Here is a 57142-nt window from a genome sequence, read left to right as displayed (position 1 = left end):
ACATTTACAGCGTAATCTGCCTGGCTATCGGTAATGTTCATCACCACAACCTGTTGCGGCGACAACCAAACCGGGAACGACCCTGCGTACTCTTCAATCAGAATGCCCATAAAGCGTTCTAATGAGCCAAGAATAGCCCGGTGAATCATTACCGGCGTATGGCGGTCGTTGTCTTCGCCCACATAAGTGGCGCCTAAGCGGCCTGGTAAGGCGAAATCAAGTTGTATTGTACCACACTGCCACGCACGTCCAATGCAGTCGAACAAAGTAAATTCAATCTTCGGACCGTAGAAGGCACCCTCGCCCGGCAAATACTCAAATTCAATGTCGTGGCTTTTTAGTGCTTCGGCCAGTGCTTGCTCAGTTCTGTCCCAGGTGGCGTCGTCGCCCAGACGCTTCTCTGGGCGCGTTGACAGCTTCACTACAATGTTGTCAAAGCCGAAAGCTTTATAGGTTTCATAAACCATCTCAATACAGCCGGCCACTTCTTTTTGTACCTGTGCTTCGGTACAGAAAATATGCGCGTCGTCTTGCGTAAAACCACGAACCCGCATTAAACCATGCAAGGCACCTGATGGTTCGTTACGGTGACAGCAACCAAATTCAGCCATACGCAGTGGCAGGTCACGGTAAGACTTCAGCCCCTGATTAAATATTTGTACGTGCCCCGGGCAGTTCATTGGCTTAATCGCGTATTCGCGATTTTCCGACGAGGTAGTAAACATCAAATCTGCGAATTTTTCCCAGTGACCTGATTTTTCCCACAACACGCGGTCCATCATGAATGGACCTTTCACTTCCTGATACTTGTACTCGCGCATTTTTTCGCGAATAAATTTTTCCAGCTCCTGGAAAATAGTCCAGCCATTGTGATGCCAGAACACCATGCCAGGTGCTTCTTCCTGCCAATGGAACAAGTCCTGCGCTTTACCAATTTTACGGTGATCACGCTTTTCCGCTTCTTCCAAACGCTGCAAATAAGCTTTTAATTGCTTTTTGTCAGCCCAGGCCGTGCCGTAAATACGCTGCAGCATTTTATTGTCTGAGCTACCACGCCAGTATGCACCTGCCGTTTTCATCACTTTAAAGTGCTGACAAAAACGCATGTTAGGTACGTGCGGGCCACGGCACATATCAATGTACTCTTCGTGGTGATACAAGCCCGGCTTATCGTCGCGGCTTATGTCTTCGTCCAGAATCTCAACTTTGTAAGGTTCGTGGCGTTCAACAAAAGTCTCACGCGCTTCCGCCCAGCTTACTTTCTTCTTAACTACTTCGTATTCGGTTTTGGCCAACTCTTTCATGCGCTGTTCCAGCGCAGTTAAATCTTCCTGCGTGAGCGCGCGGTCAATATCAACGTCGTAATAAAAACCGTTGTCGATAACCGGACCAATGGCCATTTTTGCCTGCGGAAACATTTGTTTCAACGCATGGCCAAGCAAGTGCGCACAAGAGTGACGGATAATATGCACGCCATCGTCATCCTTTGGGGTGATGATTTGTAGCTTCGCGTCCTGGGTGATCATGTCACTGGCGTCTACCAGTTCACCGTCAATACGCCCTGCAACCGTTGCTTTGGCAAGGCCAGGACCTATATCCTGCGCTACTTCAAGCACAGAAACCGGGTTTTCAAATTCACGTTGACTACCATCGGGAAGCGTTACTACAGGCATTGCTATTTCCTTATGTACAGTGGTGGCACCTACCAAGTGTCACTTGCGGCAAAAAATGAAGCCGACACTATAGCCTAGCCGCCCGTTTGCTGCAATCATTAGCGGCCGTAATTTAACCAGCACAATAGAGCGAAAACGACGTATTTATGGAAGCATACATAGGCCACATTGCCGCTCTTACCGCCGCCCTGTTTTGGGCCCTTGCAACTTTGTTATACAGCAACGCCGGAAGCCACCTTTCTGCGGCGCAGTTAAACCTGGTAAAAGGCGCGGTCGCCTGTCCCCTGTTAGCATTGGCAGCAGTGCTTACCGGCCAGTTGCTGAGCTTTGATGGCAGCACCGCAGCCTGGCTGTTGCTGGCTAGTGGCGTAATAGGTATTACCCTGGGCGACACGCTGTATTTTTCCGCGCTGCGCCGCTTAGGCCCCTGGCACACCATGCTGCTGGAATATCTAGCGCCGCCTTTTGCGGCCTTGTTAGCACTGCTGGTGCTGAACGAAGGGATGACAGCGCGCGAGGCTATTGCCGCCGTGATTATCATTATTGGCGTACTTTGGGTTATTACCGAGCGTAAGCCAGCTTCTGCCGAACTGCAGGTAGCGGCTAAGCCACAGCAGCTTAGCGGCATTATGGCTGGTGTTGGCGCAGCCTTGTGTCAGGCGGTTGGTTTAGTTATGGCCTTTCATGCACTGCAGGAATTTAACGTAAGCGCTATTAATGCCGCCTTTATTCGCCTGGTGGCAGGTACGCTGGCTTTAACAGTGGCTTTGTTGCTATTGCGCCCACAAATGATCCGCACTACCCGCGCCGCTTTGCGTCATACCAGCATTCCCTGGTTAGCTTTAGCCATTGTGATGGGCACTTTCTTGGCCATTTGGCTGCAACAGTTGGCCATTGCACACATTAACCCGGGCATAGCGCAAACCTTACTGGCTACCGCACCGCTATGGTTAATTCCCATAAGATTACTGCAGGGCGAACGCATTTCCTGGCGCTCAATTGGCGGCGCGGTGTTGGCACTTGGCGGAATTATGCTGCTATTCAACCGCTTGTAGGTTCCTGTGCAAGCTTAACTGTAAATCGCTGCATAAAAACAGATTGCCGAAATAGCCCAAAAGACTACCCATGACAGATGTTTTCCCCGGGAAAAACCTGCCGAAAACATTCCACTAATCAAAAATACCGCGCCAACTACAAGCAGCACACCTTGCTGACTATTTTGGCCCGCGCTTGCGAATAGAAATAAAATAGCTGCGAATCCCCACCAGGCAACAGTAGTAATGTGCCAGGCAAAGCGAAGCGTTCTTTTGGTAAACCAATCGCTGCCCAGTAGTTGCGGCAGGTTCTTATTTCGGAACAACCTTACAAGAATGTATTTCTCACCCAAAAACGAATGAGCACATCCAATTAGAATGGCTAAAAAACCGGCTATATAAAGCATTTAATTAACTCCTTTAGCTCGCAGTTTTGACCACTGCTGCACAGTACCAACCGCAAATAAGCCACCAATAAACAAGCAAATAACCGAGCTTACCAGCCAGAACGTTATGCTATTGTCAGGAAACATTGGCATTAAACCCACGAATGAAACGCCACGTAGCAGGAATATGCTAGTGATAATTACCAGCGCTAACTTGGTTAGCGGTAATTGTTTAATCGCACCTGCACCAGATAATGCATAGGCGGCCCAAATAAAAAGTATGCAAACAAGCCCCAGGGTAACTATGGTTGGGTACCAAAGACCTTGCTCAGCCATTGCGGCCATCTGTTCCCCAGCGCCAAAGAACCGGTACCAATCTGCACCAAATAAAATACAACCTAGATGGGCCAATGCAGCCAAGGCACAACACAGTGCAGCGGCGAGTAAAAACTTATTACTATTGGGATTCATTTTTTAGTCCTTAACGCCACTGACGAATCGCATGGCCGAAGAGTTTGTACACTTAAAAACAGCCCAACTATTTACTTTCAGACATAGTATCTGGCTAGTACCTGAATAAGGCAACAGAATATGCAGATGATGGAATTATGCTGTTATTCAATAGCTTGTAAGCACGATTTTGCCTAGCTTCAGAAAGCTTCTAGACTTTACTCATAGTTACACGAAATAACAGGCGAAATGGTCAAACTGAACCATACTTAACTTGAAGCTTGGGTTAAAACACCCGGCAACGAGGAGTCACTTATGAGTATTGATAACGAGCTACACGATGCGGCGTTGCACTGCCCTTTCTGTGGTCATCAAGTACATGTTGATATTGATGCGTCACAGGGCAATCAGGACTACAAAGACGAGTGCCCTGATTGCGGCAATGAAATTCACCTGCAAGTTGTGCAAGACAAAGTTCGCGACAAAATTATTGTGCGGGTGGACAGCGACGACGAGAACTTTTACTAGAGCTGCTATCTAGAACTAGGCAACGCCACGCTGAGCTAATACACGTTCAACCGTATCAACAATGGTAATGCTTTGCTGATCCAGCTCCATGTTTAGTCTGTCGCCCGGCTTGGCGTTGGCAATATTGGTTAGCCGCAGCGTTTCCGGAATTAAATGCAGCGAGAAGCAGTTATCTTCTACCTGGCCCACGGTTAAGCTGGCACCATTTACCGCAATGAAACCCTTCGCAAAAATATAACGCTGCCATTTCGGTTGAAAACGCAACCAAACCGCCCAGTTTTCAGCCGTTTGTTGTACCTTCTCTACCACCACAGTGTCGTGAATATGCCCCGAAACATGATGGCCACCAATCTCGTCTCCCATTTTCAGGCTACGCTCAAGATTTACTAAGTCACCAATTTCCAGCTCACCAAGATTGGTCAGGCGCAGGGTTTCGTCAATCACGTCAAAGTGCACCTGCGTGTCGGAAAACTCCACAGCGGTTAAGCAACAACCATTAATGGCAATGCTGGCACCAATTTGCAGTTGCTGTAAAAATTGCGGCTGAGTTTCAATAACAATATGTTTAAATGCTTGTTCAGTAGCTTTATTTGCTACGCTTATGGCAGCAACTTTTGCCTGCGTCTGAATAATTCCGGTAAACATAAGGTGAAGTCCAACTGTGATATTTGGGTTCCTGAATACGCAAATTGTACGCGCTAAGCGCTGTTTTGGCTACGTTTTCCCGGTAGCTGCGGTGCTGTTAGTAAGCAGCTGCAGCGATTACCCCGATGGCTTAGAAACTGTGGCTGAATATCAGCAGCGGCTAACCTATGCGCAAGACTTACCGCCGCTGGAAGTGGAGCTTGCCTATCCGAAACGCATGCCGGTAGCGCGGGAATTAAATAGCGATATTGAGCGCTTGTCGCTATCGCTTATTGATGCCTGGCGGCTGGATGAATGCCCGGCCGGAGCTTTAATAGCCGAACGCAACAGTGCGCTGGGGCGTTTAACCGACGGTGTGTTGCGCTATTACAACGACTTAAAAATGCTGGAAGCCTTGCGCTTGTGTGCAGCCGATGTTACCGAAAACAGTACCTGGCAAGTTCGTTTAACCGCGGCCATTAACGCCAAACAAGAGCAACTGCCACAGTTACGCCAGCAGGCCATAGCCACCGATGATGCCCTGCGCCATAGTTTGTCGCCAGCCGCTACCCCGCTGGCCAGCGCGGATGATGCGCGATTGGCTCCCACGCTGGCCGCATTTGAAGTGGTGTTAACCGTATTCGAATATCGTAAAACTGGTGACCAGCTGCCTAGTTTTGAGCAGCTTGAAAGCGCGCTGGAGAACCTACAAAACAGCAGCTATTTGCCCGGCTACTGGCGTTCGTTGCACGACAAACAACACTACTTGGCTGCGCTTGCGCCACTATTAACCGGCGTTTCTGAACGCGCAGGGTGCCTCAGCAAGGGCACACCGGAACGGGCTAAAATTTTACGGAACATATTCACCAAGTTTTTTGCCAGCGAGCTGCAGCCGCAGTTAGCCGGGTTTGTGTCGCAGGGGTATCAGTTAACGCCCTTGCTAGAAAGGTTACAGGCGCAAAGCACCCACCCCGAAGTAACTCAGTATCTGAACTATCTGGCCGAGTTACCTATGCAGCTAACCACAACCACCCGCGCCCATGCACAGCAGTGGCAGGAGTTTTTCCGCGACTGTGACTTTGTGCCGGGCGCTTAAGCCCGATCTTGGCCTTAACTAGCCTGTACGCTGCATACCGCTTTCGGTAAACTAGCCCCATTCAAAGAAACGAGAGAAGCCCACAACCATGAACTTTAGCAGTACTGAAAACTACATAGTTTCCGATGAACTCTCGCTTGCCGTAAATGCGGCCGTAACACTCGAAAAGCCCTTGCTGATTAAAGGCGAGCCAGGCACAGGTAAAACCAAGCTGGCCGAAGAACTGGCCGCCAGCCTGAATACCCCGCTGCTGCGCTGGCAAATCAAGTCCACCACCAAAGCTCAGCAAGGCTTGTACGAATATGACGCGGTGTCACGTCTGCGCGACAGCCAGCTCGGTAGCGACAAAGTGCATGACATAGCCAACTACATTCGCTCCGGCAAACTGTGGCAGGCCTTTACCGCCGAGCAACGCCCGGTACTGCTGATTGACGAAATCGACAAAGCCGACATTGAATTCCCGAACGACCTGCTGCACGAGCTGGATCAAATGGAATTCCATGTGTACGAAACCGGCGAGCAGATAGTGGCCAAGCAACGCCCTATTGTGATTATTACTTCGAACAACGAGAAAGAACTGCCGGATGCCTTTTTGCGTCGCTGCTTTTTCCACTACATTCGTTTTCCGGATGCCGACACCCTGCGCGATATCGTGCAGGTGCACTATCCAGCTATTCAACAGAAACTGCTAAGCACCGCACTAGAAGTATTCTTTGACCTGCGCGACACCCCGAATCTAAAGAAAAAGCCGTCTACGTCAGAGCTTATTGACTGGTTGAAGTTGTTGCTTGCCGAAGACATTCCGGCCAGCACGCTGCAACAGTCACAAGACGGCCTGATGCCTATGTTCGGTGCTTTGCTGAAGAATGAACAAGATGTGCAGCTAGTCGAAAAACTAGCCTTTATGGCACGTCGTCAGCAGCGCTAAACCATGCTGATAGATTTCTTTTTATGCCTGCGCAAACACGGCGTACCGGCCAGCTTAACCGAGCTGCTGGACTTGCTGGGGGCGCTGGAAAAGCAGGTGATATTCAGCAACGTAGAGGCGTTCTATTCGCTCTCGCGCTTAGTGATGGTGAAAGACGAAAGCCATTACGATCGCTTTGATCGCGCCTTTGCCGAATACTTTGAAGGCGTGGCTGAAGTCGATATTGCCAGCTCGATACCTGACGAATGGCTGCGTCGCACCATGCAAAAGCAGCTCAGCGACGAAGACAAAGAGAAGCTGAAAGCCTTAGGCGGCCTGGACGAGCTGATGAAGCAGTTTCAGGAACGTTTAAAAGAGCAGCAAAAACGCCATGCCGGCGGCAACAAGTGGATAGGAACCGGCGGAACCTCGCCCTTTGGTGCATACGGCTACAACCCGGAAGGCATTCGTGTAGGTCAGGACGGCAGCAACGCCCGCCGCGCGGTAAAAGTGTGGGACAAACGCGAGTTCCGTGACTTAGACACCGATGCCGAACTGAACAACCGCACCTTGCAACTAGCGCTGCGCAAGCTCCGCCGTTTTGCCCGCACCGGCAGCGACACCGAGCTTGATTTAAACGGCACCATTAAGGCTACCTCTGAAAAAGCTGGGTTACTGGATTTGCGCTATCAACCCGAGCGCCACAACGCTATTAAACTCCTGGTGTTTTTTGATGTGGGCGGCTCTATGGACGACTTCATCTACGAATGCCAGCAACTATTTGCGGCCGTTCGTAGTGAGTTTAAACACCTGGAGTTCTACTACTTTCATAACTGCCTGTACGAGTTTGTGTGGCAGAACAACGCGCGCCGCTTCAGCGAGAAAATTCCAACCACCGAAGTACTACAAAAGTACGGCAGCGACTACAAAGTGATAGTGGTTGGTGATGCCACCATGGGCCCGTATGAAATAGCTTACAGCGGCGGCAGTGTTGAACACTGGAATGAAGAGCCCGGCCAGGTATGGATGCAACGCTTGCTAAACCAGTTTCCTAATGCCGTGTGGCTAAATCCACAGCCGCAGGAACGCTGGCCTTACTACGCTTCTATAGGTTTAATTCACCAGATTATGGAGCAGCGCATGTACCCGCTAACCATGGCTGGCATTAGCGATGCCATTCAGGAATTGCTCTAAAATACCCAACTTCTTTTGAAAAACCGATTAAATTGTCTAGGCTTAATTCATTGTTTTAATTATTGATAAACCAATCACTAGCTAGAAACAAGGATGGAGCATGACGGATTTTCTGCAGCAATGGGGTGAAGCCGCGTACACCAGCGTTGGTTTTTTCTGGATGGCGCTTTGGGCTTTTGTGCTGGGTTATATAGTCAGCAGCCTGATACAAGTATTCGTTACCCGCGCACGGATGCGATCGGCCATGGGCGACGACGGCATGAAGCCCATGGCTCTGGGTACCTTCTTTGGCTTTATCTCCAGTAGCTGCAGCTTCGCTGCTCTTTCTACCACCCGGGCCTTGTTCCAAAAAGGCGCGGCCCTAGCCCCCACCATGGCCTTTATGTTGGCCTCAACCAACCTGGTAATTGAACTTGGTTTTGTTATTGCCATTTTCTTAAGCTGGCAGTTTGTGGTGGCCGAATACGTGGGTGGCATATTACTGATTCTGCTGGCCTGGGTGTTTATTAAAGTAACGCGCCCGGACAAGCTTACCCAAGGTGCACGCGACAAGCTGGAAGACGACAGCGACGACGAGCACGACCATGATCACGGCGACAAAAACTCTGACGACGACCACTGGATGGCTCGTTTACAGCAGTCCGACACCTGGCAGAAAGTTGGCAATAAGTACGTGATGGAATGGCAAATGGTATGGCAGGACGTACTGCTAGGCTTTACCGTTGCCGGCATTATTTCTGCCTTTGTGCCTAGCGCCTTCTTCGAATGGCTGTTTGTGGGTGTTGGTACCGAACAGTCTGCCAACCCCGGCTTTTTAGCCGTTCTGCAACAAGCTGTGGTAGGCCCTGTAGCCGCTTTTTTCACCTTTATTGGCTCTATGGGTAACATTCCGCTGGCCGCCGTTCTGTTCGGCGAAGGCGTGGCTTTTGCGGGTGTTATGGCCTTTATCTTCTCCGACTTAGTGGTGCTGCCGGTAATTCGTATTAACGCCCGCTACTACGGCTGGAAGATGGCACTTTACATAACCGGCATGCTGTTCGTGTGCTTAGTAGGTGCGGCTATTATCATGCACTACGGCCTGGTAGCTCTGGACATGCTGCCCGACCCCAGCGCCTGGTCATCACCTGCTGAACAACAGCACTTTCAGCTGAACTACGGCTTTGTACTGAATATAATTCTGCTGCTGTTGTCAGCACCATTAATTTATATGTGGTGGAAACAACGCCAGGGCCATGAACATCACGATCATGACCACGGCGGTGGCTCTTCCTGGAAAGATAAATTAATGAATAGCTTGTCGCTAATTGCCGTAATTTGGCTAACTGGCGGCCTGCTGAGCCATGCTTTTGCCTAATTGCTCAGCAAGTAAACGCTTAAGCCCCGTTTACGGCCGTGCGGGGCAAAAAACACTTGCGGGCGGCAGTGTGAATGACTAATATAGCGGCCGTTCGCATTCGCGAACATTCCAGCCCCATAGTGCGTCCGTAGCTCAGTTGGTTAGAGCGCTGCCTTGACATGGCAGAGGTCGGTAGTTCGAGTCTACTCGGACGCACCATTTGAATGCCTTTCCTTTTTTCTACTGATCTTCCATTCGTTCAGTACTCGATATGTTTATAACCTCTTCGTTTCCAATGCGGAACATTTATCTTCGGAATAGGAACGATAATCGAAATAAACACCCTGTTTTACTAAACATTTGTCCAATAATGGTACTTTATATACTATCTAATTAAGTAACTGCTCAAAAGATAACTTCATTCGCTGAACGGATTCATTGATTGCATTTATAAAAACCTGAGAATCATCATCATTCTCAAGTTCTTTTCTCAACGCAATAGTAACCGGTGGTAGCAATAGAAGGAGCCTTCCATGCTCAGAGATGCATCGTTGACAATACTCCCTGTGAAGTCCTTTAAGAATACCCTGCTGTTCATTTTGCGAGGCATAGCTCTCTTCAATTATTTTTTCTTGATTTTCGTAGCTTTCATTTAAATAGTTAAACATTGCCTCTTCTTGTCTTCCTTGAAGATTGAATTCTTTCATAATAGAAATTATCCGATCCTTCTCCTCATTAGCCTGATCGATCGTCTCCTGATATATTTCTATAGCCCTCTTGTGATCTAAAAGAGCATCCCTAGGCCTTAATAAACTAAGGTACGTTTCCGCTACAGCTGAGGAGTACTTCAATATTTCTGCAACCGTGCTTTCCCTTGCTGATAAATATGTCCTAGCTACAATAGCGCTATGATCCCCAATTTGCTCATTTATGTCTTTACCAGTTACATTCAGATTCATTAAATTAGGAATGATACCCAATACGTTTGCAAAAGATCCCGCTAACGCTAAGAAAACATCTTTTTTTAATGACAGCTTTTGCTCTGCTTTAAGTCGGATTTCCTCATGTGCCAATAACGCAGCTTGCCTCCTCTCATTTCCTTTATTTGTCCACAAAACACCCAAAAATGTTAATAAGGATGCAATCACTGCACTCCAAACAACATTTGGTATATTAGATATTCCATAAAAAATTGAATCCATGTAAGATCTCACGTGCACTTTAGAATTTTAAAAATAGACATAACGAATAAACTATATTCGTTACAAATAACCTACGAATATCTATACCTTGAATTTAAACCAACAAATCATACTTCTTTTCTCTCAATCTAAATGCTGCATCTCCACCCTCTAAAATCACACATACGTGTTGTCTAATACCTTGCGATTCAAGAACAATGGGATTAGCTAAATCAATAGGCATAGAATTTTCTAGGCTACCTGATTTATAAGCAAACTTTTTGGATTCCATATTTTCATTTTTGATACCATGCTGGTTCGCGACAATTACCAATTCACTATCAGAGCCCACGACTATATTAGGATTATGAGTAGCAACAATTATTTGTCGTTGAATTTTTTTCTTTTTTAAATACTGAACCAAATCGAGATATATAGCCCTGTTATCTAAATCATCTTCAGGCTGATCAATGAGTATAGGACATTTTTTATCGCTAAAGTCCAGCAACAGCTTTAATACAACAAATGCTTTTTTGCCATCTGACATCAGTTTAAAGTTATCGTCTTCGTATACAAGATCATAAGAAAGCTCGTAAAAACATTCTGTAAGAAGAGTAGTCGCTAAAGACTGTGGTGTGTACCCGCCTTTCAGAGTCAATTTGTCAGCGAGTAAGCCTTCCAATAATTGTTCCAAATTTATTATATACTGCTCGTGACTCTGATATTCAAAATCAGCTAACTGACGACTTGACGTACTTTGAAGATTGAGTGCACCTTCAAGAATACTCCTGTAGCGTTCTCCATTAAAATTAGAGTCCGCATTAATATCGAGACCATCTTGACTATCAGATAAAGTAGGTAACAAATTTCCGGTCACAGAGAAATACTCACTATGACTAGATATAATTTTGGAAATCAAATTTTCCCTTTGCTTCTCTAATTCAGAAAATTCCTGAGTTATTGATTCAATCTCATTTAATGCATTAGTCTGAATTTTTATACGGTCCTGTATTTCTTTAAGTTGAGTCGAGTTTTTATATGCTTTATCGGCCTTAATATAATCTGAATTGGTTTGAGATTCTATTATCTTCTTTTTTTCTGCAACTACTTTCTCGTTTAATGAACTTAGCTTACTTTCTATACGACCCCGCCAATTTGTTTCTACTTCATCTTTTACCGAGTCATAAATATTAGCCATTTCCTCCCGGAGATCTGTAGATAACGTTGAAAACTCATAAACAAAATCATGACGAATTGGAGAAGTCTCTTTCAACCGTTCCATCTGTGATATGTCTTTACCTAACTGATCCAGCAGCTTAGTTGACGCTTCAATGATTTTTTTATGCAGCCCGTAATTCACTCTCTCATCTTCAGTTAATGACAGACTGTCAAGCTCCTTGAGCTTATCATTTAACCTATATATCTCGTCCTCAACACCTTTACGGTCGCCCTTTTCAGATAAAAGTGTCGAACGCCTAGAAATATCTGATATAACTTGAAATAGATCGTTGATGCTTGATGATATTGATTTTCTAAGATCACTTTTTTTTGCAAAATAAGATTCTAAAAAGTTACTTTTACCTTTTATTCTTAAAATATCCTGAACCAATTCACTGAGCTTCTTACCGTCTGTTGCGAGGTCATACATATAGCCTTGTTGAAAGAACTCAATCTCTCTATCATTATTAACCTCCCCATCCTTCCAAATTACTTTGATAGATGCCGCTATTTTCCGAACAAAGCTCCCGTACTCTGGCTTATGGGAAAAATTAATTGGTTTTTCCGTCTTAAGATTTTGCGCGATAGCCGTAAGCAGCACCGACTTCCCTGTTGAACGGCCACCAATGATTGAACTCATATTTGTATTTAACAGTAAGCTCGAATTTAAAATAAGGTCATTCGATATCTCCACTCTATCAATTACCTGATAGCCTGCTTTATCCTCTGGAAGGTTACCTTGAATCGCAATTCGTGAGGGTTCGAACATTATTTGCCTTAGCCCATCAAACGTAGGGTCGGCCTTAATCCATGTATAATTTCCTAGTTCATCAGGAGCAAGAATATCTCTCAAACATCTCGCATCTGTAGCAGTTGTATAACAATAACCTGATCTTAAATCGGATGACTTGCTCTCAATATATGCTGCGAGTTTATCGCCACCTAACTTGCTTCTCCCTTGGAGTATATTGAATTCTTGATGATTGAATTGATCTCCTAAGTGAGTTCTATCTGTTCTTCCTCGTTCTTGAAAAAGACCATTATCGCTATTGCAGTGTGGATATATAATTATACCGTGATGCTCTTCGACTCTTCGTAAAACTTCGGTGTAAGATTTATTCGAGACTGTCAGTGAACCTTTGGTTTCCTTACTATCCACATCAATCTTAGATAAAAAAGTAGTTATTCCCTCAGAGAAGCTACCTTTTCCATAAATAGGCTGATCAAATAAAGCAAGAATATGAACGCCTTGTACATTAATTTCAACTCCGCCGATAACATTTACTAAACTATCTCTCGATGCATCCAACAGTGCATCTAACAGGTGAGGATGGTTATAATTATGGTCGGTAATTGCTATGCAAACTTCTTCTTTTTGGAAAGCTTCTAAAAATCCTATAAATGTCCTTGCATAATTCTTCGCCCGAACCTTTTCATTGTCTGCTGGATCAGTAAAAAAATAAGATTTGGAATCGTGCTTTAGAACTTCTTCCTCCGTTCCAGCATAAGCAATAAAAGCCGCCCACTCATCCGGATGAGAAGCTTTCAACTCTCCTGCATAATCTTTGAGTTCAATATAGCCGTCATCAAGAATGGTTTGCACCTGTAGGTCCCATCTTCTCCACTGAGACCCTCTCGCAAATTCTTTATCCAAACTCACATCCTTTTCAAGTTGTTGATAATATATACTGGGCAGATTTACCCCGAAAAAGTACCGCTTAAACCGGACTTAACGCAGTTCTTGTTCTAATCATTAAAAAAAAGAATTTATCTTTTATAACGATCGTAATTTATAATTAGCCAGTACGAAATCTCGGTTACGCTTACACTCTCCACAGTTTTTAATTTCTAAGCTATTGGTGCTACCACAGACACAATGCCAGGCTTGAGCGTCTTTGCTAGATAACTGTACTGCATCCTCTCCTACTTCTGACTTCAACTTGCTCAGTTCGGATTCTTTTAGGGTTATCGGAGCTTCCTGTTTTGGTGTTTCAACGGGAGGAACATCTTTCCCACAAAATCGACACACTACTGCTTTTGCTTTTATTTCTTCAGCGCAGAAAGGACAAGTTCGTGTTTGGTTTTCTATATCAGAGGTATTTGGAGCAGTAGCCGATTTCTCAGCGGATTTGCTTTTGTCTGGTAGTAAAAAAGCGCCTATAAGCCCGAACACACCAAATAGTGCGCCTATTACAAACCAAACTCCGGCATTATGGTTACGTCCAGACGCTATTCCTGCAGCAATGAAACCACAAGTTATCCAAAGTAGAATAAATAAAATGCCCATATGGCTCTCCTTTTTTATGAGTTCTAAATCGTCTTAGCAATCAAATCCGCCTTCAACAGCCCACCTTTAGTAAGTAATTTGGCGCTAAAGTTTGGGTTACGTCGTGACTTGAAAGCTTCTAGTATTTTCTTGAGTCCTGCGGCTTCAAGAAGTGAGATATTCACTTCAGTATCCATTTGCGCGGATTCGACGAAGTCTGTTGAGAATGTTGGTGCAATAATGAGTACTTGAGCTACGCGCTTGCCGAAGCTCTCACAACGATTTGCATACGCTTTAACTTGTCGTGATGTGGTTGAATATTTCGCGAAGTCACCACTTTTACAGGTTTTAGCTTCACCAATAATGACGTCGTCTTCGCTCAGTGATATCAGGATGTCAGCTTGGTCTTTGGCGGTATTGATTGAGCGGCGCAAATCTTCATCTACATCCAAGCCCAACTCCTCAAATATGGCTTTGGTTACTTCTTCAAATTTGACGCCAATTTCAGCCTCTGCAATATCTATATTGTGTTTTTTCAGAGTTGCCAAATCTCGTTTTGCAAGCGCATCATAGTTTTCAATTAACTTGTCTGTGGCGTTTGCAAAAGACTCAATGATCAATTGCCGAGCATCGCCCCGACGCGTAATAGCCATTGAGGTTTTCAACGACTTCACTTCATCGTTCGTTAGCATATAAAGGATGTCGTAAGGCGTTATAGATAAGGCGCGCAATCGTTCGACATCAACTTCCAGGTTCTCTTCTAATTCAAACTCTTCGCGCAACTTTTTAGTTAGTCCTGACACATGCTGCTCTAACGCTTCGTAGAGCGACTTGTAACCAGCCGCAGAGAGAATATTAAACTCACGCTCGGTGGAGGTATTCAAAGAGTTAATAATTAGCTCACAGCGTTCTTCCAACGTCGTGCCTAACTTATCCAGATTAAGTTGAAGATCGTCAATTAATTGCTTTAGGCGCTCTTTCTTCTCATTAACGTTAGATTTTTCATTATGCAGATCCTTAGTCAAAATATCGCTGACCGAAAGACCCATTTTAAATACCGTTTCAATTTTATCGTTCCGTTCCACACCGCGGATCCGTTTATCGTGATACTTCAAAATGTTTGATAGTTCGGCGTCAGAGAATGTACGAAGAATTCTCAGCAAGTGCTTATCAGCAACTTGCTTGCCTTGAATTTGGTGAAGCATCGACACTATTTCATCAGGCACATAAACGGTTTGTAGTTTCTTGCTGACGAATAACAAACCAATCTCACGCAACTGATTCAAACAATTCTGTACACCAGTCTTTTCAATTGGATTCACCAGGTGCTCTACTGCAACTCTATCTTCTGCAGTCACATCCAGTTGATGAGCAAGCACGTTAAGAATGCCCCGCTCTTCATCTGTTATTTTTGCCTCGCGATTTATTCGTTCATCGTTATGGTGGGCTTCTTTCAAGCAGGAGAAGTAGATAGACAATCGTTTAGTTTCATCAAAACGATCAGGCTCAGACCCTAATTTAAGCCTTTCTAAAAGAGCCTTGGCATGTTCATCAATAGCAGACCATTCCTGAGCATATAACTGCTCAATCCAAGAAATTCGTGCTACGCAATTACCGTCTCTACTTAGAATATTTACCAGCAACGAGGCTTGCGCTCCGCTAAGTGCAAGCTGGCGTTTTACCTCTCGTTTAAGCAAGGGCTGCGATAAACGAAACAACTGTGTGACTTCACCGCTCGATGCATTTTTGATTTCGCCATCCATGGCGCTAATGCGTTTCGCTAACTCTTTGTCGCGCGTACTGGCCTCAGTACAAACTCGATCTAGAAAGTTAACAAACTTAGACTTTTCGATTTGATTAACACTGGTTAGGACACTGGATAGTTTCATGAGATAACCGTTCCTTGGTGCTGTACGAAATTCGTTCAACAGTATCTGATTAATTTATAACCGTAAAGCAACATCTTAACCTTATGCTTACATTGGTTTTTGAATGAAATACACCTACGTACTTATCTGGTACCTACCTTGTGTAGTTCTTCACTACAATTTGAAATTGAGTTTCAGGGAGAATATTTCTCTTGAAAAGATTTTATGATGCGATTAACTTAAAAAACGAAGATGGCTAGCGAAGCTAACTCATTTAGATTTGGATATGACTTAAAGTTATGTCTGCCGTCCCTAGTCTAAGACTAATACGGACTTTCCCTAATTAATCAGAGGAGAGCCGTAATGGTCTCAAAAGTAATTCAGAAAAATCGCCTACGTTCCGCAACCAAGCAAAACAACCGCTGTTTTTATTGTGGGCTTCCCATGTGGCACTCAGCCAATCAAGATGAATTTTCACAAAGCTATAATCTCAGCACAAAGCAAGCGCACGGGCTGCAATGCACTGCGGAACACCTCAAAGCTAAAAGTGATGGTGGCGGGAATGAGCATTCAAACATTGTAGCTGCCTGCAGGTACTGCAACAAAAAGCGTCATCAATATCGAAAGCCACCAAGCCCAGAGCGATATAAGAAGCTCGTTACAGACCGAATAGCCAAAGGGAAGTGGTTGCCGGAATCGATACTATGTCGGGTTCAGTCAACATTGATTAACCAATAGCATCTGGGTGCTGCCAATTAATACGCTGGCTTGTCCGCAGCTTTTAGTTAACTTGTTGAAACTAATTGACGAACTTCGTCAGCACTTGATGGCCTCACTAAACGATCCACTTCATTACCATCACGCAGAAGGATCAACGTGGGCCAAAGCTTTACCTTGAACGCACGACCAAGTGGTTTGCCCTTGCCGTCATATATTTTAATATGACGCAGTTCTGAATGTTCAGCTACGGCCTCCTTTATCGCGAAACTTGCAGCCTGACAGTGCCCACACCACGGCGCACCAAAATCAAGTAAAACGTCGCCGGATAACTCGCCAACTTGTTCAGCCGTAAATGCTTCTTCTGTGTATTCCGAGTTAGAACCAATATCATCTGTTTTCATGTTATTTGCTCCAGGTGCCTTGCCTCAAATCCAAACATCACTCTCTGCCGTTTTACTGCCCTTATTATAGCCGGTGTTCACGACACCCCGGGGTTCGATAAGTAAAACATGGGCTTCGTGCTCTGCGTAAGGCTTATGTTCAACGCCCTTCGGCACTACGTACATTTCTCCTTCGGACAGCTCGACATGATCGTCCCTAAAATCGATGCGCAGACGCCCCGCCAGCACGATAAAGGTTTCATCAGTATCCTTATGGTCATGCCAGACAAAATCACCCTGAAGTTTTACCACTTTGAACTGGTAGTCGTTCATCTCGGCTATGACCTTCGGTGACCATGGCTCATTAAACAGGCTCAGCTTTTCTTTGAAGTTTATGGGGTTGTGGAGCATTGGGTTCCTTATTAATTTTTTAAGGCTGGTTTGTGCCAAGGGCGGACGTTAATGCCGCCCAACAGAATGCGAGCGTAGCGAGACCCAGCCAGCTTTGCTGGCGATGCTCCTCAACTTTGCTAAGTTTTGAACCTTACCGCGATAGATTTACATTCTGACAAAGAGGCTTCCTTTGCCCACTTAATGGATTCCTGTATCTCTGCCTCATGACACCCGAGGGCTTCTTGAGACCAGTACTGCCTTGATTCACCGACCGGTAAGTGATCGATTCCAGAAGCTACAGCGGTAAAAGCTCGAAAATCCTTATCGCTTTCAGAGAGTCCGACCTCGCCCCGTAGAGAAAACAACTCAATTGCACCTTCAAGATAGTGAATAGAGCCATCTAGCATGCCCCTTGCAACTTCTGCGGCGCGTTTTCGCATCTTCGCGATGTATTCTTCGTGGCTCATTTTCATAGGATGCTTATTGTCCCACTTACTTGGTTTGTTATACCCACTACATCATTTCGCCTAGCCATGGGAGCGCGCACCAACCAAGCCAACTAAACAATAAAGAACTGTACAACAATGAATTGTTTATAGTTGGCCTACGATAATTTTTTACAAGCACTGTCGCAATTACACCAATTAAGATAGCGTTAAACAAGTAAATTAATATCGTATGCTCTAACCCCTGATATTGGACTCCGTAGCTATATGACATAAAAAGAAAGCCAATTGAAATCAGCATAAGTAAGCCACTAATACCAATTAATATGCGACTCACTTTTGCATTTCCACGCATTACTGGAATCGTACTAGCCCAAAACAACAACGCATTCGGCAGAGATGCAATCAGAGCTATTAAAGCTTCGGGTACACCCATTCCATAAAACAGAAAAACTGGAATAACGACAGTGAATGAGTACGGGGAGTAAACTTCGGGGTATCCGGCTACCATAGTAAGCGAGCTAATCACCCAAACTAGCAAAAATCCGATGGTTACTTTTAGCTTAATGTTCATGGCAAACCTTAGTGGGTATACATTTATAAAGTGCGTGCGCACAATATCCAATTTTGATTTTTCGTTACGTCATTGACGGTAAACGACCTAAATACACAAAACGCGCAATATTGCAGGTACGGTCAATCACTAGTTGAATCAGGTAAAGAGCGAAGGTCAGCTCGTTCACGAGCAAATATTGCCCGCCATTTAGATCAATCAGCTTCACTATTTACGGTCACACGTCCAGTCATTCGTTTTCTGTTCAAAAACTCGATAAATAGATTTACTCCGAGCAAGGCAAAGCCAGCAAAAAAGCTGATACCGCCGAAATCCAGATAGCGAAAGTCACCGTGAATTTTGTATTGATTATTGAAGTCGGCGCCTTTCAGGGTTGGAATTAGTATGTCTACTATCCATAAGCCAAAGAAGACGCTAGAAAGAGCAAAAGCAGCAATCCACGAGTACTTGCACAGAAAGTTGAACGTCACGTTCTCAATGTCTTTGTTGCTCTGCAGGTACAGTGGTTCCACTTCGAATACTGAGGCTACTGCTTTAACGGTTTCCAGTGATGCATTGCCGGTTTTCTCAACGCGTTGAATGGTCCGAATGCTCAAATTGCTGGCTGCGGCCAATTCGTCCTGGCTCCAACACTTATGCTTTCTGAGTTGCTGAATCTTATTCTTATTTAATTGCATTAATTTACTCATACATTTCCGCCTTACGTTTCGTTAAAAAGTAAGGCTATGTTAGGCGCAATTCCTAGATCATATGCCGTCATTGTTACGACTTATATCTGACAGTTACCAGCTATTTTTACGACAGAACTCTGTCAGATAAGCGCCTTTGAATAAAAAGCCCCTGCCAGCATGGAATAGTGTCCATCACAGGCTTTTGGACCTTGTTCGTCATTCTAAATCGCTAACGCACCGCCCTCTTTCAATATGCTCTACCAGAATTCGTGCTATTTCATCTTTAAGCCAAGTAGGCCCGAAGTCAGTCATGTCGTTATGTCGGGATTCCGGTATCTCTGTTACGCAAATATTGTACTGCTCAGTCTCTTCTGATGACGGCAAAACTCCTTTGTCAGCAGGATAGTCGCTGCCTCTAATAGACAGCACGCTAATATCTTTGTTGCGCGGAAGCGGAACGCGCCGATGATCAAGCGTAATTACGGCCGCTATATAATCCTTTCCCTCGTTCGCGAGCCACGACGATATATCTCCCCCATTCGAGTGACCTATCAACAGTAAGTCGTCAAAAGTGTAATTGTTATGCAGTGCTTCAAGATTGTGCTTCACAAAATCTAGTGTTTCTGCGCCTCGAATCCAGTTCTCGCTTCTGCTTTCATACAGGTCGCCAGACACGGACAGCGGTGGATCCGTTTCCAGCTCATGTCGAACAGCCACCACCATATAACCCAATTGGTTTAACTGCTCAGATAAGAAATTGTACTTCGTATGAGATACTCCGTAACCCGCACTCAGCAACGCAACTGGACACTTTTTATCTACAGAACATTGACCTTGTGAGCTTGGATACGATACCTCTATTGGAATGTGTCTGTTCCTCGACTCGTCATAAATGGTAGTTCCTGCAAGGCTAGATGCGCTGAAAAATGCGGCGGTAAATACTGTGAGGAGTTTCAAATTTTAATCCTTTAATATTTGTCTTCAAATTACCTTAACTTTAATACACCGGAATTAGAATGTCCGTATTTACACTTTCTCGACAAACAACAATGCTAGCTAGGGTCTCGAAACCAAGTTAAACCGGTAGTACTGCTTTTAAACTCCCGGTAAACCTTTGTGGTATGCAAGGCGGCAAAGCTGCTGTTTCATTATTGAAAAGCAAATTCGACAAGCTTTATCAAGAATAAACAGCAGAAAGCCCAAAACTGGCGGGCCTATATTTTGTTTTTATTTTGTTGATTTCGGCTTTGTCTGAGCGAGCGTATACCTTAGAATGCATCGACAGTTTCTGACAATGGATGTTAACGGTGCCCTTCTCCGATCTTACACTGCGGCAAGCGCTAATTTTGTTTTACGCCGCATTATTTGCTAGGTGTGCTTCTGCACTGAATACTACGCCAACAGGTTTAGCAGTGTATTCCATAGCTTTTCGACAGCAGTAAGCCAAGGATTTGGATATGGACGACGATTCCCCGGACTATTCTCAATACACTATTGCCGAACTTGAAGACGTTTTAGTCTGGATCGATCAAGAAAAATGGCCCGAACGCTATCTAGAAGCCAAAGCGATGCTCGCCAAGAAAATAAAAGAGCGAGCAGCAAAGACTAATAGCGAAGGTGATCAGGTGTTACCTCCTCCACCAAAACCAAAATGGTCTGAACAATTACTCATTACCCGCATCCTCAGTGGGTCGTTGATGGTTATGGCATTCTCAGTAATACCGACTTTATTTTATAAGTTTATGGTAGCCAAAAGTTGGACAGCAAATACCATGGGCGTGATTTGGGTACTAGCGTTTATTCTTGCGATAACGTGGTACCTGTGCCTAAAAAAAGACACAAAATTTATGCGGTATTTAGAAGCAACTTGGCGCGGTCAACTAGCCATCGTGACTATGCCGTTCTTGTATCTCATGTTTAGTTGGATGTTTATTGACAAGTCTCTCCCTCTTGCTCTGCACATGGTCCTGGCAAAACAAGAAGTGAGATATGAGATGGATTACGAAAAAGGAAGTAGGAGAAAATACTGCAGTCAACGGCTAGAAATTATTGAAACTGACGAACTGGAATACGGAGAGTTATGTACGACTGAGAGTAATCGAAATAGTTTACCTGAAAGTGGAAAAATCACCGTGGTGGGAACTCGCAGCCAGTTTGGCATGCTCATTGACGGATTTATTCTCCCTCGCTAGTCACGATTTATAGTTGGCGGTATGCGAGCCGTTGATGCTCCAATCCATATTCTAGGAAAGATATGAAAGTAACTACTAATATCAGCAAGATGGACCTTATTAGGTTTAATTAGGCTATCGCGTTACTATTTTTACAGGGAGTTTCTTATGCAACTAGAAAAATTTGTAAGCTTCGTTTCATATGCGACATCGATACTTTTTACTGCAATTGGCATACCTTTAGCGTTGAAAATGGTTCCACCTAATTCTGCGTATGGCGTACGTATTGACCAAACTTTGAGCAGCACTGAAGCTTGGTACTCTATCAATACAAACACAGGAATTGCGCTAATTATTGCGGGAATAGTCTCTCTGTTTTTGATTTATCTTATTAACAATAGACTCAGCTTAAATCCAAATACAGCGCTAGTTTTAATATTAGCCCTACCTATTACGCTAGTTATAACTGCTTTCGCAATTACCATCGCCTTTTATACTCTGATATAGCCACCGGTTAGAATCCAATCCAGTAGGTGCAATCAGCTCACCAACCCCGCGCACCGCAATGCCAGTGTCACTCAATTCTTTTAAGCTCTCGTATTATTTAACTGACATAACCGAGAGATAATTGAGATGCCCTACTCGAAATTAACACTGGTTGCCTGTGCGCTGTCGCTGGCACTTAGCACTACGGCAAGCGCAGCACAAACGCCAAGTGCCAATACTTCTATTCCCGACGGTCAGCAGCGCTATCAGGTAACGGCTTTCCCGGATCGTATTGCGCTTCTTGGCACGGCTACGCCGCACAACTCGCAAACGGTAACCTGGCGCACCAATGCGCAGGTTAAAGGCGCCAAAGTTCAGATTTCAAACGCAACGCCCTCGCCTGGAATGCATCTGCACGCAAGTGAACATACAGCCGAGTATGTTGAGCTAGAGTCACCCAATGGCAAAGCGCATCATCATCGGGTTACGGTGAATAACTTACAGCCCGATACGCTGTATGCGTACAGAGTAAGTGGCGAAGGCACCTGGAGCGACTGGTACCAGTTTAAAACGCCAACGGCGAAATTTACCCCCTACACGGCGCTGTATCTTGGTGACGCTCAGAATGCGGTGTATTCGCATTATTCGCGCACTGTGCGTGAGGCTATACGCACAGCTCCCCGCGCCCGGGTTATGTTGTATGCGGGTGACTTAGTGAATTCGCGCTCCGGTATTCATGACAATGAATGGGGTGAATGGTTTGCGGCAACCAGCTGGATGGCGTCCACTCTTAACCAATTACCTGCCGCCGGTAACCACGAGTTTTCCAGTGACGACGACAACCCAATTCGCTACCTGCTACCTAACTGGACGGCACACTATAAGGTCGCGGGAAATGGCCCGGAAGCTTTGTCTGACACTGTGTACTTTAGTGACTATCAGGGCGTGCGTTACATAGCGCTGGACTCTACCGAGGCACTGCAGCACGAAAGCAAAGCCAAACAACAAGCCGAGTGGCTGGAGCAGGTGTTGGCGAATAACCCAAACCGCTGGACAGTAGTATTCCATCACCACCCTATTCAATCGGTGTCCAAAGGTCGTGACAATCCAATTCTGCGCGAATACTGGCAGCCGGTGTATGAAAAATACAACGTGGATTTGGTACTACAAGGGCACGATCATACCTATGGCCGCATGGGTGGGGTTACCCAAACAAAGAGCAAGCAAGGCCCGATTTACGTGGTATCTGTCGCTGGCCCGAAAATGTACCTGGTTAGTGATAACGCCAAGGGCACCATGACGCGCACCGCCGAAGACACCCAACTGTTTCAAACGCTGGACTTTACCCAGGAAGAAATAGTGTACCGCTCCTACACAGCTACCGGTGACTTGTACGACGGCTTCACTCTGCATAAATCAAACGATGGCGAGAAAAGCTTTACCGACGAAGCCCCTGCAACAGCCAATCGTGTTTGTGAGAATCCAAGCCCAAGCCGCGAAGATCGCTGCTGGAATGGCACAGACTTAATCTACGCCAAGCCTCTCGAACAGTAAGTTTCATTCTGGTTCTAAAAGAACGGCATAAAAAAAACCGGCTTCCATGCCGGTTTTTTACTTTCTGACTTACTACTTTCTTCCCTAACAAAAGCCTGAGTAAAACCCTAGTAAAACTCAGGTTAATCAGAACAAGCTAATAATGCGCTCTAGCGGCACCAGTTTAACGTTCTGGCCAGCTTCCGGCATACGATTACGGCCGTCTTGCACCATAAATGCGCCTTGCTCGAATCCCTTGCCCAGCGACTGAGTAGTCACCTCAATGCCATCGGTTTCTGAAGCGCCATCAATACCCTGTTCAATATTGGTACGAATGCGGAAGTGCGCTCGTTGTTTCCACGGCTGGTCGGCGTCAAACACCAGGTAGCTGTCGTTACCCTGGCTGGACACAAACAACAAAGGTTGGTTATTCACGCGTGCAAAGGCAACGCCTTCAATGTCGTCAACCAGCTCTTCGTGATCAGCGACACGAATAATCTCTTCGCCGTTTTCAGAGCCTGCAGCGCGGGCATCAAACAACCACACGGCTACGTCTTCTTCACCAACAAACAGGCGTTGCTGCTCATCATCAACGGCACAGCCTTCAGGTTGCGAAGGAACGCTCATTTCACGCACTAGGCTGAGCTCGCCAGCATCAGTAACCACAAACTGCTGAATACGGCCGGATTTGCCATTCACGTAAACGGAAGTCTGCTCGGCTTGTGAGTCATAACCCATACACAGCCCGTAAATTTCAGCAATGTCGGTTTTTTGATTAGCCGCCAGCGATAATTCGCCGTTTTGGTTAATATCAAACAGCTGAATGCTGTTGTCGTCGCGCAAGGTTGCAGCAGCCAGGTTATGGCGCACGTCTACGTTATTCAACCGGCCAACGGCTAGTTCCTGTACTATCTGGCCCTGCATATTGTAAACGTACAGCCCGGTGCGCTTGTCGGTTGCCAGAATACGGCTTTGCTCTGGCGTATCGGAATGCACCCATACCGCCGGATCATCAATAGCATCGCCACGGCGAGGTGACGGCTGGGTTTCCAGCGTGGCGGCAACTTGTTTCACTGGCTTCGCGTTTTGCGAAAGCGTATCACCCAGATCTTCAACTTCAAACTGCTCGGAAGCGGTCATGCCCTCTTCCGTTAGCAACACCTTGCCACCGCCTTGCATAGTTACATCAGTGAATGCGTCAACGCCATCAAAGTCGGTTGCCTGGTCGAACTTGTAACCGTCGTCGGTTAAGCGGTAGACCAGTAAGCGTGGTGGCTCTTCTTCCAGCGCCAGCAAGGTTCCGTCTTGCAATAGCTCCAGCGCCTTCATTTCGTTCTTAATCTCACCAAAAGGTGCTTTAGCAGCAATAAGATCACGGCCTTCGTCCACTTCCGGCTCGGCGTTGTAAGCCCAAATTGCTTGGTCCGCTTCGGCCACATACAGCTTGGAGTGCGCCTGCGAAACCACGCACGCAGTACTGTCAAAAGGTACGTTCATTTCTCGAATGGTTAACGGCTGCTGCAGCCACTGGCTGTCTTGCTGCAACAAGCGTTGCTCAGCGCCACCACGGCCACCCAGCACGAATACTGACAGCTGTTGGTTCTGCTGGCTTTCAAAAAAGCAGATGTCTTCCACTACCCGGCTGGTAATTTCACCCTGCCATACGGGCTGGAATTCCTGGCCGGTAAAGCGCCACAGGTGCAACTGCTGGCTATTCCCTTCCATAGCACCCACAATAGTCTCGCCAGAACTTAGCTTAAGCGAGCGCAGGTGGAAGAAGTCGCCCTCAGTCAACATGTCACCGGCATAGCTAATAGCGCGGTCGTTTGCCACTAAGGCTTGTTCATTTATCATTACCTGATGGCGAACTGGCGTTTGCTGTGCTTCCGAGCTGCAAGCTGAGGTAAATAACAGCGCCGCTAACACGGCGCTGGATACTGTATTAAACTTCATATTTTTTCCTAGTTTATTAGTCATAACGGTTTCCCTTACCAGTTAATTAGCTGAATACCCAAAGTGAAGCTACGCCCGTAGCTTTCGTACTGCGCGTTGTAACGGCGCTGGCCGGTGTACACGTAGTAGGGTTCGTCGGTCAGGTTGTTCGCTGCAAAGCTAATGTTCACGTATTCGTTAACCATCCACTTGGCTGAAAAATCCAAAGTAAGGTTGTCGTCTTCAATAATGTCGTAACGGCTGTCTTCCACATCACCTAACTCGGCCAGATACTCAGACTTAAAGTTAGCGGCTAAACGCAGGCTCATAACGTCGTTCTCGTAACCCAGAGCCACGTTCGCGGTGGTGTCAGACTGGCTTGGCAGTGGAATATCACGGGTTTGTAATTCGCCATCGTCTAACCAGTCAACCGTTGCTTCAGAGTCAGTTAAAGTTACGTTGGTGCTTACCAAAACGTTGTCCAGCCAGCTGTTAAAGCCTTTTAGTTCGTGTACTAAGTTGAACTCCAGGCCATATAAGTGGGCGTCGTCACCGTTTATAAAGGTTACGGCTTCATCGAAGGCTTCGTAGCCAGGTCGGCCGGCCACGTCGGCTTCGTATACAAAGTTTTCGATATCTTTGTAGAACAGCATTACCGACACAACGCCCAGGGCTTCGTTGTAGTGCTCAATACCGAAGTCAAGGTTGGTTGAAGTTAGTGACTCAAGCTCTGGGTTACCGAACTCCGCTTTTAAGTCACCGTCGTCGTTTTCTAGGAAGTAGCTCGGTCTTACCTGCTCAAAGCTTGGGCGAACCAAACCTGTGCTGAAGGCGGCACGCACAATAGTGGCATCGCTTACATCGTAACGGGCAACCACACTTGGCAACCAGCTGCTGTCAGAAAACTTAGCGTATTCTGGGGTAAAGGTTTCGGTTTCATCGTTATAACGGCTGCCGTTGGCAGTGCGTGTTTCGTGCTCATAACGTGCACCAGCAATCACCTGCCATTGGTTAAAGCCTACGTCAAACATGAAGTAGCCAGCGGTAATATCTTCTTCAATGCCGTAGCTGGCAATGCGTGATTCTACTTCGTCATAAAAGTCATCACGGTCAAAAGGTTCCAGTAACTGCCACAACGCCCCGGCATCAATACCCGGACCAAAAGTGCCCAAACCGTAATCAACCGGGCCGCTCTGGTAGTCAGCCAGCGTTAGTTCGGTAACACCAAGGTCTTCGAAGTCACTGTAAATATAAATGTCTTCCTGGGCTGTCTTTTCGCGTTGACTTACCTTGCCACCAAACTTAAAGGTGGCCTGATACGAAGGCTGTAACCAGTCGTAGGCTAAATCGAACTTCACATTCTTTTCAGTTTCTTCGGTTTCGGCATTGCTTACTTCTACTTCATCAAGCTCATAGCCTTCAGCCTGATAGGCTGTATCAGGAGCCAGCAGTTCCAGCTTCTTCACGCCGCTGAAACCTAGTCCGTCGTCAAACTCTTGTACGAACTTAGCCCCACCAATAGCGAAAGGTTGCGACTCACCCGCTTCACTGGTGCCGGCTTCTAAGGTTAATTGCCACTCGCCAACGGTTTGCTCAGTACCAAGAACGAACGCTTTAATCTCTTGCGTTTCTTTACGGTCTTTCAGCTCACGAGCAATCTCGCCAGCGCCAGTGGCATCTTGCAATTGCGGATCGGCAAATTCGGTAATTAAGCCCTGGCGAATTTCGGTATCGGCGAACTCGCTGTAAAGCGAACGGAAATAGTATTCTGAGGTGTCACTAGGGCGATAATCCAGGTTCAACGCTAAACCTGTACGCTCACGAGTTACCGCATAAGCACGGTGCTCAAACTCTTCCAGACCCGGCTCATCAAAATCCCAACCACCACCGGTTTCAACGTTATCAGTAGTGAACGAGCGTTCCTGATGGCTGCCGGCAAAGGCCACACCAAAGCTGTCTTTCTTGCCACCTAAATCAAAGGTGTTGCTGAATACGCCAGACACTTTCGGGTTGGTTTCTGACGCTTGCTGGTTATAGCCAATGTCAGCACCAATAGAGTAGAACGACCCTTCACGGTCAAACGCTGTCATACTCTTCAATTCAATGTTGCCACCAAGGCTGCCCGCAGCAATGTCTGGTGTCAGCGTTTTATTTACAACAATAGATTCCAGCAAATCGGAAGGAATAACGTCCAGCGCTACGGCGCGGCGGCCCGCTTCAGGCGCGGCTAATACAGTTCCGTTGTACGACACTGAGTTCAAATCTGGTGCCAGGCCACGAATACGAATGAAACGCCCCTCGCCCTGGTCACGTTCAACCGACAAACCAGGAATGCGCTGCAGTGCGTCACTTACGCTGTCGTCCTGCAACTTACCCATGTCGTCTTTTTTCAGCACGTTAATAATGCCGCCGGACTCACGCTGCTGTTGCACAGCACGTTTTACCGAATCGCGATAACCAATGGTTATCACTTCTTCCAGCGATTCGTCTTGTTTAGCTTCGGCTTCGGTTTGTTCGGTCTGTGCTTGCTGCAGCGGAGCGGCGTGTGCGCTGGTAATAGCTGAGCAAGACAGTGCTATGGCATAAGCTAGGTAAGTCTTCTTCATGGTGTTCCCCATTTTGGATTGGTCTTCGTTTTCGGTTCCAGTCAGGGTTGCCACCTTAAGCATCTTAAATGACATAACGACGATGTACTTTTGCAAATTCAGAGCTTTCCTGATTCGGGTCGCAATAGCCCAGCCTAATAACGCGTTGTCACCAGAGTGTCATGCAGTCACGCTATGTTAAGCACATAGCAAATTAGCTCTGGAATAAACGTGCAACAGGCAGGAATTATGAAGTTAATGAACAACTGGCGAATTGCGTTAATCGTGCTGGTTATGGCTTTCGCAATGCTTATTAGTTACCAGTTAGGTCAAAGCAAGCCACCGCACATTATTGATTACCTGGATGTTTTAGGTGAAGGGTCAACCTTAGTATTGACCATTCTGGCCGTTGTACTAGTTGTGGTTACGCGCCCGCAAGGTCGGGTGACTAATCACTTTTACAGTGGTGGCTTAATATTAATTTTCTCGCTGAGTTTAGATTTGCTTGACGAATTCGTGCGCTACCCCGACGACATGCGTCTGCTTAGCTGGCTGGAATCATTGCCACAACCGCTGGGTTTAGCCTTGCTGGCATTAGGCGCATTCGAATGGCGCAAAGAGCACCTGTCGGTAACCCGGCAACTAGCTACCCGCGAAAAGTATTTGCGCGAACATCAATGGCTGGATCCGCTCACCACTTTATACACCGCGCGCTACTTCGGCTATTTACTACAGCGTGAGATATCGCTCGCTACCGAGTCTAAGCAGCCTTTATGCATTGCTTATTTAAACCTCACGCAGTTTGCCAAGTTTAACCAACTGCGCGGAAGTGCGGCCGGCGACGAACTCCTCCACAAAGTGGGTGAACTCATTACCCTGCTGTTGCGCCCTACCGATTGTGTGTGCCGTGATCACAGCGATCGGTTCTTAATGTTACTGCCTGAAACCTCGGCTAAGCAGGCACAGCAATTGATGGATAATTTGCGTGACGCAATAACCCGGGAATTAAAAGCTCCGAAGTATTTAGAGTGCACCATTAGCGTACATCCGGTTCGCGAGAGCAGTGCGGAACAAGCGTTGCAGAATCTTGGCGAGTCGCTCGACTTCGGAGGCCACTATGAAGCCCAGCCGAGCGCTAAATAGTCCGGTATTATTTGGAAAACCCTGGCTGTTATCGCTTATACCTTTGCTGGAACGTCGTGGCTTCAATACGGCTAAGGTTTTGCAGGGGTTGCCCAACTTTAGCGGTGAGGTAAAAACCGCCGACTACCGGCTTACCCATTTGCAGGTGCAGCAATTACTGGCGCAAGTAGAGCTGGAAGTATCCGACCCGCACATTTGGCAGCTGGTTGCTGAAACCTTCTTTCAAAATTCCATGAGCCCGGTTATTGAGCTGTGCTCGCAATCGTCTTCGTTCGAGCACGTGCTGAAGTTGGCTTATCGTTACCGTGATTTGGCGGTGCTGAACATGATAGTGCTGCCGCAGCACAGTGAAGAAGGCGTGACTATTGATTTAGTTCCCTTTTCCGGTGCGCGATCCAAGCAATTTCAAGCCAGCCGAACCGCCAGTTGCAAGCTCGCCGTGGCGCTGTTTTTTACCTTAGCCAAACAATTAAATATAGACCTGAAAGCCTGGAAGCTTTATTTACCTGAAGACGTTGTACCGCTGCCCATTTGGGAAAAGTGGCTACCTATTATTCATACCCGCGGTGTGGCCCGCATCACCATTCCCGACCAATGCCTGCAAGCACGCTATCAACCAAATCAGCAGCGCTTTAATCAGGCTTTGTACTTCTGCCAGTTGCAGCGAAATGCGGTTGGTGGGCCAGCGCAGTTTGAGCGAATCTTTCGTTGGCTGTTACAACAGTTAAATAGCGGCCAGGATGTTTCATTAAGTGAGCTTTCGGCCTACCTGAACATTAGCGTGTCGTCGTGCAAACGCCTGTTCGCCAGCGTAGGACAATCTTATCAGGGCTTTTACGACAACGTACGGTTATACAAACTCTTATGTCTGCTGGAACTACCCGGTGGCACCAACTCCGAACTAGCCAGCCAGCTCGGCTACAGCAACCCTAATAACTTCCGTCGCGCCTGCAAGCGCTGGCTAGGCATAGCGCCCAACCAACTGCGCCAGCAGGCATAACGTCACAGTGGTATTTGGTGATGAAGTATTTGTGATTGGCGGGAATACGAGCAGCGCTGGTCCGTTTTTAGACGACATTCAGGTGCTTTCATTGCCCTTGAAGTAAAAAGCACCATTTCTTTTTATCGTTCTCAATCAATGAAATAAACCACCAGCAAAACCAGAGGTATTCCAATGGGTATAGCCCACAACGCCAGATTAGGCGAAAACAGTACGATACACAGCGAGGCGGCGAGTAATGCCAATGCCAGTATGATATAGCGACGATTACGCCATACCAGTAACCGAATTCTACGATTTAAGCTCAGAAATTCACTCACTTAATACCACCTTCATTAATTTTTCGGCTTGCAATAGATGGGTTTTAACGGTACCCAGCGGTAACTTTGTACGCGTCGCAATTTCGCTATGGGAATAGCCATACACTCGGCTCATAACGTACAGGTTATATTGCACTGGGCTTAATGCGGAAGCACCTCTGGTGAAATCTATCAGTACGTCCACTTCGCTCGTTGTTTTACCGAGCTGTGGTTGGCGAAACAATGAATCCTTCAGCTTTTCAAAAATACTTTTTTTGCGCACGAACTGTCTGTACTCGTTTAGCGCAATAGAAAACAACCATGTTGAAAACGCTGCTTCTAATTTGAACTTGCTGATTTGGGTAAATGCTTTGATGTAGGTTTCCTGCAACACATCATCTGCCGTTGCTTCTTGCACCCGGCTTCTCATAAAGTTTCTAAGCTTTAAGTGATGCCGACGAAACAACTCGTCAAATGCCGAATGATCGGCACTGGACTGAATAATGGCAACTAACTGCGCGTCGGAAAACTGGTTCATTCGCTCTTATTTGCCCCTGCTGGCATAAAACAAAAGCAAGTAAGCAAGCCCGGAAAAACAAGGGAATAAAGCAATACCGTTCAGCGCCTGGTTTAAATCAAGATTGCCGCCCGATCGAAATTCAACCAGAAATGAAAAACCCCAAATAGCCAGGGCAATAACCAGAAGAAAGGCACCTTTACGCAAATCGTTTTGTGACGCGAAGAAGAAGCGCCCTACCGCTTCAATAGCTTCCGGCTGCATATCGCCGTGCTGTTCTAGCAGTTTTATAAACTGGCGTTTTTTCAGTAGTTGATACGCCAGCATAAGGCCGATTAATACAACAATGGATGTAAAAACAATCAGTGGCACCAGTATTTCTTCATTATTCATGGTCTGTATTACCTTCTGCTCCATAGCTGTGAGCCTAAATATAAGGTGGGCAAAACCTGCTCCATAACGGGCATAGAATTGTCACCGTTCATCAATAGCACATAGCCGTTCTTTGATTTCGGGAAAAACAATGTCAACGCATTTACGCCCGGGTCTTTACCTGTATGCAGGATGGCGTCTTCACCCTCATGCAGGTTGGCTAATATCTCCCACCCTAAACTAAAGTAATGCTGCTGGCTCAGCTTCCGCTTCTTGGCAATCATCAACCCATATAGCTCGGGCATAAGCTGCTGTTGTTGAAGAATATACTGCATAAACAAGGTGTAATCACCAATTGTGGTTATTAGATTAGCCGCGGCATTGGCCTCGTAATACTTATTCAACGGGTATGGTTTGCCGTGCTCGTCGAAGTTAAGAGCGTAGCGCTTGTTATCCACCTGATCGTTCCACCAAAAGTGGGTATCGATCATTCCTGCTGGCTCAAATACATAGTTCTGTGCCAGCTGTTCAATCGGCATTTCGAACTTGTTTTCAAGCGCCATACGTAAGTACTCGAACCCTTCGCCGGAATAACCAAAGCCTTCGCCCGGAACATAATTAAAGGTTAACTTGCCGGTTTTAGACATGCGCCGCCAGTTATCAAAACCCGATTCATGCGACAGCAAAATTCGGGGCGTTAGCAAATGCGCCTGTGCATCGTTTTTAACATCCGGGTCTAACCAGTAGTCCGACAGCGGCTCGTCCAGCGAGAGCTTGCCAGCGTGTACGAGTTTTAAGGTTACCAGAGTCACAATAGGCTTGGTTAACGAAGCAACTTTGAATAGAGTGTTTTCAGGCGCGGGAACCTTTCCATCAAGAGTGCCCAGAACCTGAGTTGATTCAACCCGGCCGTTAGTTATGACCCCTATACCTAAGGCTGTAACACCCGCTTCGTTCATAACCTTAAGTAGTGCGGTTTCATCTGCATCGGGAGACTGATGATCGTAACTCAGCGCTTGCGCAAGTTGCCAGGAGCCTTGGTTTAACAACCATGTATGGGTGAATTTTGCAGTACTAGTAAGTACCTTCGTCCCATCATCACTTCTTAAGTAAAACGCATGGTCACCATGCTGAATGGCGCCATAAATCTGGCCATTTTTATACAGCGGAAAACTTGCTAACGAGCCCGGAATAAGCTCTCGCAAAGGCTTAACCTTTGGATTTGAACAGATATTATTTTTGGTGTTCTGAAGAAAAGTTTCAGCGTTCTGCACTCCGCCCTGATCGTGGTAAAACACCAAATCAGCGGATATATGCTGGCGTAAATACTCAAAGTCACATTCATTAAATGCGCGCTGAAAAAAGGTGTGATCAACCTGCGCCATCTGTGTTTCAAAATCCGTAGTTTCACTGCCCCACGAGGTAACGGGCAAAAGCAGAAGTAGCCAACTGAAATAATGCATTGTGCGTGTCCTTTACTATGAATTACTAGTTAGATGCACGCAGCAATGCTTTTGGATTTTAAAAATTCAGATTTCTTCGATTTTCAGTAAATGTCTTTCTTAAAAATAAGGCCTTTGCGGTAACCCTGAAAAAGCGCTACCCCCACCGACAAAACAAGTGTCACCGACACCAGGTTCTTCAATATAAAAAAGGTTGATTCATCAATAGCTTGTTGTTCCCGCTGGTAAAACAGCAGCGCTAAAGCAATTACATTCACAATGCACACCAGCACAACGCCAACTATTAGTTGCGTGCGCTTACGCTGATAGGTTGAGTCAACTTTAGCGGCATCAAGGTTACTAGTATTTTCTTGTTGTAAAAGGTCTTCAGAGCTTATCTCCAACACGGACGCAATGCTTTTTATAGTTTCCAGCGAGGCTGTTGATTGCGCCTCAACCCGCTGCAAAGTTCGCATGCTGATGCCGGCCATTTCCGCCAATTGCAGTTGTGACCAGCATCGCTTTTGTCGGTATTTCTTTATAATTTCAGCGTTAATTTCCATGGAATTGAACCCAAGTGACTATTAACGCCAGCATACCAACTTTCAGACAGCCTGAGAATAACGGCTCCATTTAACCGCCAGAAACGCAATTACCCATGGCGCCAACAACTTAGGTAGAGCTGCTGCAAGCGCAAAATCCTGATGAATCACCATACTTGCAAGCCCGTACAGCATTAAGAATGCGGCAAATGCCCACACCGTGCGGGGTTTATTAGCTAGAGTTTTATTGCATATCCACCGTGCAACACACAGCGAAACCATAAACCCAATAACAGGTTCGCCGACTCTGAAGATGGTTGCCGAAGGTTCAACAACAGTTAACTGTTCAGGCGGTATTGAGCTGAAGGCAAACATTAATCCCATGGAAAGAATGACACTGATAAGAACAGACACACCAATATAGGTAAGCACGCCTATTGATAACCATTTCACGCTGATATTTTTCATTTTAAATTCCTCGTTTATCGTTTGAAGCTCACCTGTTGGAGCAACTCCACGATAGCGAAGACATTGAAAATATAAGACGTCAGGTTAACGAAAGGGATGCGACAGCTATGCGACAGCATTGCTAAAACAAGACCACAGAGCGCATCTTTGGTCTACACTTATTTGAGCAAGCAAAGTTGAGAAAGCAAAGCTGAGCAAAGGGAGGCGCATGGCGAACCGGGGCATATTGCTGGTAATGGCAGCCGCGCTTTGCTGGGGGTTATCGGGCGGAATTGCAGGTGTGTTAATAGCTAAGGGTTGGGATTCCGTAGTTATTTCCTTCTATCGCGGCGCCATCGGATTGTTGTTTGTGCTGGTGTGGCTGGCTTTAAAGCCTCGCTGCAGCGGCTTTGCTAGCCTGTGGTTATGGTTCTGGTCGGTAATTGCCGGGCTGGGCGTTGCCGGAAACTTCTATTTTTACTTTTTCAGTATTGCCGAAAGTAGCGTGGCTGTTGCTGCCACCCTGATGTATTGCGCCCCTATATTTGTGTATTTAGTTTCGTTCATGCTGCGGTGGGAATACGCCACGCCAATGAAATGGCTGGCAATTGTATTAGTCATGATAGGAATAGTGCTGCTCACCCGTGTTTACGCAGTTGATGCTGGCGGTGTGACACCATTGGGCGTTATAACCGGTTTACTTTCAGGCGCGTCGTTGGCGCTGTTTATTTTCGGGTTTAAATACGCGGTATTGCACGGCAGCGCCCCGGCTATTTTAACTATAGCCTTTAGCACGCTGATAGTGATTCTTGGCAGCATCATGAATGCCGAACAAGCTGGACGTGTACTTAGCTCCTTAGATTGGCCTTTACTTGCCGTGCTTGGGGTACTTGGCGGTGGCGTTTCTTTTATATTCTACATTATCGGCTTGCGGCAAACGGCTCCAGCCGTAGCTTCTATTGTTGCTATGGTAGAGCCGGTTACCGCTTCACTATTCGGGGTGATTATTCTTGGCGAAGTGTTGGTTGGCACTCAAATGCTGGGTATGGCGGTCATTCTGCTTACCGTTACCGCACTGGGTGTGAACTCCAACCAAGCTTAGCCTCAGTCAGTTTTGGTAGCACGCTTATTCAAAGATATTAAATGATCTAATCACCAAAGCTGTACGTTTAGACGTTTTACTAAACCAGCTTTACTAGTTATCAACACCTACTTGAGTGAATTCTATATGAAAAAACTTACCAGCGTACTGTCGTTATTCTGCATAACTTGGCTTCCTCTTCAATCTGCATTAGCGCAGGACGATAACAAAGCTTTGGTACCCTTACCCTCAGTCGACGATTTCACCAGGGGTGAAGATGGTTGGGGCTTCGGTCTTGGTTTGGGCATTGAGTATGAAACGGCCTATGAAGGCTCAGACGAATTTGGGTTCGAAATCCAGCCTGCTGGTGGAGTGCAATGGCGTAGCGGTGACAATGTTTTCTACTTTGCCGGTGAAGCACTGGGCTGGCGTGGTGTTCGTGCTGAGACCTGGCTGTTAGAAGCTACTGTGGGCTTTGAAGAGGGCCGTGAAGAAAGTGACTCCGACGACGGTCGGCTAGATGGGCTCGGTGAGCAAGATGAAGGCGCTGAACTAGTGCTGCAAGCGCGTTATGCTTTCGATTCCGATTGGCGCTATTGGTTGGTTAGTCGGTTCGTGACCGGCGGTGATGGTAATCTAGCTCTATTTGGTGTGGGCCGCCGCTTCGGCGACCAACTGGACGGCACCGGCTCTGAACTTAATTTGGTTGCCGTTTTTCATGATAGCGAATACGCCAACAAAGGTTTCGGTATAGACGCAAACCAAGCGGCTGCATCGGGCTTAGATGAGACCAACATGAGTGGTGGGTTACGCTCGATTGGAGTTGATTACAATTATCGCCATAACGTCAATAAGAACTGGCAAATCTACGGTGAAGCACTGTTTGAATATTTTAGTAGTGAAGTTCGAGATAGCCCAATCGCTCGTAGTGATTACGAGGCAGAAATAGGCATCGGATTCATTTATATATTCTAGTCAACCTGACATCTGATTAAGCTACAAGACAGCCCAAGCTAGCTGGAGCAATTATTAACAGTTAGTTTGGGCTTGTTACCTTATATTTAAGCATTAACGCTCTCGCCCTACCTTAAACCCATTCTTATAAACCGCCTGCGGTTGTTGCAGCGCGGTCAGATCCTCAAGCGGATTGCGCTCTAGCAGGATAAAGTCGGCGCGATAGCCGCTGGCGATCATACCCCGATCAGCAATTCCAAATGCATTAGCAGTTGCTGCGGTGGCAGCAGTTAGAATTTGCTGCGCTGGAATACCCGCTTCAGCAAACAGCGACATTTCAACCACTATGCTCCAGCCGTGTGCAGTATTCGGATTGGGTGCATCGGTACCTACCAGCAAACGAATTCCGGCTTCATGCATGCGTGTGGTGCTACTAATCAGATTGGTAAAAAAGTGTTCAGGAAACTGGCCGGGTATTTTCATGCTCAGACTTTGCTTAGCCTGTGCTGAAATTTCAAACTCCGGGTTATTCAGTAACAGAGTTTCAGTGCTGGTGCCGCGCAGCATTCCCTCGTAAAAGGTTAGTGTTGGAATAACAAAGGTGTCGCGTTGTTTTATTTCACTCAGCAACTGGTCGCTGGCAACTTTGTCAAAAAAGCTATGTACCAGACCATCGGCACCCGCTTGCACAGCATCTAACGCCGACTGATGATCGCTTACATGCACCACCACTAACTGATCCCGTTCATGTCCGGCCCGAATCACAGCTTCCAGCTCTTCTAATGAAATAGAAGGTGCATGTTCATACACGGCCGTGGGGCTGGTATATACCGCTTTAATAAAGTCAGACCCGCTGTCAATACGCTCCGCCACTACTCGCTTGGCATCTTCAGCTCCATTCATTACCGGCACCTGAATACCAAACTGAGTACCGTGCCCTTTTGGTCCTGTTACCAGATAACCAGCGCCGTACATGGTTGCTGAACGGCTAATCTGAAACTGATCGCGCAGTTCCTTTTCTTTTTGCAACGTACTCGGGTGACCGAACATATCAATCACTGTGGTTACGCCATGCGCGAGTTGTCGTTCCAGCGCATCGCCCCAGACATGAACGTGAGCATCAATTAGGCCGGGCAGTAGCCAGGCATTCTTACCATCAATGACCTCACCGCCGGGCGGCCGCGGCTGAATACCTGTAATAACGCCGTCGATTACAATCACATAACTAAGCGGTAACACCTCGGTTCCGTTAAACACGTTCACCGGCCCCAGCGCAAAGGTATTCTGGCTGGCAGTTGGCTGTTCTTCAGGTTCTGGTAACAGAAACAAGCCGGCAATAATGGCAATAAGTATAATTAACAGTACTAATTTAACTTTCATAACCGAGTCCTCTAGTTACTTTTGTAATAGGGAAAAGCGCCAGCGAATAAGTAATCCCAGAACTAACGAAAACGCCACCAAATAGCCTAAATGTAACCACACAGGCTGCCCCTGATCGGCATCAATAATTTTAAATGCCAGTTGCGAAAGATGGTACGTGGGCAGGAACTCGGCAATTCTCTGCACGTAGTCGGGCAAAATTGTGAACGGCACCCACAGGCCCGACAGAAACGCCATAGGCAGATAAATCAAATTCACCACACCCGGCACACTTTTGTCGGAGCACACAAGTCCCAGCAATAACCCCAGCAGTGCAAATGGCAAAGTACCCGCTAGTAATATTAATGCCAGGCTCGCCCACTGCCAGGTCCACAGGTTCACGTCGGCAACAACAGCAGACAAAGTGAACAACAGGGCCAGAATAACCACCGCAAATACGGTGCTGCTGACATACTTTGCCAGCATGTAGGCCGATAACGGCATGGGCGATAAGCGTTTTAACGCCATCCAGCCATGCACTCTGTCGCTGGCCACGGCTACCGAAAAGTTAAATAACGCCGGTCCGATAACACCAAAACAGGAATAGGCAACCAGCATTTGCGGGGCTGCCCCACTACTAAAAGAAAACACCACTCCAAAAAAATAATAGAACACCACCGGAAACAATATAGCCGGTAAGTAAAAGCCCGGTGTGCGCCATAGGCTCAACAGATCGTATTTAGCTTCAGCTTGATGAATTGCGAACATGTTACTGCACTCCTGTAGAAGACAACGCTGCACCCGGTAAACCTGTGCTGGATAAATACAGTTGCTCAAGGGTTAGTCCCTGATCGTTAGCCTGCTGCCGAAAATCTGCCGCCGTATGGGATGCCGCAACTTCACCTTTGCAGATCATCACAATGCGATCGGCTAATTGATCCGCTTCGTCCAGATAATGGGTGGTTAATACAATGCCGCAGCCGTTATTGCGCAGCTGACGAATCAACTCCCACATCATGTGGCGGGTGTGAACGTCCATGCCTAAGCTAGGCTCGTCCAGAAACAGTAGTTTTGGCTGCGCACAAATGGCAATAGCAAACAGCACCCGCTGACGCTGACCACCCGACAACGAACCAAAAAGCTGGCTCTGAACACTGGTTAAGTCACATTGTTCCATCAAAGAGTCCACTGGCAGTGGCTGCTGGTAGTAATGACTGAATAAATCCAGCTGTTCGCGCACTGTTAAATTCGCATTCAGGCTGCCCACCTGCATCATCACGCCAATTTGCGCGCGAAGCTCTCGTGGTCGCTGCTGCCCTGTCACCGCCTGACCAAGCAACTGCAATTCGGCAAATTCAGCCTGGCACAAACCCAGCAGACTATTTATAAGGGTGGTTTTGCCAGCTCCGTTGGGGCCAAGTACCGCAACTACTTCGCTACTGTTTATGCTTAACGAGACATTATTAAGTACCTTGGTTGCACCATAGGTTTTGCTTAGGTTCTGAACTTGCAAAAGTGTGTTTGCTGCAATCATGAGCTGCGCTCCGTTTTTGTTATTGATTGCCAGCTAGTGTAAGAACAGTCATAAGCTAATGTGAGTAGTAGTTGTCACTCATTTCGATGACAAATGTCACTGGTGGTTTTGCGCAACTATGGCAATAATGAGCACATGAACACTATTGAACTTGAACGAAAATTTGCGTGGATATACCTGCTGAACCTGGGGTTTTATATTTTCCCTATGGTGTTGGCGCCCTATTCCATTGCCCAACTAGCCATAATGACGCTGGCAATGCTGGCGTTTATTGGTGGGTACTACCGCACGCTATATAGCACGCCGGGCGAACGGCCTTGGTTGTTACTAGCCTTGTACGCTATTGCCTGTTCCATGACAGTGTGGAACCCGGGCACTATCTCCATGTTTGGCTTTGTCGCCTTCTTTGCCGGGTTTTATTACCCTCTGCGCCGGGCTGCCATTATTGCGCTTGGTATTGTAGCTACGCTGTTTGCGTTTCAGTATGTGGTAGTTACTGGCTGGGAGTATTTTCACTACTACGGCTTATTTCTGGTGGTAGTTATTGGCCTGTTCGGGGTTATTGAACGCAACCGCCAGCAGCGCGTGTTGCAGGAAAAGCGCAGTGAAGCTGAAATTGAACGCTTAGCAACCACTGTAGAGCGCGAGCGTATTGCCCGCGACTTACACGATATTCTGGGGCACACCCTGTCGTGTATTATTTTGAAAGCCGATTTAGCTGAAAAGCAGTTGGCGAAACAGCAATACGATGCCGCCGGCAAGCAATTAGCAGAGCTGGCCAGTATCGCCCGGGAAAGCTTAAGCGACGTTCGGAAAAGCGTCAGTGGCTATAAGCATCAGGGTCTTACCCGGGAATTGAATAAGTTGCAGCAACGGTTGCAAGACGCGGGCTTTAAAACGGACATCAAAGGCGAGTTACCAACTGTAACTGGCAATCACGAAACCACACTGATTCTGGCTCTAACGGAAATGGTCACCAATATTGTGCGTCACAGTAAGGGCAATCAGTGTGTTATTGAGTTTCGTAATATGTCCGGCTCCATTGGGGTAGCTTTGAGTGATAACGGCGGTTGTGAACACTTAGAAGAAGGTAATGGCTTACGTGGCGTGCGCGAACGCATGCAGGCAATTGGCGGACAGCTGACTTATTCCGTATCGCAAGGCTGTCGCTTCGAGCTTTTATTTCCCACTGACGGAGCGCAGCAGACGTGAAAATACTGTTAGTTGAAGACCAAACCATGGTTAGAACCGCACTGGCGGGTTTACTGCGCTTGGAGTCTGAGTACGAAGTAGACGAAGCCGAGAATGGCTTGCAAGCTAAACAGATGCTGGAACAGCAGACCTATGACCTGATTCTTACCGATATTGAAATGCCAGAAATGACCGGGCTTGAGCTACTGCAATGGGTGAAACAAGCCCAGCCACAGGTACTTACCGTTATTATTACCACCTTTAACCGCTCGGGCTATATTCAGCGGGCGCTGGCCAATGGCGCAAATGCCATTTTGCTAAAAGATGCACCTATTGAAGAGTTGCTGAATAGCATTACTCAGGTGAAAGCCGGACATCGGGTGGTGAACAATGAATTATTGCTACAAACCATTGGGCATCAGGATCCGCTAACTGACAAAGAACGCAAGGCGCTGGCACTAGCGGCTGACGGACGGTCTACCGCGCAAATTGCGACTAGTTTATTTGTAGCGGAAGGAACCGCGCGCAACTACCTGTCTGAAGCTATTAGTAAGTTGCACGCTGAAAACCGCATTGATGCGGCTCGCATTGCTAAAATGAACGGCTGGCTTTAAGGCTGGAATATTTCGCTGGCCATAACAAATACTGGTGATTTTTCAATTTGCGCTTTATCTAGCGGGTTCCCCCACCAGAGTCCTTCACTATTAGCTAACACGATCACCGTTAAATCGCGTTCCGGGAATTTCAGGTAGGTTGCTGAGAAGCCGTTTTCCTCGTCCCAGCCGGAATGCCAAATTACTTTTTTACCATTAACCGTTTGAATGTAACGCCCGTAGGCATATGGAATAACGGTTCCATCGGCCGTTGTGTAAGGGCTATTGGTAAGAGCCTGATATTCAGGTGACAAAATTTTCCCTGCATCCAGTGCCATATCAAAACGCGCTATGTCACCCGCAGTAGAGCTAACCCCAGCGCCTCCAGCCATATGGCGTTCCGGACTTCTACGCATCACGTAACGGTTGTTTTCAATACCGAACCCCCGGGCGCTGCGAAAGAATACATCCATACGCTCAGAGTCCCACAGGCCCGCAATAGAATTATTCATTTCTGCCGGTTTTAAAATATGCTTGGTTATTGCCTGAGCTAACTCATTATGACGCCCTTCGGCCTTATCAATTGAGTTGCCGCGTTTGGCTTCTAAAAATCGGGATAATCGCGAGTAAAATATCGAGTTATAGAAAAATGCAGTATCTACCTCGCCGTTTACCACGTGATTTAATGCATGTTTGATCTCAAAAGTTTGATTGCACTCTAAGTTCTTGCCAAAAATGATCCCGGAACCGGCTAACCAGTTGCAGTAATCATCAAACTCTGGCGTTGAGTTCATGGTGTCATCAAATTTCAGCTCACCCATTTCAACAAGCTTTAAGAACGCCGTACCCACAAAAAACTTACTTACCGAGGCAACCCAGAATGGGGTTTCTGTAGTAACCGGAACCCGACCTTCAAGGTGAGAAAACCCATGGCCTTTCTCGTAAACGATGTTGCCGTCTTTGACTACGGCAACGGATAACCCAGGAATACCCTTTTGTTTTTTGTAGTCGAGTAAAGCACTCTCGAATTGCTGCACCTGCTTGTTAATGTCATTTGCAAACACAGGAGCGCTCATCAGCACCAGTACACATCCAATTATAAGTTTAAACATAACGTTGCCTTAACGAGATTTAGTTCAAGGATAGATGCACTCAAACTCCTGAAATGCAATGAGCATATCTTCGGTTGGAATCTGCCCCTTAGGAGCCATTTCACGACTGTAATAAGCCCAATGCGCATCGCGCCACCACTCTAATGAACTATCGCCTTCACCTTCGAGCTCCGCATGGCGCTGGGTAATGTCTTTATAGGCCACAAGATTCACTGCCGTTGTGCGAATAATGCACTGCGCTACGCCATTCCAGTCGGTTACGATATCCAAATCACCTACTTTGGGTAAGGGTTCCTGATTTTGTTCGAAGTACCAAAGCGATGTTGCCGTGGCGCGCTTTTTTCCCTCTAGCACAAGGTTTGCACAAATATTCGCGTCGGCTTCGTTGTCGCAAAAATACCAGGCCGGCGGTTGTGCAGTGCTTTCAGTGTTCTGGCTGTGTTCGGTTAAAAACGCATTCCAAAGTTTGTTTATTGATGCATGCATAATTTAATTTTTTAGTTAGTAGTTAGGAATACAGAAATATTCTCACTCAATAATTCATGGATAGATACAGTCGACACTACTCACGAAAAAGTTTGAATAAATCCTAAGATATTGAATTATTTTATAATTATTTATCGAACTGAGGAAGTTCGTAACTACTGGTAGGGCCTGAAGCCAGACGCAACTGGCTTCATGGTGGTATGACTTGCTTTAGAAGTTAGTTTTAAAATCTTTCCAACTGCTCTTAATTTCTTTTTCAACGTTCTGCCAGCCGTCGGCACCGGCTTGCTTCAGCGCGTCCAGCTTACGCCGACCTTCTTCAATCCGGTGTTCCAGATCGCGCGCTTTCTCTTTTGACTTAATTTCAGCCTCGCCGCTGCTTTGCTTGGCTTTCGCTTTCATTTTGTCCAGCTCAGCTTCCCATTCTTCCAGCTGACCTTCCACTTTGCGTTCAAATGCTTTTTTCTCACTCATACTGGCTCCTTGTTCAGTGGTCTACAGGTAATTCACACCTATAAGCCTAGTCAAAAGATGAGGTGTTCTCCACTTTCAACTCACTCAAGTATCAGGATTATCCGCATTAGTCTTTTCAATTCCTTTCTCTTCGGTACCGCTATCTTTCTTCACCGAAAAGTCGTTATTGGTAAACACGTCGGTAAGAATAGACTGCTCAATGGCGCTACGGTTTTCGCTCTTGGTTGGAATGCGCACAATCAGGTGAATTTCACCGGCATTCGGAACCTGTAGGCTTACCCGAGGCTCTACCGAAGGTGACGTTAAACCACGCGACTGGCTTTCTCGTTTCATGTGCGCCCGCACATTTTCCAGGTAAGGTGCACAGTGCTCGTTAGTCGCTTGCAGCAAAGCTTGCTGAGCGGCACGCCAGTTCTCTTCGCGCTTAAAGGGCACCGTGAATACGTGCAACACGTAATCGTGCGTGTAGCTTTCGTTAATAACCGGCTCAGACACAAATAAGGCGTTAGGTACCACGATCATGCGTCCGGTGCGCTGATGGGTTAGCTTGCCCGGCCCTACTTCCAAAATGGTAGTGGCCAGCATGTTCTGGGCAATCACGTCACCACGGAAGTCTTTGACCTGAATGCGATCACCCAAATTAAATGAGTTAGCACCATTTTTTACGATGGTTCCGGTAACACATAAAATCAGTTCTTTGGTGGCAACCACCAGAGCTACGGCAATAGCAACCAATGACAGTGCCAGGGTGCGCAACTCGTTACCCCAAATCAGCACCAGCCCTAACACCAATAGCAACAGGATGGCGTTTCGGGTTTGCCGTAACCAGCGCTGGCGTAACTCGACCGACTTAACCGTGCGGCGAATAAAGCGTCTGATTATCCAGCGCAATATCAGCAACGCGGTGAACAAGATGAGCGAGCTGATAAGTAAGCGCAGCATAGACTCTGACAAACTCACGCGCTCAACCAGTACATTGAAATACTCTTGAAATGATCCAAGTATCCCCATTTTTATTTTCCCTGTCGCAGTTGCAAAAACAGGCACCGAGGTGCCTGTTTTATTCTACGTCTTATTGTTCACAAACTCTTGCTGTTTTTACAGGCTTTCCAGCGTGTCGTTTAACAGCTTGCTTGGGCGCATTGCCTTGGCAACCAGCGCAGTATCCGGCTGGAAGTAACCGTTAATATCAACCGCACTGCCCTGTACCTCGTTCAACTCAGCAACAATGGCTTTTTCATTCATCGTCAATGCGTCAGCCAGGTTCTGGAAACGTTCTTTCAGGTCTTTGTGGTCGTTTTGCGTAGCCAGCGCTTCGGCCCAGTACATAGCAAGATAGAAGTGGCTACCACGGTTGTCCAACTCACCCGCTTTACGCGATGGTGAACGGTTCTCTTCCAGGAACTTGGCAGTTGCTGCGTCTAAGGTATCAGCCAATACCTGAGCGCGGGCATTGTTGGTTGCCTGGCTCAAGTGCTCAAGTGACGCGGCTAAAGCCAGGAACTCACCCAGAGAATCCCAACGCAGGTGGTTTTCTTCCACAAACTGCTGCACGTGTTTAGGTGCTGAACCACCAGCGCCCGTTTCAAACAAGCCGCCGCCGTTCATTAACGGAACAATAGACAGCATTTTGGCACTGGTACCCAGTTCCAGAATTGGGAACAAGTCAGTTAAGTAATCACGTAACACGTTACCCGTTACTGAAATGGTGTCTTTACCTTCTTTCACCCGTTGTAAGGTGTGACGAGTCGCTTCCACCGGCGCCATAATCTGAATATCCAGACCGCTGGTGTCGTGCTCTTTCAAATAGGTGTTCACTTTTTCAATCAGCTGGCTGTCGTGCGCACGGTTAGCGTCTAACCAGAATACCGCTGGCATGCCGCTTAAGCGTGAACGGTTTACCGCTAGTTTCACCCAGTCGCGAATCGGTGCGTCTTTCACCTGACACATGCGCCAGATATCGCCTTGCTCTACGTTGTGTTCAAACACCACGTCGCCAGCTTTATTCAGTACCTGTACGGTACCTGCTGCCGGAATTTCAAAGGTCTTGTCGTGCGAGCCGTACTCTTCAGCTTTTTGTGCCATCAGGCCCACGTTTGGAACCGTACCCATAGTAGCTGGGTCGAACGCACCGTTTTCACGACAGAAACTAATGGTTTCCTGATACACACCGGCATAGCAGCGATCGGGAATCATTGCTTTAGTGTCTTGCTGGCCACCGTCGGTGTCCCACATTTTACCTGAGTCACGAATCATGGCTGGCATAGACGCATCAATGATCACGTCACTTGGTACGTGCAGGTTAGTAATGCCTTTATCAGAGTTCACCATAGCCAGTTCAGGCTGGGCTTTGTATACCGCCTGAATGTCGGCTTCAATTTCTTCGCGCTTAGCTGCTGGTAAGTCAGCAATTTTAGCTACTACGTCGCCAAAACCGTTAGTGGCGTCAACGCCCAGTTCTTTGAATGTGTCAGCATGCTTGGCGAATACGTCTTTAAAGAATACGCGCACCGCGTGACCGAACATAATAGGGTCAGACACTTTCATCATAGTGGCTTTTAAGTGCAATGACAGTAATACGCCGTCCGCTTTTGCCGCCGCAGTTTCTTTTTCAAAGAAAGCTTGTAGCTTGGTTTTGCTCATGACTGCAGCGTCTACCACTTCACCGGCCAATACTTTTACAGATTCCTTCAGAACCTGTTGCTTGCCGTTGGCATTCAATACAATCTTCAAGTTGTCTTCAGACGCGAAAGTCGTTGATTTTTCGCTACCATAGAAGTCGCCTTCACTCATGTGCGCAACGTGAGTTTTAGAGTCGCTGCTCCATTTGCCCATGCGATGCGGGTGCTTTTTGGCGTAGTTCTTAACTGACGTAGGCGCGCGGCGGTCAGAGTTACCTTCACGCAGTACCGGGTTTACCGCACTACCTTTCACGCGGTCATAACGTGCCTGAATGTCACGCTCTTCATCAGTTTTAGGCTCAAACGGGTAATCTGGTAATGCGTAGCCTTGCTGTTGCAGTTCTTTAATAGCCGCAGTCATTTGCGGAATTGAAGCACTGATGTTTGGTAATTTAATAATGTTCGCTTCTGGCGTTTTCGCCAGTTCGCCAAGCTCAGCAAGAGCGTCAGCCTGCCGTTGATCTTCTTTCAAATATTCAGGGAACTGAGAAATTATGCGGCCTGCTAAGGAAATATCGCGGGTTTCAATAGAAACACCAGCAGCCTTGGTAAAGCTCTGCACTATTGGCAGGAAGGAATACGTTGCTAAACGTGGCGCTTCATCGGTTTCCGTATAAATAATCTTCGAAGTATCAGTCGACATGATGATTCCTATTTGTTGGTCCAATAAGCAGCAATAGTTACCATTACAAGTGATTGATTCCCTTGCAGTCGTGTAATTATTGTGCGTTCGGATTTGTCTGTTTTTAACGGCGCAAATTATAGCAGCATGCAGCCCAATAGCCTAGCGAGCGTATGTTTTGCGCTGTAAATACTGCAATACAATGATCTACTGCTGATAGATATGGGTATAGGTAGAACGAATTTCAATTCATGAGGGTAGGTTATGTTTGGTTTGTTTAAGAATGATCCGGTCAAGAAGCTACGTAAGCAGCATTCGCAGATACAAGAACAAGCCATGATTGCCCAGCGCAACGGCGACATTCGTAAGTATTCCATGCTGTCGCTGGAAGCAGAAAACCTGTGGAACGAGATTGTAGCTGCCGAAGCGGCGAAACCGCCGCAAGGCTAGCTACTGGGCACTACCACTGCCCGGTATTTTCCATCGACTTCCATGGTTCTTGCTCAGGCAGCGCGTCACCGCGTTGCAGCAGCTCAATGGATATACCATCGGGTGAGCGCACAAAAGCCATATGACCGTCGCGTGGTGGCCGGTTAATGGTAACGCCGGCGTTCTGCAGTTTTTCACATAGTTTATAAATATCTTCTACCTGAAACGCCAGATGGCCAAAGTTGCGGCCGCCGGAATAGCTCTCAGGATCCCAGTTATAGGTGAGTTCCAGCATCGGAGCTTGCTCTTTTTCAGCACGTTCTTTATCTTCAGGTGCCGCCAGAAATACGAGCGTAAAGCGCCCTTTTTCCACGTCTTTGCGACGCACTTCAACCATACCCAGTTGATTACAATAAAATTCCAGCGCTTTATCTAAATTGCTAACGCGTACCATAGTGTGCAAATACTTCATAAAGCTTCCCTTGTTGGTTCGGAATAAACGACTCGCTAAAGCATAGCGGAATCATTGTCTGGTTTCACGGCAACCGTTAGGTTGAAAGCCTTGCCGCTGCTATACTACGCACAACAGTAAGCAATTAGATGATCCTTCATGTCAGACCAAGCTCCAGAAACAACCACAGAATTAGAACCAGCACCAGCTTTCACTACCCTGCAATTACCAGCCGAACTACAAACCAGTTTAGCCGATGCCGGTTATACCGAAATGACACCAGTGCAGGCACAAAGCCTGCCGGTAATTTTAGCGGGCGACGATGTTATTACGCAGGCGAAAACCGGCTCCGGTAAAACTGCCGCTTTTGCACTGGGTTTGCTGGCAAAACTAAACGTAAAAAGCTTTCAGGTGCAAGGTTTAGTGCTGTGCCCTACCCGCGAGCTGGCGGAACAGGTTGCGGACGAAATTCGTAAGCTTGCCCGCGCTATGGGTAACGTAAAAGTATTAACGCTGTGCGGTGGTGTGCCCTCGCGTGCGCAAATTGCGTCATTAGAGCATGGCGCTCATATTCTGGTTGGCACGCCCGGTCGTATTCTGGATCATTTAACCCAGCAACGGCTGGACTTTAGTCAGTTGAATACGCTGGTGCTGGACGAAGCCGACCGCATGCTGGAAATGGGCTTTCAAGACGACTTACAGGCCATTGTGAAAGCCCTGCCAGCCAAGCGCCAAACCTTGCTGTTTAGTGCCACCTATCCGCGCGCCATTGAACAATTGGCAAAAAATGTATTGCCGAAAGCAACCCGCATTAGCGTAGCTAGCGAACCGCAGCACAGCCAGATTAGTCAGCAGTTTTATGCGCTGACTAAGGTACCAGGTCCGCAAGCGGTGATGCGTTTATTGCAGCAGCACCAACCCGGCAGCTGCGTGGTGTTCTGTAATACCAAACGCGATGTGCAGCAGTTGAACGATACGCTTAAAGCACACGGCTTTAGCGTGATTGCCCTACACGGTGATTTAGAGCAAAAAGATCGCGATCAGGCGCTCATTCAGTTTAGTAATCAAAGTGCCCGGGTGCTGGTAGCCACCGACGTAGCTGCGCGTGGTTTGGACATTGATCAGTTGGATTTAGTAATTAACCTGAACATGGCGCACGACACTGACACCCATATTCACCGCATTGGCCGCACCGGCCGCGCGGGAGCTGAGGGTATGGCGTTAACTCTGGTTGCCCCGGAAGACGACTACAAAATGCGCTTGCTGGAAGATTTAATGCCGGCTCCTATTAAGCTACAGGAACTACCTGACATTGATGTCATGAATCAGAAGCCGGCCACAGCACCTAATGTGACCTTACAAATTAGCGGCGGTAAAAAGCATAAACTGCGTCCCGGCGACATTGTGGGTGCGCTCACCCGCGACAACCAGCTAGCGGTAACTGATATTGGTAAAATTCAGTTGCAGAGCATGTGGGGCTTTGTGGCAGTAAATCGTAAGGTGTCTCAGAAGGCGCTGGATATTCTGAACAACGGCAAAATTAAAGGCCGTAAATTTAAAGCCTGGCCGCTGGTTTAAAATTGTAAGCTTCAGGTAACGAGCTTGCTTTAAGTGATATCTCTGCCTAGGGTTAAGTTATTGAATTCAAAAGGTGGAGACAGTATGAAATCAGCACTAGTAGCCTTAAGCACCCTATTTTTTATCGGTGGTTGCAGCACTTATGATATTCAACCGGTAGATGCCAGCGAATATGAAAGTCAGTGTGTGAGCCAGTGCGCGGAAAACTATTCCGAATGCACTGCGAATAACCCCGATGTGGAATTACAGGAAACAACCTTGCGGGCCTGTCAGGAAGACTATTCCGACTGCGTACAAGCCTGCCCACGAGGCGATACCCCGTAACTTACACGAAGAGTCACTTAAACGAATAGACACAAAACGGATAGCCGCCGGTTGGCGGCTATAGTTTTTGTGATTCTTTTTGAGTGAAGGCTTCGGCCTCAGTACGCTCCACCCATTTACTAATCTCAGGTGGCTGATAGCTAGCAAAACCATTCAGTAAATTAGTCGCATTACTTTCTACAAACAGCATGTCCAAATGCGGTGCTTTCACAAACTCTTCAGCTACCGTATGGGCAAGAAATTCGCTCAGCGAATCGAAATAACCCGCTACGTTTAGTAAGCCGCAGGGCTTTTGATGCAACCCTAACTGCGCCCAGGTCCATACTTCAAACAGCTCTTCCAGAGTACCAACCCCACCAGGCATAGCCACAAAGGCATCGGCCAGCTCAACCATCATGGTTTTACGTGCGTGCATAGACTTAGTTACATACAGCTTGGTTAACCCCGTATGAGCAATCTCTTTGGTCACTAAGTCTTCAGGGATTACACCAATAACCTTGCCGCCTAACGACAAAACCCGATCCGCGAGCGCCCCCATAATCCCCAGTTTCGCACCGCCATAGATTAGCTGCAGGTTACGCTCCACCAAGGCTTCTGCCAACGTATTCGCCGCTCGCAAATACTCTGGCTTGCGACCCGGGTTAGAGCCACAGTAAACACAAACCGACTTCATGGCTTTACTCACTAATACGCCCCTTTCCTGCACTTAAACAAACACCATAACCACCACAGTAGTTACCACGGCTAACAAGATATTCAACACCACGCCTTCACGCGCCATTTCCCGAATGGTAATGCGGTTGGAGGCAAACACAATAGAGTTCGGTGGCGTTGCCACCGGCATACAGAAGGCGCAGCTACAGGCAATAACCGCCGGAATCATGAGCACTTCAATAGGTAGCCCGGTGGCACCACCAAGCGCTGCCAGAATCGGCATTAACAAGGTGGCGGTAGCCGTATTCGAAGTCACCTCAGTCAAAAAGGACACGCTCAGGGTTAGCATAAACACCAATAGCCAGAGCGGCATGCCACCTAGCCCGGCTAAAGCCTGACCACTGCTGTCGCTTAAGCCGCTGGCCATAACCCCCTTGGCCAAACAAATACCGCCGGCAAACAGCAATAAGATACCCCATGGAATGGCCGAAGCCTGATCCCAGTTTAATAATTTGGGGCGCGATTTATCGGCATCGCCCGGCGCACCGGTTGGAATTAAGAACATCGCCACTACACCGGCCAGCGCAATACTGGAATCACCTACTTCAGGCACGCCCAGCAGCCCTGTCCAACCGCCGAACGGCTCGGTACGGAATACCCACAAAAACACCACGGTACCAAATACCATAAGTACTCGTTTTTCATAGGCGCTCATGCTTCCCATAGTGGTTAACTGCAACGGCTGCGACAGTTGTACGCCGCGGGTTAGCCACCAGGCAATTACAGGCAGCCCTAATACCACCATAGGTATGCCAATGCCTAACCAGCGGGTGAAACCAAAAGCTTCACCACTGTAAGTTTCATAAATAGAAGCAAAAATAAGATTCGGTGGCGTACCAATCAGCGTTGCTACGCCGCCTAATGAAGCCGAATAAGCCAAGCCTAACAACAACGCGCGTTGAAATTTTTTGTTGTCGCAGGCATCTACCAACGCTAGCGCGACCGGTAATAACGCAAGTACTGCCGCGGTATTAGATATCCACATCGACAGCAATGCGGTGGCGCCCATAAAGGCAAATACGATTTTACGGCCGTTGTCGGCGCCAATGTTGCCAATCATGCCCAACGCCAGCCGCCGATGCACACCGCTGGCTTCTACCGCTTTGGCCAACATAAAAGCGCCCATAAACAACACAATAATATGGTTACCCAGCGCGCTGCTGGCGTCCTGCATACTGAGCACACCGCCTAATGGCAACAATACAAAAGGTAACAAAGAGGTAACCGGTAGGGGTATGCATTCGGTTATCCACCACCAGGCTACCCAAATAACCGTGGCTAAGGTCCATGCAGCAGCAAATGGCAAGTCAGTTAGTACCGCGAACAGTAAACCAACCGCTGCAGCCACAGCGGGGGCAAGCCAAAATTGAGGAACCGCGATATTCTGTTGTGATTGCATGTCAGACATCCCTGCCGTTACTCCCCTTGCTTGGCTTTTTCTTTACTTTGTTCGGCTTTGCTGGAGGACTCCGCTTTACTTGTATCAGGCCAGGGGTAGCGTTCCAGCAGGCTCATACTCTCACCATCGGGCTTAATCACCCGCGCATGCTTGCGGGTAAGCTGACGTGGATCTGTCACACCGCAGGAGTGCGCAATAATATTCACACCATACTCAAGAAACTTATGATAGTTGGCTACTCGTATTGCTTTGGACTCCGGGTGCAGGCCAGATTGCAGACGTTTGTTGTCGGTTGTAATGCCAGTTGGACAGGTGTTTTTATTACACTGCATGGCCTGTATGCAGCCCAGTGAAAACATGAAACCTCGCGCTGAAACTACAAAATGGGCACCCACAGCAATGGCCCAGGCCACATCTGCCGGCGAGATCATTTTGCCGGACACAATTACCCGCACCCGGCCATATAAACCAGCACTGATTAGTTTGTTTACCAACAATGGCAGGCTTTCGGAGATTTTTAATCCAACGTAATCCATTAACGGCTGAGGTGCCGCACCAGTGCCGCCGTCGGCACTGTCTAAACTAATGAAATCAGGGGCACTTGCTTCTCCACGCGCGGAAATACACTCCAGTAGTTCGTCAATCCAATCTGGGTCGCCCATCACGAATTTAATACCTACGGGTTTACCGGTGGCGTTACGAACACGTTCGATAAAATCAAGCAGTTCGGCGTTGTTGCCTATATCGGTATGGCGGTTAGGGCTAATGGAGTCAACACCTTCCGGAATACCGCGTATTTCAGCAATCTCTTTATTTACTTTAATGCCCGGTAGAATGCCTCCTTTGCCGGGTTTTGCGCCCTGACTAAGCTTCACTTCGAACATTTTCACCTGATCAATAGCGGCTAACTCTTTCAGGCGGCGCTCACTCAGGCTACCGTCTGGCTCACGTACACCATACTTAGCGGTGCCAATTTGAAACACCAAGTCACAGCCCCCGTCCAGATGATGTGAAGACAATCCGCCTTCCCCGGTATTCAGCCAGCAACCGGCATAGGCAGCACCATTAGATAAGGCTTTCACCGCCACCGGCGATAAGGCGCCATAACTCATGCCGGAAATATGAAAATAGGACTTCGGTGAATACGGCTGTTTGCAATAGGGTCCTATTTCCACCGGCTCGGGCTCAACCTGCTGCTCGGCTAAGGGCGGGTACGAACTATTGGCAAAAATAATGGTTCCGGTTTTGGTGATATCGCGGGTAGAGCCAAAGGCAATATTGCGATCGGCGTCTTTGGCGGCTCGGTACACCCAACTGCGCTGCGCCCGGTTAAATGGCATTTCTTCGCGGTCCATGGCAAAAAAGTACTGCCGAAAGAACTCACCAAGCTCTTCAAATACGTAGCGAAACCGGCCCACTACCGGGTAATTCCGGCGAATGGTGTGTTTAGTTTGACGCTTGTCGACCACATACATCACCAACAGCGTAATTAGCACCAGCAACAACAGTGCGGCAAACAACACCACGACCCACTGTGCCATAACCAGCATTGACGACTTGCTTAACCAGTCAATTGTCACGCCTATCACCCATTGTTGTTATGATTTCCTACAGCATAACAACAATTTGCTGATTTTCACCTGCTATAACCCGCCTTCTGCTTAGTTTTAACGACGGTAACCGTTAAATTCCGCCAGTTCGCTAAATACACGTGTCAGTTGTTGCCACCAGGCCGACTTTTTCTGTGCTCCTGAGGATTTCTCAGTAACCGCCGGTTTAACATTGTTAGTGCGCGGCGCAAAGCAAGTGGACAGGCGATTGCCCGCAGGATCCCGAAGTACTAAAGGCAATACTTCAACACTATTGCCACGCACAGCCATAAAGGGTCTTTCCAGTAAATCAGGGCTTTTCAATAATTGGTGTAACTGACGTTGTGATAAAGTCATGCAACAGTTTTTGCTCGCTACGCTAGAACCCACGGCGCCTGATTTCTGACAAATCGTCAAATGCCGGTTGTCCAGTTGCAAGTGAGCGCAATCGTCGTTGCTAGACTCTAGTGAAAAACCAAGTTGGTTTTGATAAAAGTTAATGCTGCTAGTTAAATCATCCGCGTACAGTACACATGAGTTAGTCATTGCCGTATTCCTTAATAAGGTGCCAGTAAGTGTGTCAGAGACGCTTCCCTGACTTCATGAGCACATTATACTGTTTCCATATTTACAGATTAATAGCCTCGTGATAGCTTCACTGTTTCCATGTAGAAACAATAAATCATCATGTCCATGCTTGAACGCTTATCCGATATGGCTATTTACGCCAAGGTGGTTGAAACCGGCAGCTTTACCCAAAGCGCTGACGACTTGCAGCTTTCCAAAGGTGCAGTGAGTAAGGCCGTTAGCCGGTTAGAGGCGCATTTAGAATTGCGTTTGCTACACCGCACCACGCGTAAAATGTCGGTTACGCTGGAAGGTCGTGCGTTTTATGAGTATTGCCAGCAAGTGGTTGAGCAAGCCGCTGCCGCAGAACATCATTTGGGCAGCTTTCGTGAACAACCCAGCGGCCGTATTCGGGTGACCGCCCCGGTTACTTTCGGCTCTATGCGCGTGGCGCCATTAATACCTGAATTGCTGAAGCAATACCCGCAGTTGGAAGTAGAACTGGTGCTGCATGATAAGCGCATTGATTTGATTAGCGAAAATATTGATATCGCCATTCGCTGCGGGGTGCTCGAAAACTCCACCCTAATTGCCAGACGCCTGCAAGATCTGCCGACCATTTTGGTTGCCACTCCGGCTTATTTACAAGCGCAAGGCACTCCAAAACATCCGGCCGAATTGTCACAACACCAATGCTTAACAATAAGCTCGCAGGACAACCGCTGGCGCTTTCGCAACAATACCGATGAAGCTCTGGATATTACCGTGGGCGGCCGCCTGAGTGTGAATAATAATTTGGCCTTAAAGCACGCCTTGCTGGCCGACCTTGGTATTGCATTTACGCCGCTTTATCAGGTAACCAATGAACTGGCTGAAGGGAAGCTGGTAGCTATATTAGATGAATTTATGCCCAAGCCAACCCTTGTGCATGCGGTTTATCGCCATCGGGGGCATGTGAGTGCAGCCTTTAAGGTAACGTTGGACTTTCTGCGGGAGCATTTATAGGCGTTAGTTGCCTGCCCGCCGTTAGTCGCCAGCAATGAACCGCGTTATGCTTTAGATTCGCTGTGAACCACTTGCATATATTCGGCAATATCTACTTTAAAGTTAGTGTGTTCCATTAAGTGGTCACGCATATGTTCCAGTGCTTCGGGATCACCGTGAACAAGCTGAATAGGCGTGTCGGGTCGTAGTGACGAAGCTTTTAGCCACGCGGTTAACTCACTGTAATCAGCGTGCCCCGACAAGCCCTCTAAACTGCGAATGCGAGCTTTCACCGGTAACCAGCTGCCATGCACTTTAATACTAGGTACGCCTTGTTGCAGCTTAGCCCCACGAGTACCACCGGCCTGATGACCAGCAAATAATACCGTGCTGCGGTGATCACCCAGCCAGTGTTTAAAGTGGTGCAAAATTCGCCCACCCGTTGCCATGCCAGAGCCGGCAATAATAATATGCGGCCCGAGTTGATCGGCTATGGCTTTAGATTCGTCCACATGACGTGTATAGGTAACTTGCTGAGCAGCCTGCTGACACTCAGCCGCGCTGAGCTTATGATACTGATGATGGCGCTGGTATATTTCAGTGGCGCTAATAGCCATAGGGCTGTCTAAATAAATCGGCATTTTGGGTATTTTGCCCGTTGCCATTAATACCGTTAGTAAATGCTGCAGCAATTGCGCCCTACCCACCGAGAAGCTTGGTATTAGTAATACTCCTCCGGCACTTGCTGCCTCATTCACAACGGCAGCTAACTGCTCGTAAGGGTCTTCAGTATCTGGATGTAGCCTATCGCCATAGGTAGACTCGAGCATGAGTAAATCAAGCTCTGGCAGAGGTTCTGGTGCCGTCATTAGAATATCGTTGGGCCGGCCCACATCACCGGAAAAACCAATGCGTTGACCACCGGAGGACAAAATAACACTGGCGGCACCCAGCAAATGCCCCACCGGGCGTAATTCCACTTCAATGTCGCCCACCCGAAAGGTTTTCTTGAACTCAACACCGTGGAATAACTTCAGTGCCGCTTCGGCCGTTGCCTGGTCGTACAAAGGTTCGGGCTTTTCGTGCTTACTCAAGCGGTGTTTGCCCAGAAACTTCGCGTCTTCTTCCTGAATATGGCCGCTATCGGGCCATAACAATCCGCACAGTTCCACCGTAGCGTGATGGGCATAAACCTTACCGCGAAAGCCGTGTTTGTATAGCAAAGGTACATAACCGGAATGATCCAGATGCGCATGGCTTAACACCACCGCATCCACATCATTTATACCTAGCGGTAACGGCTGCCAATTGCGGCGCCGCAACCATTTGAAGCCCTGAAATAAGCCACAATCGACGAGTAACCTGGTGGAATCCGACTCAACCAGATATTTAGAACCGGTTACAGTTTGTGCACCACCTAAGAATGTTACTCGCATTGTGAACTCCTAGTCGTTTTTATCAGCTCCCGATTCATCCGCGTTCTCTTGTGCAGACTTATCTTTGCTCTCTTTTTTGGTTTTGCTCTTCTCGTCTTTTTGCGCCCGCTGTTCTTGCTGCACTTTCTTGCGCCCTTCAGCTGAACGGGCCACTTCTTCTGCAGTGATCAGAGCAATAATCTGCCAACCGGGTTTAGGCTCAAAGGTATGGTCAGTGGTAAACACGTGACACTGCTTACGATCATCAATGGCAAACAGCGGCATTGCCCGGTTGCCATAACGCTCCTGATAGTCGTCAAAGCTAAAGCTGTCTGACAGCGGTGTGGTTTTTACTTCGGCACCCTGAAAGCCTAAACTTGCCAGCTTGGAAAAGGTAAACCCCTTGCCAAACAGTTTCAGTTTCTTCCGGTAACTTTCCGACTGTAGTTTTCGTACCGAATTATCGTCATCGGTAGTTGGCAACCCAAATACTTTATCGGCAGCAAACCAATCTTCAAAATGCGCGGCCACGTCGGGATTCAACTGCTTGTATGGCGACATTATCAACAACCGGCCAATACCCGTTAAATCCATATTCTGCGACGCGTGCTCAGATGCCGGGTTACCAAAATATACCGGTATTTCCGCCATGCGCGCTTCTTTAATATGTTCCCAGTTGGTGTCACTTAACAACACCGGAATATCTTGCTGGCGCAGCGCTGAGGCAATTTTTCGTACAATTTGCGAACCACCGAACATTAAAAAGCCATGCGCCGGAGGTTCCCGCAGTTTCAGCCAGTGTGCTAACGGCTTGGCCGTTAAGCTTTGCAATACAACCGTGGTGAGTATCACTAAGAATACCAAGGGCACCAGTAATTCGGCGCCTTCCCAACCTGCTTGCTCCAGTTTCAATGCAAACAAGGCTGATACTGCAGCAGCAACAATACCGCGCGGTGCTATCCACGACAGCAGCAGCTTCTCTTTCAGCTTGGTGCCAGTGCCAATAGCAGACACCCACACGCTAACCGGGCGTACCACGAAAATAATAATACCCAATAAAATGGCCGCAGAAACGCCAAGTTGATCGAAAGCATCAGGCTGAATGCGAGCGGCCAGAATGATAAACAAGCCCGATATCAGCAGTACGCTTAAGGTTTCTTTGAATTCAAGAATATCTTCCAGATTCAAATTCTTGGTGTTGGCCATCACCATGCCCATAACAGTAACAGTCAGCAGCCCCGACTCATGTTGTACGGCATTAGAAAGCGCAAACACACCCAGCACGGCACCCAGCGTAGCGACATTTTTCAGGTAATGTGGGAACCAGCCCCGACGCAGCGCAATGCCCAATGTCCATGCCGCTAACCAACCAAATACGAAGCCTACTACTACTGTAGTACCGAATGCTTGAAACGCCTGCCAGGCACCCGAGCCCTGCTGCGCCAGAATGTACTCGTATACCAATACCGCCAGCAGAGCCCCAATGGGATCAATAATAATGCCTTCCCAACGTAAAATATTGGAAAGCCGCGACAGCGGCCGCACCGAGCGTATCATGGGCATAATAACTGTCGGCCCGGTAACTACTACCAGCGCACCAAACAGAGCAGAAATTTCCCAGGTAAAGCCCATTAAATAATGGGTGGGAATGGCAATACCTATCCAGGTAATGACCATGCCAATACTAACCAGGTTGGTCACCATGCGACCGTGGCCACGAATTTCGTCCAGCTTCAGGGTTAAGCTTCCCTCAAACAGAATAATGGCAACCGACAACGAAATCAGTGGAAACAGCAAGTCACCGAAAACTGCTTCAGGGTCCAACACGCCAAGGCCGGGACCAATGGCTAAACCAACCAGCAGCAAGGGCAAAATGGCTGGTATTTTCAGACGCCATGAACCCCATTGGCAGATAATAGACAACACCCCAATCAGCGCAAGTGCGGACAAATTCGACATTTAATTTCCTTGTCTTTTTAAATCAGATAACGTCAGTGTACTTTAAATTTGCCCCACTTGGATCTGTCCAAACCGGGATCTAAGCCGCAAACCTACTTATCTGGTTCTTTTGTGTGCAAATCCTCGTCATGCTGTTCTAAATCCCAGGGTAAAACCCCGGGCGACACATGCCGGAAATACAGATAGTTTTCGAACTGATTAATCACGTCATTAATAATGTCTGTAGGTTCAA

Annotated in this window: 58 protein-coding genes and 1 tRNA gene (2 of these 59 cut by a window edge); 21 read left to right on the top strand and 38 right to left on the bottom strand. The window is 47.3% G+C overall.

Annotated features, from left to right (window positions below; genetic code table 11):
- Positions 1-1673, bottom strand: partial view of a threonine--tRNA ligase gene (thrS, locus tag CCE91_RS05990; RefSeq protein WP_086434306.1) — the 5' portion only. Its footprint begins 244 nt before the window's first position; 1673 of the gene's 1917 nt are visible here — the first part of the coding sequence; its start codon is at positions 1671-1673; the stop codon falls past the left edge of the window.
- Positions 1674-1819: 146 nt separating this feature from the next.
- Here thrS and CCE91_RS05985 point away from each other — a divergent pair, with 146 nt between their 5' ends.
- Positions 1820-2728, top strand: a complete 909-nt coding sequence (locus CCE91_RS05985) for a DMT family transporter (RefSeq protein WP_086434305.1) — start codon at positions 1820-1822, stop codon at positions 2726-2728.
- 14 nt (positions 2729-2742) lie between these two features.
- Here CCE91_RS05985 and CCE91_RS05980 read toward each other — a convergent pair whose 3' ends face one another.
- Positions 2743-3114: a hypothetical protein gene (locus tag CCE91_RS05980; protein ID WP_086434304.1), complete on the bottom strand. Its 372-nt coding sequence runs from the start codon at positions 3112-3114 to the stop codon at positions 2743-2745.
- Complete coding sequence (locus tag CCE91_RS05975; RefSeq protein ID WP_086434303.1) at positions 3115-3564, bottom strand: hypothetical protein; 450 nt, start codon at positions 3562-3564, stop codon at positions 3115-3117. It abuts the gene before it with no gap.
- A 294-nt stretch (positions 3565-3858) separates the two neighbouring features.
- Here CCE91_RS05975 and CCE91_RS05970 point away from each other — a divergent pair, with 294 nt between their 5' ends.
- Positions 3859-4071: a CPXCG motif-containing cysteine-rich protein gene (locus tag CCE91_RS05970; protein WP_086434302.1), complete on the top strand. Its 213-nt coding sequence runs from the start codon at positions 3859-3861 to the stop codon at positions 4069-4071.
- 15 nt (positions 4072-4086) lie between these two features.
- Here the strand turns inward: CCE91_RS05970 and CCE91_RS05965 are convergent, their stop codons facing one another.
- The gene (locus tag CCE91_RS05965) at positions 4087-4716 is read right to left on the bottom strand and encodes a riboflavin synthase subunit alpha (protein WP_086434301.1); all 630 of its coding nucleotides are present in this window, start codon (positions 4714-4716) and stop codon (positions 4087-4089) included.
- Positions 4717-4732: 16 nt separating this feature from the next.
- Between CCE91_RS05965 and CCE91_RS05960 the strand changes: the two genes are divergently transcribed.
- From CCE91_RS05960 to CCE91_RS05940, 5 genes are all read left to right on the top strand, one after another.
- The gene (locus CCE91_RS05960; RefSeq protein ID WP_086434300.1) at positions 4733-5791 is read left to right on the top strand and encodes a DUF3080 family protein; all 1059 of its coding nucleotides are present in this window, start codon (positions 4733-4735) and stop codon (positions 5789-5791) included.
- Positions 5792-5879: 88 nt separating this feature from the next.
- The gene (locus CCE91_RS05955) at positions 5880-6719 is read left to right on the top strand and encodes an AAA family ATPase (protein ID WP_086434299.1); all 840 of its coding nucleotides are present in this window, start codon (positions 5880-5882) and stop codon (positions 6717-6719) included.
- Between the two features lie 3 nt (positions 6720-6722).
- Positions 6723-7892 (top strand): vWA domain-containing protein, encoded by a 1170-nt coding sequence (locus tag CCE91_RS05950; RefSeq protein ID WP_086434298.1) that lies wholly within the window; start codon positions 6723-6725, stop codon positions 7890-7892.
- Positions 7893-7992: 100 nt separating this feature from the next.
- Positions 7993-9246: a permease gene (locus tag CCE91_RS05945; RefSeq protein WP_086434297.1), complete on the top strand. Its 1254-nt coding sequence runs from the start codon at positions 7993-7995 to the stop codon at positions 9244-9246.
- A gap of 124 nt (positions 9247-9370) precedes the next feature.
- A tRNA-Val gene (locus CCE91_RS05940) sits at positions 9371-9447 on the top strand.
- A 170-nt stretch (positions 9448-9617) separates the two neighbouring features.
- On the opposite strand, the gene CCE91_RS05935 is transcribed toward CCE91_RS05940, so the two are convergent.
- From CCE91_RS05935 to CCE91_RS05920, 4 genes are all read right to left on the bottom strand, one after another.
- On the bottom strand, positions 9618-10430 hold the full coding sequence (locus CCE91_RS05935; RefSeq protein ID WP_086434296.1) for a chromosome partitioning protein ParA: 813 nt from the start codon (positions 10428-10430) through the stop codon (positions 9618-9620).
- A gap of 94 nt (positions 10431-10524) precedes the next feature.
- Positions 10525-13281: a TrlF family AAA-like ATPase gene (locus CCE91_RS05930; protein ID WP_086434295.1), complete on the bottom strand. Its 2757-nt coding sequence runs from the start codon at positions 13279-13281 to the stop codon at positions 10525-10527.
- 120 nt (positions 13282-13401) lie between these two features.
- Positions 13402-13914 carry a hypothetical protein gene (locus CCE91_RS05925; RefSeq protein WP_086434294.1) on the bottom strand — a complete coding sequence of 171 codons (513 nt, stop codon included), beginning with the start codon at positions 13912-13914 and terminating at the stop codon, positions 13402-13404.
- Between the two features lie 23 nt (positions 13915-13937).
- On the bottom strand, positions 13938-15782 hold the full coding sequence (locus CCE91_RS05920) for a hypothetical protein (protein WP_086434293.1): 1845 nt from the start codon (positions 15780-15782) through the stop codon (positions 13938-13940).
- A 342-nt stretch (positions 15783-16124) separates the two neighbouring features.
- On the opposite strand from CCE91_RS05920, the gene CCE91_RS12405 reads away from it, so the two are divergent.
- The gene (locus tag CCE91_RS12405) at positions 16125-16499 is read left to right on the top strand and encodes an HNH endonuclease (RefSeq protein WP_086434292.1); all 375 of its coding nucleotides are present in this window, start codon (positions 16125-16127) and stop codon (positions 16497-16499) included.
- Positions 16500-16546: 47 nt separating this feature from the next.
- Here the strand turns inward: CCE91_RS12405 and CCE91_RS05910 are convergent, their stop codons facing one another.
- From CCE91_RS05910 to CCE91_RS05885, 6 genes are all read right to left on the bottom strand, one after another.
- Complete coding sequence (locus tag CCE91_RS05910) at positions 16547-16882, bottom strand: thioredoxin family protein (RefSeq protein WP_086434291.1); 336 nt, start codon at positions 16880-16882, stop codon at positions 16547-16549.
- 24 nt (positions 16883-16906) lie between these two features.
- Positions 16907-17272, bottom strand: coding sequence for a cupin domain-containing protein (locus CCE91_RS05905; RefSeq protein WP_086434290.1), 366 nt, complete (start codon positions 17270-17272; stop codon positions 16907-16909).
- A gap of 119 nt (positions 17273-17391) precedes the next feature.
- Entirely contained in the window at positions 17392-17721 is a 330-nt protein-coding gene (locus CCE91_RS05900; protein WP_234996271.1) for a DUF2489 domain-containing protein, read from the bottom strand.
- 46 nt (positions 17722-17767) lie between these two features.
- Positions 17768-18274 (bottom strand): hypothetical protein, encoded by a 507-nt coding sequence (locus CCE91_RS05895; protein WP_086434288.1) that lies wholly within the window; start codon positions 18272-18274, stop codon positions 17768-17770.
- A 194-nt stretch (positions 18275-18468) separates the two neighbouring features.
- On the bottom strand, positions 18469-18963 hold the full coding sequence (locus CCE91_RS05890; RefSeq protein WP_086434287.1) for a helix-turn-helix domain-containing protein: 495 nt from the start codon (positions 18961-18963) through the stop codon (positions 18469-18471).
- 198 nt (positions 18964-19161) lie between these two features.
- Positions 19162-19902: an alpha/beta hydrolase gene (locus CCE91_RS05885; protein ID WP_086434286.1), complete on the bottom strand. Its 741-nt coding sequence runs from the start codon at positions 19900-19902 to the stop codon at positions 19162-19164.
- Positions 19903-20402: 500 nt separating this feature from the next.
- Here CCE91_RS05885 and CCE91_RS05880 point away from each other — a divergent pair, with 500 nt between their 5' ends.
- From CCE91_RS05880 to CCE91_RS05870, 3 genes are all read left to right on the top strand, one after another.
- Positions 20403-21137 carry a hypothetical protein gene (locus CCE91_RS05880; protein WP_086434285.1) on the top strand — a complete coding sequence of 245 codons (735 nt, stop codon included), beginning with the start codon at positions 20403-20405 and terminating at the stop codon, positions 21135-21137.
- Between the two features lie 147 nt (positions 21138-21284).
- Positions 21285-21623, top strand: coding sequence for an SdpI family protein (locus tag CCE91_RS05875; protein WP_086434284.1), 339 nt, complete (start codon positions 21285-21287; stop codon positions 21621-21623).
- A gap of 126 nt (positions 21624-21749) precedes the next feature.
- On the top strand, positions 21750-23156 hold the full coding sequence (locus tag CCE91_RS05870; RefSeq protein WP_086434283.1) for a purple acid phosphatase family protein: 1407 nt from the start codon (positions 21750-21752) through the stop codon (positions 23154-23156).
- Between the two features lie 126 nt (positions 23157-23282).
- On the opposite strand, the gene CCE91_RS05865 is transcribed toward CCE91_RS05870, so the two are convergent.
- The gene (locus CCE91_RS05865) at positions 23283-25088 is read right to left on the bottom strand and encodes a phytase (RefSeq protein WP_086434282.1); all 1806 of its coding nucleotides are present in this window, start codon (positions 25086-25088) and stop codon (positions 23283-23285) included.
- Between the two features lie 35 nt (positions 25089-25123).
- Positions 25124-27673 carry a TonB-dependent receptor gene (locus tag CCE91_RS05860; RefSeq protein WP_086434856.1) on the bottom strand — a complete coding sequence of 850 codons (2550 nt, stop codon included), beginning with the start codon at positions 27671-27673 and terminating at the stop codon, positions 25124-25126.
- Between the two features lie 228 nt (positions 27674-27901).
- On the opposite strand from CCE91_RS05860, the gene CCE91_RS05855 reads away from it, so the two are divergent.
- Positions 27902-28795, top strand: coding sequence for a GGDEF domain-containing protein (locus CCE91_RS05855; protein WP_086434281.1), 894 nt, complete (start codon positions 27902-27904; stop codon positions 28793-28795).
- Positions 28770-29795, top strand: a complete 1026-nt coding sequence (locus CCE91_RS05850) for a helix-turn-helix domain-containing protein (RefSeq protein WP_234996270.1) — start codon at positions 28770-28772, stop codon at positions 29793-29795. Before CCE91_RS05855 ends, CCE91_RS05850 begins: the two co-directional genes overlap by 26 nt.
- Positions 29796-29926: 131 nt before the next feature.
- Here CCE91_RS05850 and CCE91_RS05845 read toward each other — a convergent pair whose 3' ends face one another.
- The 6 genes from CCE91_RS05845 to CCE91_RS05820 form a co-directional block, all read right to left on the bottom strand.
- The gene (locus CCE91_RS05845) at positions 29927-30115 is read right to left on the bottom strand and encodes a hypothetical protein (RefSeq protein ID WP_086434280.1); all 189 of its coding nucleotides are present in this window, start codon (positions 30113-30115) and stop codon (positions 29927-29929) included.
- Entirely contained in the window at positions 30108-30632 is a 525-nt protein-coding gene (locus CCE91_RS05840; protein WP_086434279.1) for an RNA polymerase sigma factor, read from the bottom strand. Before CCE91_RS05840 ends, CCE91_RS05845 begins: the two co-directional genes overlap by 8 nt.
- Positions 30633-30638: 6 nt before the next feature.
- Positions 30639-31004: a hypothetical protein gene (locus CCE91_RS05835; RefSeq protein WP_126797145.1), complete on the bottom strand. Its 366-nt coding sequence runs from the start codon at positions 31002-31004 to the stop codon at positions 30639-30641.
- Positions 31005-31012: 8 nt separating this feature from the next.
- On the bottom strand, positions 31013-32368 hold the full coding sequence (locus tag CCE91_RS05830) for a serine hydrolase (RefSeq protein ID WP_159454935.1): 1356 nt from the start codon (positions 32366-32368) through the stop codon (positions 31013-31015).
- 161 nt (positions 32369-32529) lie between these two features.
- The gene (locus CCE91_RS05825) at positions 32530-32988 is read right to left on the bottom strand and encodes a helix-turn-helix domain-containing protein (protein WP_086434276.1); all 459 of its coding nucleotides are present in this window, start codon (positions 32986-32988) and stop codon (positions 32530-32532) included.
- Between the two features lie 42 nt (positions 32989-33030).
- Entirely contained in the window at positions 33031-33435 is a 405-nt protein-coding gene (locus CCE91_RS05820) for a hypothetical protein (RefSeq protein WP_086434275.1), read from the bottom strand.
- Positions 33436-33643: 208 nt separating this feature from the next.
- Here CCE91_RS05820 and CCE91_RS05815 point away from each other — a divergent pair, with 208 nt between their 5' ends.
- Together CCE91_RS05815 and CCE91_RS05810 are read left to right on the top strand one after the other, a co-directional pair.
- Positions 33644-34516 carry a DMT family transporter gene (locus tag CCE91_RS05815; protein WP_086434274.1) on the top strand — a complete coding sequence of 291 codons (873 nt, stop codon included), beginning with the start codon at positions 33644-33646 and terminating at the stop codon, positions 34514-34516.
- 126 nt (positions 34517-34642) lie between these two features.
- Positions 34643-35470, top strand: coding sequence for a MipA/OmpV family protein (locus CCE91_RS05810; protein ID WP_086434273.1), 828 nt, complete (start codon positions 34643-34645; stop codon positions 35468-35470).
- Positions 35471-35563: 93 nt separating this feature from the next.
- Here the strand turns inward: CCE91_RS05810 and CCE91_RS05805 are convergent, their stop codons facing one another.
- From CCE91_RS05805 to CCE91_RS05795, 3 genes are read right to left on the bottom strand one after another with little or no spacing between them, the layout of a single operon-like run.
- The gene (locus CCE91_RS05805; RefSeq protein ID WP_086434272.1) at positions 35564-36829 is read right to left on the bottom strand and encodes an amidohydrolase family protein; all 1266 of its coding nucleotides are present in this window, start codon (positions 36827-36829) and stop codon (positions 35564-35566) included.
- Positions 36830-36844: 15 nt separating this feature from the next.
- Complete coding sequence (locus tag CCE91_RS05800) at positions 36845-37576, bottom strand: ABC transporter permease (protein WP_086434271.1); 732 nt, start codon at positions 37574-37576, stop codon at positions 36845-36847.
- A 1-nt stretch (position 37577) separates the two neighbouring features.
- Positions 37578-38342, bottom strand: coding sequence for an ABC transporter ATP-binding protein (locus CCE91_RS05795; protein WP_086434270.1), 765 nt, complete (start codon positions 38340-38342; stop codon positions 37578-37580).
- A gap of 93 nt (positions 38343-38435) precedes the next feature.
- On the opposite strand from CCE91_RS05795, the gene CCE91_RS05790 reads away from it, so the two are divergent.
- Both CCE91_RS05790 and CCE91_RS05785 read left to right on the top strand, forming a co-directional pair.
- Positions 38436-39554, top strand: a complete 1119-nt coding sequence (locus CCE91_RS05790) for a sensor histidine kinase (protein ID WP_234996269.1) — start codon at positions 38436-38438, stop codon at positions 39552-39554.
- The gene (locus CCE91_RS05785) at positions 39551-40147 is read left to right on the top strand and encodes a response regulator transcription factor (protein ID WP_086434269.1); all 597 of its coding nucleotides are present in this window, start codon (positions 39551-39553) and stop codon (positions 40145-40147) included. The genes CCE91_RS05790 and CCE91_RS05785 overlap by 4 nt, the downstream gene beginning before the upstream one ends.
- On the opposite strand, the gene CCE91_RS05780 is transcribed toward CCE91_RS05785, so the two are convergent.
- From CCE91_RS05780 to CCE91_RS05760, 5 genes are all read right to left on the bottom strand, one after another.
- The gene (locus CCE91_RS05780; protein ID WP_086434268.1) at positions 40144-41238 is read right to left on the bottom strand and encodes a serine hydrolase domain-containing protein; all 1095 of its coding nucleotides are present in this window, start codon (positions 41236-41238) and stop codon (positions 40144-40146) included. The two genes, CCE91_RS05785 and CCE91_RS05780, sit on opposite strands and share 4 nt — an antisense overlap.
- Positions 41239-41262: 24 nt before the next feature.
- The gene (locus CCE91_RS05775) at positions 41263-41724 is read right to left on the bottom strand and encodes an ASCH domain-containing protein (RefSeq protein ID WP_086434267.1); all 462 of its coding nucleotides are present in this window, start codon (positions 41722-41724) and stop codon (positions 41263-41265) included.
- A gap of 210 nt (positions 41725-41934) precedes the next feature.
- Positions 41935-42198 (bottom strand): sll1863 family stress response protein, encoded by a 264-nt coding sequence (locus CCE91_RS05770; RefSeq protein WP_086434266.1) that lies wholly within the window; start codon positions 42196-42198, stop codon positions 41935-41937.
- 84 nt (positions 42199-42282) lie between these two features.
- Positions 42283-43209 carry a mechanosensitive ion channel domain-containing protein gene (locus tag CCE91_RS05765; RefSeq protein ID WP_086434265.1) on the bottom strand — a complete coding sequence of 309 codons (927 nt, stop codon included), beginning with the start codon at positions 43207-43209 and terminating at the stop codon, positions 42283-42285.
- Between the two features lie 87 nt (positions 43210-43296).
- Positions 43297-45522: an NADP-dependent isocitrate dehydrogenase gene (locus CCE91_RS05760; protein ID WP_086434264.1), complete on the bottom strand. Its 2226-nt coding sequence runs from the start codon at positions 45520-45522 to the stop codon at positions 43297-43299.
- Positions 45523-45765: 243 nt separating this feature from the next.
- Between CCE91_RS05760 and CCE91_RS05755 the strand changes: the two genes are divergently transcribed.
- On the top strand, positions 45766-45951 hold the full coding sequence (locus CCE91_RS05755) for a DUF6435 family protein (protein WP_086434263.1): 186 nt from the start codon (positions 45766-45768) through the stop codon (positions 45949-45951).
- 10 nt (positions 45952-45961) lie between these two features.
- Here CCE91_RS05755 and gloA read toward each other — a convergent pair whose 3' ends face one another.
- Entirely contained in the window at positions 45962-46402 is a 441-nt protein-coding gene (gloA, locus tag CCE91_RS05750; protein ID WP_086434262.1) for a lactoylglutathione lyase, read from the bottom strand.
- Positions 46403-46540: 138 nt separating this feature from the next.
- Here gloA and dbpA point away from each other — a divergent pair, with 138 nt between their 5' ends.
- Positions 46541-47959: an ATP-dependent RNA helicase DbpA gene (gene dbpA, locus CCE91_RS05745; RefSeq protein WP_086434261.1), complete on the top strand. Its 1419-nt coding sequence runs from the start codon at positions 46541-46543 to the stop codon at positions 47957-47959.
- An 84-nt stretch (positions 47960-48043) separates the two neighbouring features.
- Complete coding sequence (locus CCE91_RS05740; RefSeq protein ID WP_086434260.1) at positions 48044-48283, top strand: hypothetical protein; 240 nt, start codon at positions 48044-48046, stop codon at positions 48281-48283.
- A 58-nt stretch (positions 48284-48341) separates the two neighbouring features.
- Here the strand turns inward: CCE91_RS05740 and CCE91_RS05735 are convergent, their stop codons facing one another.
- The 4 genes from CCE91_RS05735 to CCE91_RS05720 all read right to left on the bottom strand — a co-directional run bounded on the left by CCE91_RS05735 (position 48342) and on the right by CCE91_RS05720 (position 52531).
- A complete protein-coding gene (locus CCE91_RS05735; RefSeq protein ID WP_234996268.1) occupies positions 48342-48968 on the bottom strand; it encodes an LOG family protein in 627 nt (208 codons plus the stop codon).
- A 21-nt stretch (positions 48969-48989) separates the two neighbouring features.
- Entirely contained in the window at positions 48990-50396 is a 1407-nt protein-coding gene (locus tag CCE91_RS05730) for an SLC13 family permease (protein ID WP_086434259.1), read from the bottom strand.
- A 17-nt stretch (positions 50397-50413) separates the two neighbouring features.
- The gene (locus CCE91_RS05725) at positions 50414-51946 is read right to left on the bottom strand and encodes an FMN-binding glutamate synthase family protein (protein ID WP_198678006.1); all 1533 of its coding nucleotides are present in this window, start codon (positions 51944-51946) and stop codon (positions 50414-50416) included.
- A 117-nt stretch (positions 51947-52063) separates the two neighbouring features.
- Complete coding sequence (locus CCE91_RS05720) at positions 52064-52531, bottom strand: VOC family protein (protein WP_086434258.1); 468 nt, start codon at positions 52529-52531, stop codon at positions 52064-52066.
- Positions 52532-52672: 141 nt separating this feature from the next.
- Between CCE91_RS05720 and CCE91_RS05715 the strand changes: the two genes are divergently transcribed.
- Positions 52673-53557, top strand: a complete 885-nt coding sequence (locus CCE91_RS05715) for a LysR family transcriptional regulator (protein WP_086434257.1) — start codon at positions 52673-52675, stop codon at positions 53555-53557.
- A gap of 44 nt (positions 53558-53601) precedes the next feature.
- Here CCE91_RS05715 and CCE91_RS05710 read toward each other — a convergent pair whose 3' ends face one another.
- The 3 genes from CCE91_RS05710 to CCE91_RS05700 form a co-directional block, all read right to left on the bottom strand.
- On the bottom strand, positions 53602-54972 hold the full coding sequence (locus CCE91_RS05710) for an MBL fold metallo-hydrolase RNA specificity domain-containing protein (protein WP_086434256.1): 1371 nt from the start codon (positions 54970-54972) through the stop codon (positions 53602-53604).
- 9 nt (positions 54973-54981) lie between these two features.
- The gene (locus CCE91_RS05705; protein ID WP_086434255.1) at positions 54982-56910 is read right to left on the bottom strand and encodes a cation:proton antiporter; all 1929 of its coding nucleotides are present in this window, start codon (positions 56908-56910) and stop codon (positions 54982-54984) included.
- 92 nt (positions 56911-57002) lie between these two features.
- Positions 57003-57142: the 3' end of a BCCT family transporter gene (locus CCE91_RS05700; protein WP_086434254.1), read on the bottom strand. Its footprint extends 1903 nt past the window's final position; only the last 140 of its 2043 coding nucleotides appear in the window; its start codon lies off the right edge, out of view — the gene reads right to left on this strand; it ends in the stop codon at positions 57003-57005.

The sequence above is a fragment of the Pseudidiomarina planktonica genome, assembly GCF_900177775.1.
In the GTDB taxonomy this organism is placed as follows: Bacteria; Pseudomonadota; Gammaproteobacteria; order Enterobacterales; family Alteromonadaceae; genus Pseudidiomarina; species Pseudidiomarina planktonica.
This window is presented reverse-complemented; position numbering and strand designations above follow the sequence as displayed.

Bases quoted from the DNA above. Each gene is read 5' to 3' on its own strand.
- CCE91_RS05935 (WP_086434296.1), bottom strand. From the start codon at position 10,430: ATGGATTCAATTTTTTATGGAATATCTAATATACCAAATGTTGTTTGG.
- gloA (WP_086434262.1), bottom strand. From the start codon at position 46,402: ATGAAGTATTTGCACACTATGGTACGCGTTAGCAATTTAGATAAAGCG.
- CCE91_RS05755 (WP_086434263.1), top strand. From the start codon at position 45,766: ATGTTTGGTTTGTTTAAGAATGATCCGGTCAAGAAGCTACGTAAGCAG.
- CCE91_RS05865 (WP_086434282.1), bottom strand. From the start codon at position 25,088: ATGAAGTTTAATACAGTATCCAGCGCCGTGTTAGCGGCGCTGTTATTT.
- CCE91_RS05720 (WP_086434258.1), bottom strand. From the start codon at position 52,531: ATGACTAACTCATGTGTACTGTACGCGGATGATTTAACTAGCAGCATT.
- CCE91_RS05765 (WP_086434265.1), bottom strand. From the start codon at position 43,209: ATGGGGATACTTGGATCATTTCAAGAGTATTTCAATGTACTGGTTGAG.
- CCE91_RS05810 (WP_086434273.1), top strand. From the start codon at position 34,643: ATGAAAAAACTTACCAGCGTACTGTCGTTATTCTGCATAACTTGGCTT.
- CCE91_RS05850 (WP_234996270.1), top strand. From the start codon at position 28,770: ATGAAGCCCAGCCGAGCGCTAAATAGTCCGGTATTATTTGGAAAACCC.
- CCE91_RS05985 (WP_086434305.1), top strand. From the start codon at position 1,820: ATGGAAGCATACATAGGCCACATTGCCGCTCTTACCGCCGCCCTGTTT.
- CCE91_RS05955 (WP_086434299.1), top strand. From the start codon at position 5,880: ATGAACTTTAGCAGTACTGAAAACTACATAGTTTCCGATGAACTCTCG.
- CCE91_RS05710 (WP_086434256.1), bottom strand. From the start codon at position 54,972: ATGCGAGTAACATTCTTAGGTGGTGCACAAACTGTAACCGGTTCTAAA.
- CCE91_RS05880 (WP_086434285.1), top strand. From the start codon at position 20,403: ATGGACGACGATTCCCCGGACTATTCTCAATACACTATTGCCGAACTT.
- CCE91_RS05780 (WP_086434268.1), bottom strand. From the start codon at position 41,238: ATGTTTAAACTTATAATTGGATGTGTACTGGTGCTGATGAGCGCTCCT.
- CCE91_RS05705 (WP_086434255.1), bottom strand. From the start codon at position 56,910: ATGTCGAATTTGTCCGCACTTGCGCTGATTGGGGTGTTGTCTATTATC.
- CCE91_RS05860 (WP_086434856.1), bottom strand. From the start codon at position 27,673: ATGAAGAAGACTTACCTAGCTTATGCCATAGCACTGTCTTGCTCAGCT.
- CCE91_RS05815 (WP_086434274.1), top strand. From the start codon at position 33,644: ATGGCGAACCGGGGCATATTGCTGGTAATGGCAGCCGCGCTTTGCTGG.
- CCE91_RS05905 (WP_086434290.1), bottom strand. From the start codon at position 17,272: ATGCTCCACAACCCCATAAACTTCAAAGAAAAGCTGAGCCTGTTTAAT.
- CCE91_RS05795 (WP_086434270.1), bottom strand. From the start codon at position 38,342: ATGATTGCAGCAAACACACTTTTGCAAGTTCAGAACCTAAGCAAAACC.
- CCE91_RS05980 (WP_086434304.1), bottom strand. From the start codon at position 3,114: ATGCTTTATATAGCCGGTTTTTTAGCCATTCTAATTGGATGTGCTCAT.
- CCE91_RS05875 (WP_086434284.1), top strand. From the start codon at position 21,285: ATGCAACTAGAAAAATTTGTAAGCTTCGTTTCATATGCGACATCGATA.
- CCE91_RS05895 (WP_086434288.1), bottom strand. From the start codon at position 18,274: ATGAACATTAAGCTAAAAGTAACCATCGGATTTTTGCTAGTTTGGGTG.
- CCE91_RS12405 (WP_086434292.1), top strand. From the start codon at position 16,125: ATGGTCTCAAAAGTAATTCAGAAAAATCGCCTACGTTCCGCAACCAAG.
- CCE91_RS05920 (WP_086434293.1), bottom strand. From the start codon at position 15,782: ATGAAACTATCCAGTGTCCTAACCAGTGTTAATCAAATCGAAAAGTCT.
- CCE91_RS05970 (WP_086434302.1), top strand. From the start codon at position 3,859: ATGAGTATTGATAACGAGCTACACGATGCGGCGTTGCACTGCCCTTTC.
- CCE91_RS05975 (WP_086434303.1), bottom strand. From the start codon at position 3,564: ATGAATCCCAATAGTAATAAGTTTTTACTCGCCGCTGCACTGTGTTGT.
- CCE91_RS05740 (WP_086434260.1), top strand. From the start codon at position 48,044: ATGAAATCAGCACTAGTAGCCTTAAGCACCCTATTTTTTATCGGTGGT.
- CCE91_RS05805 (WP_086434272.1), bottom strand. From the start codon at position 36,829: ATGAAAGTTAAATTAGTACTGTTAATTATACTTATTGCCATTATTGCC.
- CCE91_RS05820 (WP_086434275.1), bottom strand. From the start codon at position 33,435: ATGAAAAATATCAGCGTGAAATGGTTATCAATAGGCGTGCTTACCTAT.
- CCE91_RS05890 (WP_086434287.1), bottom strand. From the start codon at position 18,963: ATGAGTAAATTAATGCAATTAAATAAGAATAAGATTCAGCAACTCAGA.
- CCE91_RS05760 (WP_086434264.1), bottom strand. From the start codon at position 45,522: ATGTCGACTGATACTTCGAAGATTATTTATACGGAAACCGATGAAGCG.
- CCE91_RS05830 (WP_159454935.1), bottom strand. From the start codon at position 32,368: ATGGCGCAGGTTGATCACACCTTTTTTCAGCGCGCATTTAATGAATGT.
- CCE91_RS05965 (WP_086434301.1), bottom strand. From the start codon at position 4,716: ATGTTTACCGGAATTATTCAGACGCAGGCAAAAGTTGCTGCCATAAGC.
- CCE91_RS05725 (WP_198678006.1), bottom strand. From the start codon at position 51,946: ATGCTGGTTATGGCACAGTGGGTCGTGGTGTTGTTTGCCGCACTGTTG.
- CCE91_RS05790 (WP_234996269.1), top strand. From the start codon at position 38,436: ATGTCACTGGTGGTTTTGCGCAACTATGGCAATAATGAGCACATGAAC.
- CCE91_RS05770 (WP_086434266.1), bottom strand. From the start codon at position 42,198: ATGAGTGAGAAAAAAGCATTTGAACGCAAAGTGGAAGGTCAGCTGGAA.
- CCE91_RS05950 (WP_086434298.1), top strand. From the start codon at position 6,723: ATGCTGATAGATTTCTTTTTATGCCTGCGCAAACACGGCGTACCGGCC.
- CCE91_RS05900 (WP_234996271.1), bottom strand. From the start codon at position 17,721: ATGAGCCACGAAGAATACATCGCGAAGATGCGAAAACGCGCCGCAGAA.
- CCE91_RS05945 (WP_086434297.1), top strand. From the start codon at position 7,993: ATGACGGATTTTCTGCAGCAATGGGGTGAAGCCGCGTACACCAGCGTT.
- CCE91_RS05800 (WP_086434271.1), bottom strand. From the start codon at position 37,576: ATGTTCGCAATTCATCAAGCTGAAGCTAAATACGATCTGTTGAGCCTA.
- CCE91_RS05925 (WP_086434294.1), bottom strand. From the start codon at position 13,914: ATGGGCATTTTATTTATTCTACTTTGGATAACTTGTGGTTTCATTGCT.
- dbpA (WP_086434261.1), top strand. From the start codon at position 46,541: ATGTCAGACCAAGCTCCAGAAACAACCACAGAATTAGAACCAGCACCA.
- CCE91_RS05775 (WP_086434267.1), bottom strand. From the start codon at position 41,724: ATGCATGCATCAATAAACAAACTTTGGAATGCGTTTTTAACCGAACAC.
- CCE91_RS05855 (WP_086434281.1), top strand. From the start codon at position 27,902: ATGAAGTTAATGAACAACTGGCGAATTGCGTTAATCGTGCTGGTTATG.
- CCE91_RS05825 (WP_086434276.1), bottom strand. From the start codon at position 32,988: ATGGAAATTAACGCTGAAATTATAAAGAAATACCGACAAAAGCGATGC.
- CCE91_RS05870 (WP_086434283.1), top strand. From the start codon at position 21,750: ATGCCCTACTCGAAATTAACACTGGTTGCCTGTGCGCTGTCGCTGGCA.
- CCE91_RS05715 (WP_086434257.1), top strand. From the start codon at position 52,673: ATGTCCATGCTTGAACGCTTATCCGATATGGCTATTTACGCCAAGGTG.
- CCE91_RS05840 (WP_086434279.1), bottom strand. From the start codon at position 30,632: ATGAACCAGTTTTCCGACGCGCAGTTAGTTGCCATTATTCAGTCCAGT.
- CCE91_RS05835 (WP_126797145.1), bottom strand. From the start codon at position 31,004: ATGAATAATGAAGAAATACTGGTGCCACTGATTGTTTTTACATCCATT.
- CCE91_RS05730 (WP_086434259.1), bottom strand. From the start codon at position 50,396: ATGCAATCACAACAGAATATCGCGGTTCCTCAATTTTGGCTTGCCCCC.
- CCE91_RS05910 (WP_086434291.1), bottom strand. From the start codon at position 16,882: ATGAAAACAGATGATATTGGTTCTAACTCGGAATACACAGAAGAAGCA.